A 53,441-nucleotide genomic window follows, 5' to 3' on the forward strand; every position below is an offset into this window, starting at 1 on the left:
GCGGGTCTTCTCGGCGCGGTCGTCCTTCTGGTCTGCGACATCGTGGGCCGTGTCGTGGTGCGGCCGGGCGAGCTGGACGCGGGCGTCCTCGTGGCTCTCCTGGGCGCCCCGTTCTTCGCGGTCCTGGTGTGGCGGGGAAAGTTCAAGAGCGCATGAACGTGACAGTGGTGAAGCGGCCGGTGACGCCGGGAGTGCGGCTCGGCCGGATGTCGTTCGTATGGCGGCCCAGGATCGTGCTGGTCACGCTGCTGCTGATGGCGGCGACCTTCCTGGGGTTCTGCCTGTCCATCGCCGTGGGGGACTTCCCCCTGAGCCTGCGGCAGGTGGTGGCCACGCTGTTCGGCGGCGGTGAGCAGGTCGACCAGTTCGTGATCATGGACTTGCGCATGCCGCGGGCGCTGGCCGGGCTCGTCGTGGGCGTCGCCCTGGGGATGTCCGGGGCGATCACCCAGTCCATCGCCCGCAACCCGCTGGCCAGTCCGGACATCCTGGGGATCACCGGAGGCGCCAGCGCGGTCGCGGTGTGCCTGGTGACGGTGTCGGGCGGGACCGCCGCCGCGGTCGTCAGCACCGTGGGCCTGTCCGGGGCGGCGCTCGCCGGCGGTCTCGCCACGGGGCTGCTGGTGTACTTCCTGGCGTGGCGGCGCGGGGTCGACGGCTTCCGGCTCATCCTCATCGGCCTCTCCGTGAGCGCCGTCATGGAGGCGATCACCACCTGGCTTCTGGTCACCGCCGACATCAGGGACGTGGCGCGGGCCCAGGCGTGGCTGGTCGGTTCCCTGGACAACCGGTCGTGGGGCGAGGTGTGGGTGGCCCTCTGGGGCACCCTCGTCCTCGCGGTCGTCGTGGCGTGCGTCGCCTTCCAGTTCAAGCCGCTGCACTTCGGCGACGACGTGGCCGCGGGCCTCGGCGTCCGCTATTCGCTGGTCCGGGCCGTCCTGCTGCTGTGCGCGGTGCTCCTGGCCGGCTTCGCGGTGAGTGCGGCGGGACCGGTCCCGTTCGTGGCCATGGTCGCGCCGCAGGTGGCGATCCGTCTGACGAAGTCCCCCACACCGCCGCTGGTGGCATCCGCCATTACGGGAGCGCTGCTGCTGATCGGCGCGGACCTGGTCGCCCGTACGGTACTGCCGGTCAGTCTGCCGGTCGGCGTGGTCACCGCGGCGATCGGCGGCCCCTTCCTCATCTACCTCCTGGTGCGGGCGAATCGCCGCTAGGTGATAGAAAGGTTAGGCAAGCCTAAATATAGGGGGGGCCATGGTCGCTCAGTACATCTCCGGGATCGAGTCCGGGGTTGCCGAAGTCCCGCGGTTGGCGGCCAAGGGCGTCACGGTCGGGTACGGCGACCGGACCGTCATCGACGCGCTGGACGTGACGATCCCGCCGGGGGTGGTGACCACGATCATCGGCCCCAACGGGTGCGGCAAGTCGACCCTGTTGCGGACCCTGTCACGCCTGCTCAAGCCGACCAGCGGATCCGTCGTGCTCGACGGGGAGGACATCGCCCGGCTCCGCACCAGGGACGTGGCGAAGAAGCTCGGCCTGCTGCCCCAGGCCCCGGTCGCGCCGGAAGGCCTGACCGTGGCCGACCTGGTGGCCAGGGGTCGCCATCCGCACCAGAGCTGGCTGCGCCAGTGGTCCTCGGACGACGCCTCCGTGGTGGAGCGGGCACTGGCCATGACCGGGGTGGCCGATCTGGCCGACCGTCCCGTCGACGCCCTGTCAGGGGGACAGCGTCAACGCGTCTGGATCTCGATGACCCTCGCTCAGGGCACCGATCTGCTGCTGCTCGACGAGCCCACGACCTATCTGGACCTGGCCCACGCCATCGACGTGCTCGACCTGGTCGACGACCTCCACGAGTCGGGATGCACCGTGGTGATGGTGCTGCACGACCTCAACCTGGCCGCGCGCTACAGCGACAACCTGATCGTGATGAAGGCGGGTTCGGTCCTGGCGCAGGGCCACCCGCGCGACGTGCTGACCGCCGAGCTGCTGCACGAGGCATTCGGCCTGCGTGCCATGGTGATTGACGATCCGGTGGGTGACCGGCCGCTGGTTGTGCCGATCGGACGGACCCATGTCCAGAGTGCGGGCAGCCGGACCGAGAGCAGCTGAGCTTAGGCTAGGCTTACCTCACTTCCCCGGGGTACGGTTTGCCTGCCCTAAGTGGGGCCGCAGTGGACAGTACGAAAGCAAGGGATCCCGCATGCTCCTCGACCGAACGACACGTATGAAGCCCTGGCGGCAGCTTGCGGCAACCGTGTCCGCCGCGGCCCTCGGTGTGGGTCTCCTCGCGGGCTGCGGTTCCGACTCGGCGGACAAGGGCAAGAAGGACGACAGCGCCAACGCCCCGGCCGCCACCGGCGCGTTCCCGGTCGAGGTCGAGCACTTCTTCGGGTCCACCGAGGTCAAGAAGGCACCCCAGCGGGTCGTGTCGGTCGGTTACACCGATGACCAGACCATCCTCTCCTTCGGCATCAAGCCGGTCGGCATGGTCGACCAGTACCCGAACCCGGCGGGCCAGAGCCCCGACATCAACACGCAGTGGCCCTGGGTGAAGGACAAGTGGGGCGAGACCAAGCCCGAGGTCATCATGAGCAACGGTGACGCCGGCCCCAACTTCGAGAAGATCGCGGCCCTGCGCCCCGACCTGATCATCGCGGTCTACTCCGAGGTCGACCAGGCCGCCTACGACAAGCTCTCCAAGATCGCTCCGACGGTCGGCCGCACGAAGACGGAGAAGGAGCCCTTCAGCGCTCCGTGGCAGGACAACGCCCTCCACATCGCCAAGGCGCTCGGCAAGGCCGACGAGGGCAAGGCCATGGTCCAGGGCATCCAGGACAAGCTCGCCGCGGTCAAGAAGGCGCACCCCGAGTTCGCCGGCCAGACCGCCGTCTCGCTGTCCTGGTACAAGGACGCGGTCAACCCCTTCACCACCACCGACGTGCGCGGTCAGCTCCTGACCGGCATGGGCTTCAAGGGTCAGACCGAGATCGACAAGATCGCGGGCAGCGGCTTCTCCACCGCGCTCTCCCCGGAGCGCATGGACCTCATCGACGTCGACCGCGTCTTCGTCATCAACGACAAGGCCGACACGGACGCGCTGAAGAAGTTCGACCTCTTCGCCAACCTGAAGGTCACCAAGGCCAACAAGGTGTCCTACCTGCTGGACAGCGAGGGCCCGGCGGCCGGCGCGGCCATGTCCCAGGCCACCCTGCCCTCCCTGCCGTTCGCGATCGACGAGCTCGTCAAGTCGGTCGGCTAGGTGTGAGCGCCACGGACACTCGGGTCGCCCCGGCAACCCTGCGTACGACGACCGGACGTGAAGCAGCCCGATGGGTCGCGGCGAACTGCCGCAAGATGCCCTGGCTGACGTCCGCCGCCGTACTCAGCACGGTCGCCGGGGCGGCTCTCCAAATGCTCCCCGTACTGCTGCTCGGCCAGGTGGTCGACGGAGTCACCGGGGGCGAACCGCGTTCGGTCCTGGTCACGATCGGGGCATGGATGGTCGCCGCCGCGCTGCTCGGCGCGGCGGCCGCCGCCGTATCGGCCTACCTGATCGGGCGGCTCGGCGCCGACCTGCTCGCGCAGCTGCGCGAAGGCGCCGTCCGGGCCGTACTGGGCATGCCCAGCGCCCGGGTCGAACAGGTGGGCCGCGGTGACGTGCTCTCCCGGGTCGGCGACGACGTCGCCGTCCTGTCCAAGGGCATCCGGTCGGCCATCCCCACCGTCTTCTCGGCGGGGGTCCTGGTGGCCATCGCCACGGTCGGCATGTTCGGGCTCGACTGGCGGCTCGGCCTGGCGGGCGCCTGCGCGCTGCCGGCCTACGCGCTGGCCCTGCGCTGGTACCTGCCCCGCTCCGCCCCGCTCTACCAAAAGCGCGCTGTCGCCCAGGCCGAACGGGCGCAGTCGCTGATCAGCGGCCTGAACGGCATCGAGACGGTACGGGCGCACCGCCTGGAGGAGGCCTTCCGGGAGAAGGTCTCCGACGACTCGAGGCGGGTGCGGGACCTCGGGATCGAGGTGTTCCACTTCTTCGGCCGGTTCGTCGGCAGGGAGAACCGGGCGGAGTTCATCGGCCTGTCCCTGATCCTCGTGGTGGGCTACTTCCTGCTGGAGACCGGCTCCGCCACCCTCGGCGAAGTGGCGGCGGCCCCGCTGGTGTTCCACCGCCTGTTCACCCCGCTGGGCGCGATCATGTTCACCTTCGACGAGGCCCAGAAGTCGGGCGCGAGCCTGACCCGGCTCGTCGGGGTGCTGCACGAGTCCACCGAGGAACGGCTGGTGGGCGACAGGGCCGCGGCGCTGGTGGACGAAGGCCCGTACCCGGTGACGGTGAAGGGGCTGACGTTCGGTTACCCCGGAACCGACGAGCCGGTCCTGAGCGACGTCAGCCTGACGATCCCGGCGGGCGGCTCACTGGCCCTGGTGGGCGCGACGGGCGCCGGCAAGACGACCCTGGCCGCACTCATCGCCGGCATCGGGACCCCGCAGGCCGGGTCGGTGCGGATCGGGTCGACCGACCTCGCCGATCTGGACGAGGCGGGTGCCAGGGCGATGGTGAGCATCCTGACCCAGGAGGCACACGTGTTCTCCGGGCCGCTCTGCGACGACCTGCGGCTGGCGGCGCCGGAGGCGAGCGAGCGCGAACTCATGGCCGCGCTGCGCATCGTAGGCGCGGACGAGTGGGTCGAAGCGCTGCCCGACGGGCTGGACACCGCCGTCGGCGAGGGCGGCAGCCGGCTGGACGGCACCAAGGTCGCCCAGATCGCCCTGGCCCGGCTGGTGTTGGGCCGGGCGCCCGTGGTGGTGCTCGACGAGTCCACCGCGGAGGCGGGCAGCGAGGGGGCCGCCGAGCTGGAACGGGCCGTGCTGGCCGCCTGCTCCGGCCGGACCACGCTGTTCGTGGCCCATCGGCTGACCCAGGCGGTGGCGGCGGACCGGATCGCCGTGCTGGATGCGGGACGCGTCGTGGAGCAGGGCACGCACGAGGAGTTGGTGGCCCTGGGTGGCCGCTACGCGCGACTCTGGCGGGCCTGGAGAGACGCTAGTTAGGCCACCCTAATTTAGGTTAGGCTAGCCTTCGTACCTTGGAAGGGTGTTGAGTCTTCAATGATGGAACCGAGCGCTCGTCTCGTGCTGATCTCTCCCACGCGCCTGGCAGACGTGCGCCGGCGTACCGGCGGATACTCCGACCGGACCATCGCCGAGGCCTGTGCCATCGGTCTGGCGTACTGGGCGACGGGCGAGAGCCCCGACGGCATCGACCTGGTCTCCGGCACGCTGTTCGCCGACGTCCTCGGATGGGTCGAGAACGGCGGCGCCGCGCCGAGCGGCTGGCAGACCGGCGAAGCCGCCCCGGACGGTATGGCCATCACCCTTCCCGAGGGCGTCCTGACGTCCGACGCGCAGCTCGCGCTGGACGACCTGGCGGACTTCCCGGACCGGCCCCTCGGCACCATCAGCCCGTCCGGGGTGACGGAGCGGCTGGTCACCCTCGCCGAATGGAACGACACCGGGGCCGACCGGCTCCGGCCGACCATCGTGGAGATGTTCCGCGAGCAGGCACGGGTCCGGCCCGACGCGGTCGCCATCGTCGACGAGAACCGGTCGCTGACCTACCGCCAGGCAGCCGAGCTGTCCGCGCAGTTGGCCCACCACCTCATCGGGCGCGGACTTGACTCCGAGCAGGTCGTGGGCATTTCGCTGGGCCGATCCGCCGACATGGTCATCGGCCTGCTCGGTGTGCTGCAGGCCGGCTGCGCCTTCGTCCCGCTCGACCCGCAGTGGCCCGCAGCGCGCCGCGCCGTCGTCATCGACGACGCGCGGGTCGTGGTGCAGCTCAACGACTCCGGCGAGCACGACCCCGCGGAACCGGCCGCCGTCGCCGTCGACCTCGACGACTGGCTGTACACCGCCCACCCCATCGAGGCCACCGGAGTCACCGCGCACGGCAACTCCCTGGCCTACGTGATCTTCACCTCCGGTTCGACCGGCCGCCCCAAGGGCGCGATGATCCGGCACGAGGCGATCAGCGAGCGCCTGCTGTGGCAGGTCAACGAGATCCTGGGATTCGGCCACGACGACGCCTCGCTGTTCAAGGCGCCGCTGTCCTTCGACATATCGATCAACGAGATCTTCCTCCCGCTCGTGTGCGGCGGCCGCCTCGTCGTCCTGCGGCCCGGCGGCGAACGCGACCCGCACCACCTGCTCAGCGTGATCGCCGAGCACCGCGTCACCTTCACCTACCTCGTGTCGTCCATGCTGGACGTCCTGCTGGAGATCGCCGGTGACTCCGACCGGCTCGACAGCATGCGGCACGTGTGGTGCGGCGGCGAGGTGCTCACCCCGGAGCTGTACGAGCGCTACCGCACCCGGCTCGACATCCCGATGTACCACGGCTACGGACCGGCCGAGACGACCATCGGCGTCTCCCACGTCATCTACCGGGGCGAGGCGGAACGCCTGTCCACCTCGATCGGCAAGGCCAACCCCAACACCCAGCTGTACGTCCTCGACGACGAGCTGCGACCCGTCCCGGTCGGCGTCGGCGGCGAACTCTACGTCGGCGGCTTCCTCCTGGGACGCGGCTACGTGGGCGCCCCCGGCCTGACCGCGTCGCGGTTCGTCGCGAACCCCTTCGGAGACGACGGATCCCGGCTGTACCGGACCGGTGACCTCGCCCGGTTCGCCCCCGACGGGTCGCTGGACTTCCTCGGCCGCGCCGACAATCAGATCAAGATCCGCGGCATGCGCCTCGAGCTCGAGGACGTCGAGGTCGGTCTCGCGGAGCACCCCGGGGTGCGGCACACCTGCGTCATCGCGAAGAAGAACAGCGCGGGCGGCACCTACCTCGTGGGCTACGTGATCCCGGCCGCCGGAGCCGGGGAACTGCGGGCGGACGAGGTCAAGGCCTGGGCCACCGGGCACATGGTGGAGTACATGGTGCCCGCCCACATCGTCGTGATGACGCAGTTCCCGCTCACCGCGAACGGCAAGCTCGACCGGCGCGCACTGCCCGAACCCGAGGTCGCGACCGGTGTGTTCGTCCGCCCCTCCACCGACGACGAACGCGCGGTGTGCACGGCCGTCGCGTCCGTACTGCGGCTGGAAGCCGTCGGTGTGGACCAGGACTTCTTCCAGCTCGGCGGAGACAGCATCCTCGCGATCTCGCTGCTGAGCGCGCTGCGCGAGGCGGGCCTCTACGTCACCGCCGGACAGATCTTCGCCAACAGCGTGCTGGGCGCACTGGCCGCGGTGGCCAGCCGCGAGGACGTGGCCCGAGTGGACCACGGGGACGTCGCGACCGGCTGCGTCACGGGATCGCCCGTCGTCCAGTGGCTCGGCCGCACCACGGACACGATCGACGGCTTCGTACAGGCCGTCGCACTGAACACCCCGGCGGACCTCACCGCCGAAGCCCTCGCCGCGGTCCTCGACTCCGTCGTGACCCGGCACGACATGCTGCGCGCCCGCCTCGTCCGCGGCGACCGCTGGAGCTTCGACATACCGCAGGCCCACGGAACCACGGCCGACTGGCAGCAGAGCGACCTGCCGCTCGAGGCGTGCGTGGCCCTCGCCACCGAAGGCCTGGACCCGGACAACGGCGTGATGCTGCGGGCCGTCTGGCGCCGCGAGGCACACCAGCTGGTCGTGGTCGTCCACCACGTGGTGGTCGACGGCGTGTCCTGGCGGGTCCTGATGGAGGACCTGGCCACGGCATGGCGCCAGTTCACCGCGGGCGAGGAGATAGAACTGCCCGCGGTGGGCACCTCGTTCCGGCGCTGGACCCAGCTCCTGGAAGGCGCGGAGTTCGACGCGGACCGCGCCTACTTCGAACGCCCCCTGCCGGGCCCCGACGCGCGGCTCGGCCGACGGGCGCCGTCGCAGACCGACACGGTCGAGCGGGAGCGGAGCCGGACGCTCACGCTCGGCTCCGAGGCCACGGCCGCCCTGCTGGGCGAGATCCCCGCGAAGTTCCACGCGGGCGTCAACGACGTCCTGCTGACCGCGCTCGCCGTCACCCTCGCGCGGTGGCGCCGCGACCGCGGCCAGGAGCAGACCTTCGCGCACATCGAACTCGAGGGCCACGGACGCGAAGGACGCCACGTGGCGGGCGCCGCCGGCATCGAGCCGGAGCTGTCACGCACCGTCGGCTGGTTCACGACGCTGTTCCCGGTGACCGTGGACCCCGGCACGACCGGCGACTTCACCGCCCCCCAGTACCTCGCCGCCGCACTCAAGGCGGTCAAGGAGGACCTCGCCCGGGTACCCAGCAACGGCGTCTCCTACGGAGCCCTGCGCTACCTGGCCGACGTCGCTTTCACGGCTCCCGCTCCCCAGGTCCTGTTCAACTACCTGGGCCGCTTCGACGCGGGCTCCTCCGGGGACTGGCAGCTCTCCGGAACCACCGGGCAGCTCGGCGAGAAGCGCGACCCGAGGATGCGGCTGCCGCGCGCCCTGGAGTTCAACGCGATCGCCGAACCCGCCGCCACCGGCGAGTACGAACTCGTCACCACCATCACCTGGCCCGAAGGCATGTTCACCGAAGAGGACGTCGAGGCGATCGGCGGCTACTTCGAGGCGGCCCTCACCGCCCTGGCCGCCCTCGAACAGGGCGGCCACTCGCCCAGCGACTTCCCGCTGGTGCGCCTCACCCAGGCCGACGTCGACGCCCTGGACGGACCCGCGCTGCGCGCCGTCCTCCCGCTGACCCCGCTGCAGGAAGGCCTGTACTTCCACTCGGTCTTCGACGACGACTCCGCGGGCAGTTACGTCGAACAGCAGCTGCTGACGCTCGAAGGCGAGCTCGACGCCGGCCGCCTCGCGGCCGCGACCACCCGGCTTCTCGCCCTGTACCCGAACCTGGCCGCCCGGTTCACGGCCCTCGCCGACGGCCGTGTCGTCTCCGTGCTGGAAAGCGGCGCCGAGGCGCCCTTCACCACCCTGGACCGGCCCGGCATCACCGACGAGGAGCTCCACGACCTCGCCGAGCGGGACCGCCGCGCCGGATTCGACCTGGCCGCCGGCCCGCTGATGCGGTTCACACTGGTCCGAGACCCGCTATCCGGCCGCAACGTCCTGGTGCAGACCGTCCACCACATCATCGCCGACGGCTGGTCGGTGCCGCCGATGCTCCGCGCACTGCTCGCCGAGTACCACGCGCCGGGGAGCACGTATCCGCTGAGCGGCTTCCCCGACTACGTGGGCTGGCTCGCCGCACGCGACGCGGACGAGAGCGACCGGATCTGGGGCGCCGAACTCGCCGGGCTGCCCGGTCCCTCGCTGGTGGCCGAGGAGCACACCCCGTCCGACCGGTTCGCCGACACCTCGGCGCAGCCGGAGCACGACATCGACGCGGCCGCCCGGTCCGCCGGTGTACCCCTGAGCGTGGCCGTGCACAGCGCCTGGGCGGTGACCCTCGGCGGCATCCTGCACTCCGCCGACGTGGTGTTCGGCTCCACGGTCTCCGGCCGCGACGCGGACGTGCCCGGCATCGGTGACATGGTCGGCCTGTTCATCAACACCATCCCGCTGCGTGCGCGGTGGGCCGCCGGCACCACGGCGCGCGAGCTGCTCTCCTCGGTACGCGAACACCAGGGCGCGGTACTGCCGCACCAGCACGTCTCGCTGGCACGGATCGGCCGGCAGGCCGGCGTCGGCTCCCTCTTCGACACCCTCGTCGTGTTCGACGTGGCCACCGACGTGGCCGCCCTGCGCCGGACCGGCGACACCCTGGCCGTCACCGGCCTCGTCAACGAGGGCGCCCCGCACTACCCGCTGACCCTCGTCGTGGAGCGGTCCCTCGACGGACGCCCGCGCTTCAACCTGATCTACGACGGCGAACTGCTGCGCGAGAGCAGCGCCCAGGACATCCTGAGCCGGTTCACCCACACCCTCACCGGCCTGCTCACCCGGCCGGACGCCCCGGTCGGCGAGCTGGCGCCCGAGGACGGCAGGACCCCCGCACGGATCACCCCGGCCACCCTCGGCGAACTGTTCGACGCCGCGGCGGACCGGGACCCGGCGGCCACCGCCGTCACCCAGTGCGCGCTCGACGGCACCACCCGGTCGCTGACCTACGGCGAACTCGCCGACGCGAAAAACGAACTGGCCGCCGCCCTGCGCGCGGCCGGGGTCCGGCCGGGACGGCGCGTGGCCGTGGCCGTACCGCGCACCATCGAGCAGGTCATCGCGCTGGTCGCGATCGTCAGCGCGGGCGGCGCGTACGTACCCCTCGACATGGCCTACCCGGACGGCCGGCTGGAGTACGTCCTCGCGGACGCCGCCCCGCAGGTCGTCCTCGTGGACCGAGGGCAGCGCGAGCGCTTCACGGCCCTGCTGGAGCGGGCGGGCGTCAGCGCCCGCGTCCTCGTACAGGGCGACGAACTGCCCGAGGAGGCCGCGGAGTCCGCCGCCGACGAGGTCAGCTGGCACGACCCCGCCTACGTGATCTACACGTCGGGGTCGACCGGCAAGCCCAAGGGCGTCGTCGTCCCGCACTCCAGCGTGGTGACGCTGCTCGCCAACACCCAGCCGGACATGGACTTCGGCCCCGACGACGTGTGGGTGCAGTTCCACTCCTACTCCTTCGACTTCGCGGTCTGGGAGCTGTGGGGCGCGCTCGTACACGGCGGTGAACTGCTCGTCCCCGACTACGGGCTGACCCGCTCCCCGGTCGACTTCCACCGCCTGGTCCGCGAGCGCTCGGTGACCGTGCTCAACCAGACCCCCTCGGCCTTCTACCAGTTCGTCGAGGCCGACCGGCACGCCGGCGAACCGCTCCCCGCCCTGCGCCGGGTCATCTTCGGCGGCGAGGCGCTGGACCTCGGCCGGCTGCGCGGCTGGGTCGAGCGGCACGGCGCCGCCTCGCCCGAGCTCGTCAACATGTACGGGATCACCGAGACCACGGTCCACGTGACGCACCGGGTGCTGACCGAAGAGGACTTCGGCCCCGGCGACGAGGTGAGCCCCATCGGCGGCCCCATCCCCGGCCTGGCCACCTACCTGCTCGACGACCGGCTCCGGCCGGTGCGGCCGGGCCGGGTGGGCGCCATCTATGTGGCCGGCGACCAGGTGTCCCTCGGCTACCTGGGCCGGCCGGGCCTCACCGCCGGCCGGTTCGTCGCGAACCCGTTCGCCGGCGACGGCTCCCGGATGTACCACACGGGCGACCTCGCCCGCCGCACCCTCGACGGGGAGCTGGAGTTCACCGGCCGCGCGGACGACCAGGTACAGCTCAAGGGCTTCCGCATCGAGCTCGGTGAGGTCGAGTCCGCGCTGCGCGACCTGGACGGCGTGGTCGACGTGGCCGTCACCGTCGCCGACAGCGGCGACCACCTGGTCGCGCACGTCGTGGGCCGGGTGCCCGGAGACCTCTCCACGCTCCTCGCCGAGAAGCTGCCCGTGCACATGGTGCCGGGCCGGGTCCTCCCGGTGGACTCCCTGCCGCTGACCGTCAACGGCAAGCTGGACCGCAAGGCGCTGACCGAACGGGCCGCGCAGGACGACACCCCGGTCGCCGTCACCGGCTCCGCGCCGGCCTCGCTGACCTCGCTGGTCGGTATCTTCGCCGACACGCTCTCCCACCCGGCGGCCGACGCCGACACCGACTTCTTCGGCGCCGGCGGCGACAGCATCATCGCCATCACCGTGGTCAACCGGGCCAGGGCCCTCGGCCTGCCGATCGCACCCCGCGACGTATTCCTGCTGAAGACGCCGCGGGCACTCGCCGAGCTCCTGGGCACCCGCGCTCCGCAGGACCACGGATCCGCCGCTACGCCCGCCCCCGCGCGCCGCGAGGACGGCCCGGTGGCGCCCACGCCGATCATCCTGCGCCAGCGCGCGCTGGGCGGTTCCCTCGACCGCTTCGCCCAGGCCCGGGCGGTGACGGTGGCCGAAGGCACCGCGTTCGCCGACGTCGAGCGAGCCGCCGACGCCGTACTGGCCGCCCACCCGGCCCTGCGGATGCGGCTGAGCACCGAGCACGGCGTGTGGACCCTGCGCACCGAGCCCGCCCGCACGGCCACCGTCGTCCACGCGGACACGGCCGACGCCGCGGCCGCCGCGAACGAGGCGGCCGGCCGGCTCGACCCCGAGACGGGGGACGTCACCGCGTTCACCTGGCTCGCGGCGACCGGCACCCTGGTGGTCACCGTGCACCACATCGCGGTCGACTCGGTGTCCTGGCTGATCCTGCTGGACGACCTGGCCACCGCCCTGCGCGGGGAGACCCTCGCACCCGCGACCACCTCCTACGCCGAGTACGCCGAGGCGCTGACCCTGCGGGCCGCCGGCAGCGCCGACGGCCTCGGACACTGGGACGCCACCCTCCAGGCGCCGCCCCTGCTGCCCGCGTTCGGCGGGCTGCGCGAGACCACCGTGGTCCTCGGCCCCGAGGCCAGCGACCGGGTGACGCGCACCGCCCCCGCCGCGCTCGGCATCGCACTCACCGAGCTGCTGTGCGGCGCGCTGCGCACCGCCCTGACACGGATCCAGCCGTCGCCCACCGATCTCGCGATCGAGCTGGAGCGGCACGGCCGGGTCGCGGAGCTGGAGCACCACGACTACACCCGTACCGTCGGCTGGTTCACCGCCATCGCGCCCGTCCGGCTCACCGCGCACACCGACCCGGTCGCGGCCGCCCGCGAGCTCGCCGAGCGGCAGCCGGACGAGTCCGGGCACATCTCCTACGGGCGCCTGCGCTACCTCAACCCGCAGACGGCCCCGCTGCTCACCGCCCGGCCGCAGGTGCTCTTCAACTACCTCGGCCGGGGCAGCGAGTCCCAGGCGCTGCACATCACCGGCGGCGACCGGGGCAGCCCGTACGCCGTGGAGGTCAACGCCTGGACCGACGCGGCCACCGGCAGCCTGCACGCGGCCTTCACCCTCGCCGAGGAGATCCCCGACGAGATCACCGCGCACTGGCTGGACGCCCTGGAATCCCTCGCGGAGGCCTCCGCGACGGCGGTACGCACCGCGCCGGTCACCGCGCTCCAGCGAGGCCTGTTCTTCCAGGCCCAGATGGCGGGCACGGCCGGACACTACGTCGCGCAGAGCTACTTCGCCCTCGACCGGCGCCTGGACACCGACGCCCTGGCCGAGGCCATGGCCTGGGTGATGGACCGGCATCCGGTCGTCGGCGCCGGCTTCACGACCGACGACGACGGCAACCCGGTCCAGGTCCTCAGGGCCGGCCGTCGGGCCGGCGTCCACACGGTCGAGCTGTCGGGCGACGAGGAAGTCGAAGCCCTGCGCGTCCGGGACCGCAACACCGGATTCGACCCGGCCGAACCGCCGCTGATCCGGCTGACCGTGATCCGGCTGCCCGACGGCCGCGACGGCCTGCTCCTCAGCTACCACCTGCTGCTGTGGGACGGCTGGTCCCGCGCGATCGTGCTGCGGGACCTGTTCGAGGCCTACCGGGCCGTACTCGCCGGCGAGAAGCCGGCCGCGACCCCGGCCGTGCCCGGCTTCGAGGACCACGCCCGGAGTCTCGCCGCCAAGGACCCGGCCGTCTCGGAGCGGTTCTGGGCCGAGCACCTGACCGGGCTCTCCGGCCCGACACTGCTCGCCGGACCCGCGCCGGCCCTCTCGGACGACCTGCCGCCCGCGCTCGTCCACACCCTCTCCGCGGAGCAGTCGCAGCTCCTGCGGGAGACGGCCAAGACGCACGGCGTCACCCTGAACTCCGTCCTCACCGGCGCGTTCGGCCTGCTCCTCGGCGCCCACACCGGCCGCGGCGACGCCGTGTTCGGCGTGACCGTCTCCGGCCGCGAGGGCGAGGGCCTGTCCGACATCGTCGGCGTGCTGCTCAACACCGTGCCCATGTGGACCAGGGCCCGGCCGCACGACACCGTCAAGGACTACCTGTCGGCCGTCCAGGCGGCCCGGGTCGACGCGATGGAGCACGAGCACCTGGGGCTCGGCGAGATCCAGCGGGCCAGCGGCCACGACACCCTGTTCGACAACCTGTTCGTGCTCCAGAACTTCCTGGACATGGACGCGCTCGCCGAGATGAACGCCCGCAACGGCATCACCGAGGTGAAGTCGGACGACTCCACCCACTACCCGTTCACCTGGGTCGTCACCCCCGGCGACCGGCTCACGGTCAAGCTGGAGCACCGCCACGGCGACACCGACAGCGCCCGCGGCCTCCTCGACGACTACGTCGGCGTGCTCCAGGACCTGTGCCGCTCCACCGGACCGGTGGGCGCGCTGCCCGGCCTCGGGCCGGTGCCCGGGCCCGCCGTCCGCACGGACATCGGCACCGACACGGTCGTCGACCGGTTCGACCAGGCGGCGGACCGCTCACCCGAGCGGATCGCGCTCGTCGCACACGGCCGGAGCATGACCTTCGCCGAACTCCGTGACCGCAGCCGCCTGCTGGCGGGCGTGCTCGCCGGACGCGGCATCGGACCGGAGCGGACCGTCGGGCTGGCGATCCCGCGCTCGCCGGACTGGATCGTGGCACTGTTCGCCGTGCTGCGCACCGGAGCCGCGTACGTACCGCTGGAGCTGGACCACCCGGACGAGCGGATCGCCTCGATCGTCGCGGACGCCCGGCCCGAGGTGATCCTCACCGTCAGCGCCGTCTCACCCAGGCTGACCGGCGACCTGATCGAACTGGACCGGCCCCTTCCGGACGCCGAACCGCTCGTGACGTTCACGCCGGACGACCCGAACCGGCTGCGCCACCCCGCGTACACGATCTACACCTCCGGTTCGACCGGGAAGCCCAAGGGCGTCGTGACCGAGTACGCCGGACTCACCAACATGCTGATCAACCACCAGCGCCGCATCTTCGAACCGGTGCTGGCGGAGCACGGCAACCGGGTCTTCCGGATCGCGCACACCGTGTCCTTCGCCTTCGACATGTCGTGGGAGGAGCTGCTGTGGCTCGCCGACGGCCACGAGGTGCACATCTGCGACGAGGAGCTGCGCCGCGACGCGACCGGCCTGGTCGAGTACTGCCGTGAGCACGGGATCGACGTGATCAACGTGACCCCGACCTACGCACAGCAGCTGGCGGCCGAAGGCCTGCTGGACAACCCGGACCGGCGCCCCGCGCTGGTGCTGCTGGGCGGCGAGGCGGTCACCCCGACGCTGTGGCAGCGTCTCGCGGAGACCGGCGGAACGGTCGGCTACAACCTGTACGGGCCCACCGAATACACCATCAACACCCTGGGGGTCGGCACCTTCGAGTGCCAGGACCCGGTGGTGGGCGTGGCCATCGACAACACCGAGGTGTTCGTACTGGACCCGTGGCTGCGGCCGCTGCCGGACGGAGTTCCCGGTGAGCTCTATGTCTCGGGCATCGGCATCGCCCGGGGCTACCTCGGCCAGCCGGCCCAGACCGCGCACCGGTTCGTCGCGTCCCCGTTCGGCGAGCCCGGCGAGCGCATGTACCGTACCGGCGACCTGGTGGTCCGCCGGCCGGACGGGAACCTGATGTACCTCGGCCGCACCGACCAACAGGTCAAGATCCGGGGCCACCGGGTCGAGCTGGGCGAGGTCGAGGCCGCGTTCGCCGCGCACCCGGCGGTACGGTTCACCGCCGCCGTCGCCCAGCCCGACCCGCAGGTGGACGGCGCCTACCGGCTGGCCGCCTACCTGGTGCTGGACGGCTCCGACCTGGCGGCCGTCGCCGCCGAGGTGGGCGCCGCACTGCCCGACTACCTGCGCCCGACGCACTACGCTCAGGTCGACGGCATCCCGCTCACGGTGAACGGGAAGGCCGACACCAAGGCGCTGCCGGAGCCCAAGCCGCTCGGAGCGCTGACCACTTCGGGCGAGCGCGGCCCGGAGACCGAGACCGAGGCCGTGGTGTGCGAGTACTTCGCCGAGGCCCTGGACCTGGACGACGACGAGGTGAGCGCGGTGAGCGACTTCGTGTCCCTCGGGGGACACTCCATGCTGGCCGTACGCCTGGTCGGACTCCTGCGCCGTGAATTCGGCCCCGCGATCACCATCCGTGATCTGCTCACCCTGCGAACCCCCGAAGCGATTGCCCGGCACCTTGATGACAACTCCTGACGTCCAGAGATCCCGCAGCGCGGGATCCGACATCCTCCGGACCGCCATACGCCGCAACACCGGCGCCATGGTCTGGGGAACCGTCCTCATGGGCCTGTACCAGGCCGGCGAGACGGCCTTCCCCATCGCGCTCGGCCTGATCGTCGATCACACGATGCGCGAGCGGAGCCCGGCGGCCCTCGCCCTCTCGATCGCCGCGCTGGCCGTGATCATCACGACCGTCTCGCTGTCGTGGCGGTTCGGCATGCGCATCCTGCAGAAGGCCAACACGACCGAGGCCCACCACTGGAGGGTGCGGGTCGCGGCCTGCGGCCTGCAGCCGGTGGCCCGGGACGTCGACCTCAAGTCCGGCGAAGTGCTCACCATCGCCACCGAGGACGCGGACCAGACCTCCGACATCGTCGAGGTCGTACCGATGCTGATCAGCTCCTCGGTCGCGGTGCTGGTCGCGGCGGTCGCGCTGAGCCTGGCGGACCTGCGGCTCGGCCTGCTGGTCATGGTCGGATCGGCTCTCATCCTCTCGACCCTCGGAGTGATGTCGAAGCGGATCGGCAGCAGCACCCAGGAGCAGCAGGCCCGGGTGGCGCGGGCGGGTGCGAAGGTCGCCGACCTGATCACCGGCCTGCGCCCGCTGCACGGCTTCGGCGGCAACCACGCGGCGTTCCGGTCCTACCGGAAGGTCAGCACGGAGGCGAAGCAGCAGGCGATCACCGTCGCCCGGGTGAACGGCGTCTACACGGGCACCGCGCTGGCGCTGAACGCGAGCCTCGCGGCCTCGGTGACCCTGACCGCCGGCTGGCTGGCCTTCGACGGGCAGATCAGCATCGGGGAACTCGTCATGGCCGTGGGCCTGGCGCAGTTCATCATGGAGCCGCTCCGGCTGTTCTCGGACATGCCGAAGTACGTGATGATGGCGCGCGCTTCGGCGGAGCGGATGGCCCTGGTGCTGTCCGCCCCGCCGGTGGCGGCCCCGGGGACGGCCCGCCCGGCACCCGGCGGGAACCTGGAGATCGACTGCGTCAGGTACGAGTCCCTCCAGGGCCTGAAGTTCCAGGTCCCGGCAGGCGAGTTCACGGCGATCGCGGTCTACCAGCCTCGGGCGGCCGCCGAGCTCGCCTCGATCCTGGCCGTGAACGTGCCGCCGGCCGCGTACGGCGGAGTGGTGCGGCTCGACGGGCAGGACCTCGCGGACCTGTCGGTCGAGGCGGTCCGCGAACTGATGCTGGTGAACCCGTACGACGGGGAGATCTTCGCGGGAACCCTCCGTACGAACATCGACCCCTCGGGCACCAGCCGGACGGTCGCCGAGGCCGTCGAGGCGTCCATGCTGACCGATGTCGTCGCCCTGCACCGCGAGGGACTCGACTACGAGGTCCGCGACCGCGGCTCGAACCTCTCCGGAGGACAGCGCCAACGGCTCTCGCTGGCACGGGCGCTGGCCGCGGACTCCGACGTACTCGTCCTGCGGGACCCGACCACGGCCGTGGACGCGGTCACCGAGCAGCTCGTCGCACGCAGGATCGCGGAGCTGCGCCGGGGCCGCACCACCGTCGTCATCACCAGCAGTCCGGCCCTGCTGGACGCCGCCGACCGGGTCCTCGTCCTGGACGAGGGCGTCGTCACGGCCGAAGGCACGCACCGCCAACTGCTGGCCGACGACCCGGCGTACTGCCTGGCGGTGACCCGGTGACCCGGTGACCCGGTGACCCGGCACTGACGCATGACGGGGCCCGGGGGGCCCGGCGACCTGCCGGGCCCCCCGGGCCCCGTCATGCGTCAGGCGTTCGTCAGGCCAGCGCCCAGGCGACATCCCTGAGGAGGGCCTGCCGCCAGCCCGCCCGGTCGTGTCCCGATGCCGAGGTGGACCTCCGTACGGTCGCACCGGCCCGCTCCGTCAGGGCTTCGATCAGCTCGCAGTGGCGGCGCATGCGCGTCTCGTGCTCGCCCAGGTCGAACGCGATCCTCAGTCCGGCCGGAGCGGGGCGCTCCCTCAGGCGTTCGGCGAGGGCGCCGCCGGCCGGACCGCCCAGGGGGTCCGCCGGCTCCCCGGCCTCCGGGGTCCACCAGAACGACCCCGACTGGCAGGCGACGCGGGACACCAGCTCCGGGAACTCCAGCGCCGCGTACACCGCGCTCAGGCCGCCGAGGCTCTGCCCGGCGACCACCAGCCGGCCCAGGTCCGCGGGCACCCCGCTGTCCGCCACCAGCGGCAGCAGTTCGTCCCGTACCGCCTCCCACAGCTCGGGCCGGCAGCCGAACTCGGCCCGCCGGTCCTTGGCCGGTACGAACACCAGCGTGAGCGGGGGCATCTCGCCGGCGGCGAAGGCCGCGTCGAAGGCGGCCATGGCCGGGTGCAGGTACAGCCAGTCGTCCCCGTCGAGCAGCAGGACCACCGGCCCGCCGCCGCCCACCGGGTGGACCCGCACGGTGCGCCGGCCGCCGAGCCGTTCGCTGGCCCAGCGGATCCGGGTGCTCGGCAGGGGCAGTACGTCGTCGGCGGCGACGGCCGGCCAGTGCGGCTGGGGCGGAGCGTCCGGGGTGGCGGCGATGGAGCGGTCGCCGCCGGCCCCGGCCGGGTTGAGCGGATCGGCGTACGAACCGTCATCGGCGAGGAACCGGTAGGTCACTCGGAGCCGTGCGGGCATGCGCACCTCGGCGTACCAGCAGTCCGTGTCGCGCCACCGGAGCAGCGGTACCGGATCCGACCAGCTTTCGAACTCGATGACCGCGGGGGTGCCGCGCCACAGGAACAGAGCGACCCAACCGCCGTCGCCGGAAGGCACGGACGCGGGAGTCGCGGCCGCCCAGAACTCATCGGTGCCGGGCGTGCCGGGCAGGTCGAACGCGGCGAAGGGGCTCTCCGAGCCGTCCTCGGCCCGTATCCGTTCGAGTGCACGCATCGGTGCCTCCTTGTGAGGGGGAAGGGGAAACGTTAAGCTCTATAATTAGGGGAGCCTAACCTAAGTGTGAGGCTCTCTTCATTCTCGATCGACCTTCCCTGCGGGCGCGGCGCCCGCTGTCGGGCTGCGCGCCGCACACCGACGGCACCTGCCGGTCCCATCGGGCTCCAGGAGGAACCCCAGCATGAGCACCAACCCGTTCGACGATGCCGAAGGCCGTTTCCTGGTCCTGGTGAACGACGAGGGGCAGCACTCCCTTTGGCCCTCCTTCGCCGAGGTGCCCGGAGGGTGGGCGGTAGCCCTCGTCGAGACCACCCGTGAGGCGTGCCTGGAGTTCATCGAGTCGAGCTGGACCGACCTTCGCCCCCGCTCCCTCTCGGCGACCGTCGAGGTCTGAGCGGGCTCGCCGTCGGCCCCGGGCTCGCTTCCGGGGCCGCCCCGCCGGGCCGGGTCGCCGCGCGAGCAGGATCAAGCAAAATTAGGTTAGGCTAAGCTAACTGCACAGGAGTTCTGTGCAGGGGATGCCCGCGCGGCGTCAGGGGAGGGGGGATCGTCATGGGCCTGCCGGCCGTCGGTTCCTATCCCATGCCCGACCGTTCCGCCCTGCCCCGTTCCCGCGCGTCCTGGGTCATCGACCCCGGCCGCGCCGCACTGCTGATCCACGACATGCAGAACCACTTCGTGGGGGAGCTCCCGACGGACAGGTCCCCGGTCGTGGAACTCGTCGAGAACATCGCGGCCCTGCGCGCCCTCGCCGCGGCCCTCGGCATGCCGGTCGTCTTCACCGCCGAGCCGGCCGCCCAGCCGCCTGGCCAGCGCGGTCTCGCCGCGGACATCTGGGGGCCCGGGATCGGCGACGGGACCGACGCCGCCGCGATCGTCCCGCCGCTCACTCCGCGGCCCGGCGAACGCGTGCTGGCCAATGTGCGCCACAACGCCTTCCTCCGAAGTCATCTGGGAAGACTGCTGCGTTCGGAGGGGCGCGACCAGCTGATCGTCTGCGGGGTCCACGCCCACCTCGGCGTCCTCCTGACCGCCGCGGACGCCTTCATGAACGACATCCAGCCCTTCGTGGTCGCCGACGCCGTGGCCGACTTCTCCGCCGAGGAGCACGCCATGGCCCTGCGGTGGGCCGCCCGCAGCGCGGTGGTGTGCACGACCGAGACCCTGCTCCGCGAACTGCTGATCGGCGGAGCCGTGCGAGACGTACGCAAGGACGCCTGAGCCCCGCCGTCAACGGCCCTGCCACGGCCCCGGCCTGCGCCGAGGGCGCCCCCACGAACACGCGCCCCCACGAACTGAGAGAGAGCGGAAGAACATGACCGTACGGGTCGCGGTGGCCGGTGCCAGCGGCTACGCGGGCGGGGAGTTGCTCCGCCTGCTGAGTTCGCATCCCGGCGTGGAAATAGGGGCGTTGACCGCCCACAGCAGCGCGGGCCGTCCGCTGGGATCCGTACAGCCGCAGCTTCCGGAGCTCGCCGACCGGATCCTCCTGGACACCTCCGCCGCTTCCCTGCGCGGCCACGACGTGGTGTTCCTCGCCCTGCCCCACGGCCAATCGGGCGCCCTGGCGGCTGAGTTGGAGCCCGGAACGCTGGTAGTGGACTGCGGAGCCGACTTCCGGCTGCGCGACCCGGCGGCCTGGGAGCGGTTCTACGGTTCCGCACACGCCGGGACCTGGCCCTACGGACTCCCGGAACTACCCGGGGCCCGGGCCGAGTTGAAGGGCGCCACCCGGATCGCGGTACCCGGCTGCTACCCCACCGCGGTCACCCTGGCGCTGTTCCCCGCCTACGCGGCGCACCTGGTCGAGCCCGAGGCCGTCATCGTCGCCGCCAGCGGAACCTCCGGAGCCGGACGCTCGCCCAGGACCCAGTTCCTCGGCTCCGAAGTGATGGGCTCCATGAGCCCGTACGGAGTCGGCGGCGGCCACCGGCACACCCCGGAGATGGCCCAGAACCTGTCCCGCGCGGCCGGCGAGCACGTGACGGTCTCCTTCACCCCGGTGCTGGCACCCATGCCCCGGGGCATCCTCGCCACCTGCTCGGCCCGTCTGCGCCCGGCCGCGGGGACGTCCGAGGTCATCACGGAGGGCGAGGTGCGTGCCGTGTTCGAGGCCGCGTACGCCGACCAGCCGTTCGTACGGCTCCTGCCGCCCGGCCAGTGGCCCACCACCGCGGCCGTCCTCGGCTCCAACAGCGCCCAGGTGCAGATCGCCGTGGACCCGGGCGCCCGCAGGCTGATCTGCGTGAGCGCCATCGACAACTTGACGAAGGGCACCGCGGGTGGCGCGGTGCAGAGCATGAACATAGCCCTCGGCCTGCCGGAACGGCTGGGCCTGCCCACGAATGGAGTGGCTCCGTGAGTGTGACCGCCGCCCGGGGATTCCTGGCCAGCGCAGTGAGCGCCGGCCTCAAGGAGTCCGGTGATCCGGACCTGGCCCTGGTGGTGAACCGGGGGCCGTCGCGTGCCGCCGCCGGTGTCTTCACCTCGAACCGGGTGCAGGCCGCGCCCGTACGCTGGTCCCGCCGCGTGCTCGCAGACGGGCGGATCTCCGCCGTCGTCCTCAACTCCGGCGGCGCGAACGCCTGTACGGGCCCCGGCGGCGCCGAGGACGCGCGGGCGATGGCCCAGCGCACGGCGCGGGCCGTGGACGCGGCCGTGGACGAGGTCGCCGTGTGCTCCACCGGCCTGATCGGCGTCCGGCTGCCGATGGGCCGGGTGGCGGCAGGCATCGCCGCCGCAGCGGACCGGCTGTCGCCCGACGGGGGCGAGGACGCGGCCGTCGCCATCAAGACGACGGACTCGGTCCACAAGACGGCGGTGGCCGCCGGCGCCGGCTGGACGGTGGGCGGTATGGCGAAGGGCGCGGGGATGCTCGCCCCGGGCCTCGCCACCATGCTGGTCGTCCTGACCACGGACGCCGACGCGGGCGCCGGACTGCTCGACTCGGCGCTGCGCGAGGCGGTGCGCACCACCTTCGACCGGGTGGACTCGGACGGCTGCATGTCCACCAACGACACCGTGCTGCTGCTCGCCTCGGGCGCCTCGGGCGTCACGCCCGAGCCCGCGGAACTCACCGCGGCCGTACACGCCGTGTGCCGGGACCTGGCGCTCCAGCTGGTGGCGGACGCCGAGGGCGCGTCCAAGGAGATCGAGGTCGCCGTCGTCGGCGCGGCCTCGGAAGCGGACGCCGTCGAGGTGGGCCGGTCGGTGGCCCGGAACAACCTCCTCAAGTGCGCGCTGCACGGCGAGGACCCGAACTGGGGCCGGGTGCTGTCCGCGATCGGCACGACGTCGGCCGTCTTCGACGCGGACCGGCTGGACGTGGCGATCAACGGAGTCTGGGTGTGCCGCGACGGGGCCGAGGGGGAGTCGCGCGACAAGGTCGACCTGTCGGAGCGCCGGATCGCCATCACCGTGGACCTGCGCTCCGGTGACGCCGGCGCGGTCATCTGGACCAACGACCTGACGGCCGAGTACGTCCACGAGAACAGCGCCTACAGCTCTTGAATCCTCCCCGCCCCAAAGGGCGGGGAGTCCTGGCTCACGTTGGCTGTGGACCGGCGGTCCGTCAGCTCTTACACGATCGGCACCAGCCGGGTTGAGACCAGCCCGGACCAGCATCACGCGGGCGGAGTTCTTGTCCCTGGGGGACACGGCTCCGCATGCGGTGCACTCGTATGTTCGTTCTGAGAGAGGTAGTGCGTGCTTGGTTCTCGCTCCGCACTGCGCGCAGTCCATGGTGGTGTGCGCGGGGTGGACAAGGTGCACGATGCGCCTGTGCTTGCGCGCCATCGCGACCAGTTCACGCTTGGTGGCGCCGATCGCCGCGTCGGCGGCCTTTCGCGCCATGGTCGACTTGGCGAGGAACTTCGGCCTGAAGTCTTCCACCGCCAACGCGTCGTGGTCGCGGACCACGGACTTGGCCCACTTGCGGGCAGTGTCCTCACGTTGCCGGGCCACCTTCTTGTGCAGCTTCGCGGCCAGTTTCTTCGCTGCCCGGTAGCCCCTCGAACCGGGTTTGCCCTTCGCCGGTTTCCTGCGGGCCGTCATCCGCTGATAGCGGGCGAGCCCGGCAGCCGCCTTCCTGCCGTGCTTGGCGTGCGGGAGGTCGTGGGCGTCGCTGGTGGTGGTCGCGGTCTCCTTCACGCCCCAGTCGATCCCGATCACCGCTCCCGTCTCCGGGAGCGGCTCCACTTCGGTGGGGACGACGAAGGAGGCGTACCAGTGGCCGAGGCTGTCGCGGTAGATCCGCACGGAGGACGGGTCGGCCGGGAAGCCTCGGGACCAGACCACGGTCAGGATGATGCCGCCCGCGAGATGCAGGCGGCCGTCCTTGATCCGGAAGCCGCGCCGCGTGTAGTTCAGGCGCGGGGCGGCCTTGGCCTTCTTCTTGTACTTGGGCATGCCCGCCCGCTGCCGCATCGGCAGCCGGGCCTGGATGTCCTTCAAGGCCTTGGCCCGGGACTTCCCGAAGTCGCGTACCAGCTGCTGTTGCGGAACGCTGCTGCCCTCACCCAACCAGGTGTTGTGGTTGCGGGCTTCGGTCAGCATCTTGTCCAGCCGGGCCGGCCCGCACTTCTCGTCCTCGGCATGAGCCTTCTTCGACCGGGCGGCGCATTCGTTCCAGACCCACCGGCACCGGTCCCACTCATCCAACAACTTGGCGAGCGCCGTCGACGACACGCGAAGCCGGTAGGTGAACCGGGCATGCCCGGTGCCCTCCACCTCGTGAGATGCCGCCATGCGGTCAACGTAACCGAGCCCACTGACAACGCCAGAAAGCGCAGGCCACGACAGGTGCGAAGAGAACTCCGGCGCTCCGCGCCTACGACGGTGGGACCCATTCCTCCCCAGGCTGAAGCCCCGGGCATCCTGGGAGAGATCCGGTGAACGGGGTCGGGATGACGGCGGAGGCAGAGACGACGCAGACGCAGACGCAGGCGCAGGCGCAGGCGCCGGCCACCGTTATGGCCCCCCGTGACCTGCCCTGGCTGGAGCAGCTCCAGGGCCGGACGGTGGTCGTCAAGTTCGGCGGCAACGCCATGGTGGACCCCTCCGCGCAGCGGACGTTCGCCCAGGACGTGGTGGAGCTCTGGCACGCGGGCCTGCGGCCCGTCGTCGTGCACGGCGGCGGCCCCCAGATCAGCGCACTGCTCGACCGGCTCGGCCTGGAGGTCCGCTTCGAGGCCGGGCTGCGGGTGACCACGCCGGAGACGATGGACGTGGTGCGGATGGTGCTCACCGGCCGGGTCCAGCGCGAACTGGTCGGCGCCATCAACGCCCACGGGCCTTTCGCCGTGGGCATGTCGGGCGAGGACGCCCACACGATGACCGCCGTACGGCGCCCCGCCTGGGTGGACGGCAGGCCGGTGGACATCGGCCTGGTCGGCGACATCGTGGACGTGGACGCCACGACGATAGCCGCGCTGCTGGAGCAGGGCCGCATCCCCGTGGTCTCACCCGTCGCGCGGGGCGAGGACGGCCAGGTCTACAACGTCAACGCCGACCTCGCGGCGTCCGCCCTGGCCGTGGCCCTCGGGGCCGACCGGCTGGTGGTGATGACCGACGTCGAGGGGCTGTACGCGGACTGGCCGCACAGCACGGAGGTGATCGGCCGCCTGACAGCCGGTGAGCTGGACGCACTGCTGCCGGAGCTGGCGAGCGGCATGCTCCCCAAGATGGAGGGCTGCCTGCGCGCCGTACGGGCCGGGGTGGCCAAGGCACAGGTCATCGACGGCCGGGTGCCGAACGCGCTGCTGCGCGGTGTCCTCACCGAGGACGGACCCGGCACCACGGTGGTACCGGACGACGACGAGCCCGGGCCCCGGGGTCCGGGCGCAAAGGGGCACGGCGCGTGACCGCCGACAGCACGACACCGCTCGCCGACCGCTGGCGCGCGGTGATGATGGACACCTACGGAACTCCCGCGCTGGCCCTGGTCAGGGGCGAGGGCAGCACGGTGTGGGACGAGGACGGCCGCGCGTACACGGACTTCACCGGCGGGATCGCCGTCAACGCCCTCGGGCACGCCCACCCGGCGCTCGTCTCGGCCGTCTCGGACCAGGTCGCCCGGCTCGGACACGTGTCGAACCTGTTCGTCTCGGAGCCGGCCGTCGCGCTGGCGGAACGGCTGCTGGCCCTGCTGGGCAGGGAGGGCCGGGTCTTCTTCGCCAACTCGGGTGCGGAGGCGGTCGAGGCCGCCTTCAAGATCGCCCGCCGGACCGGGCGCCCGCACGTGGTCGCGACGGAGGGCGGGTTCCACGGGCGCACCATGGGCGCGCTGGCCCTCACCGGCCAGCCGCCCAAGCGCGCGCCCTTCCTGCCGCTGCCCGGGGAGGTCACGCACGTTCCCTACGGCGATGAGGCGGCGCTCCGCGCGGCCGTCACGGAGCACACGGCCGCGGTCGTCCTTGAACCGGTGCAGGGCGAGGCCGGAGTCGTCCCGGCGCCCGAGGGCTACCTGCGGGCTGCCCGCGAGATCACCCGCGCCACGGGCAGCCTCCTCGTACTGGACGAGGTGCAGACCGGGATCGGCCGCACCGGCCACTGGTTCGCGCACCAGGCGGAGCCGGGAGTGGAGCCCGACGTCATCACCCTGGCCAAGGGTCTGGGCGGCGGTCTGCCGATCGGCGCCACGCTCGCCTTCGGCCCCGCCGCCGAACTGCTGACCCCCGGTCAGCACGGCTCCACCTTCGGCGGGAACCCGGTCGCGTGCGCGGCCGGGCTCGCCGTCCTGGAGACCATCGGGAAGGAGGGGCTGCTCGGCCACGTCACGCGGGTGGGGGAGCGGCTGCGACTCGGTGTCGAAGCCCTGGAGCACCCCTTGGTCCGCGAAGTGCGGGGCGCCGGACTGCTCCTGGGCATCGCCCTCGGCGAACCGGTCGCCGCGCGGGTCCAGCGCGCCGCGCAGGACGCCGGGTTCCTCGTGAACGCGGCGGGCGCGGACGTCGTACGGCTGGCTCCCGCCCTGACCCTGCCGCAGGAGCGAGCCGATGCCCTGGTGGCGGCGCTGCCCGCGATCCTCGAAGCCTCGTACGGCTGACCGCGGTCCCGCGAACGCCGTCGCGGTCCCACGACGACTGAGGGCGGGCCCCTGGCAGGGGGCCCGCCCTCAGTCGTCTACACGGCGCGGGAGAGCACGCGCGCGTTGCGGCCGGGGTCCAGGGACTGCGCCCAGCCGGTCGGCGCCAGGCTCGGGCAGGCCGGGAGGAACCCGCTCCGCAGGAAGAGGCGGCCGCTGCCGGTCGTCGCGGTGAACAGCGTGGCCAGGGAGCGGGTGCGGGCTCTGGCGAACGCGGCGTGCAGCAGGCGGGCGCCCATGCCCGAGCCCTGCCGGTGGGCCGCGACGCAGAAGTTGTACAGCACCCCGGAGGCGGAGTGCTCGCGCAGGCCGAGGCAGCCCTCGAGGGTGCCGTCGGGTGCCTGCGCGACGAGGAACTCGGTTGCCCGGGAGAGGTATGCGGAGAGCGGGCGTTCGCGGAGCGCCCCCGCGTGGGCGAACGGCCGGGAGAGGGCGGCGAGCGCGGGGCCGTCTTCCTGACGCGCCGGGCGCACCGAGAACTCGGGGGCCCCGCGCCGGAAGGGGGCGTGGGCACGGGGCGACGGGGTGGCGTGCGCGGCGGCAGGGTGCAGCGTGGCCGTGGTCAAGGTGTTCCTTCCTCGGTTCCGCCGTGTGCGGGTGTGGGGGTCTCCCGGACGGACTCCAGGGCGCGGGCTTGCCGTGAGCCCCCCCGGCGGAACGGTCGGAGTAAGGCTAGCCTTACCTATGCGGCGGGGCCAAGTCGGCTCGTACGGACGGCGCGGGCCGCCACGTAGCCGAGAGGGGCGGGCACGTCCGTGAGGGCCCAGCCCGGCGGAGCCGTGGGGACGGCGCCGGTGCCCACGAACGTCCGGTCGGGGTGATCGCCGAGGCCGATGCCGACTCCCTTGAGGTAGGCCTCCTTCCGGGTCCAGCAGCGGGCGGTCGCCGCGGGGCGCTCGGCGGCCGGCAGCGCCGACAGCTCGGCCCGCTCGGCCGGGTGGAGCGCTTGCGTCAACTCGGCGGCCACCGAGGCGGACGGCCGGTTCTCGATGTCGACGCCGACCGGGGTGTCCGCGAAGGCCACCAGTACGGCGTCACCCGCGTGGGACAGCGAGAAGTGGAGCGGTACGCCGGGCACGGCCGGCCGGCCGTGCGGCCCGCCGCAGCCCGGGCAGGGTTCGCGGACGAAACGCACCTGCGCCGGGTCCTGTCCGAGCCGGCTGCCCAACAACTGCCGCAGCGCCACGTGGGCGACCCGGTACTGGTCGCGGTCTTCGGCGCGCCTGAGGCTCTGGAGGCGGGCCCGCTCGGTGTCGTCGAGCATCCCCTCCAGCTCCCGCGCCCGGTCCGCGTACAGGCTCACGCGCGCGGTCCACAGGTCAGGTTCGGGCGAGGTGAGCCAGGGCTGTTCCGGGGCGTCCACGCCGGGCCGGGCCGGTCCGTCCGTCATCCGCACGGACGGCCGGGGTAGGCGGCGCTTTCCGGAGCCCCGACCTCGCGCATCCGGCACAGGACCTCGCCGAGGACCGCGTCGTCCACGTCGACGGGGATGTTGAACTCCCGGTCGAAGACGAAGGACTCGTCCGCGGCCGCGTGCCAGATCACCCAGCGCGGCGGAACGGTGGTCGACTCCCACAGCGGGGAGAGCCGGTCCAGGACGTTCGTCTGACTGCTCACAGTTTTCTCGCATCCGTCGTTTCGTGTCCGTCAACAAATGTCGCGATGACCTCGATGCCGCCGATCCGGGAGGGATCGACGTACCGCGGGTCGTCACCCAGGACGACCATGTCGGCGCGCTTCCCCGGCGTGAGGCTGCCCGCGCTGTCGTCCCACCGGCAGGCGTACGCGCCGGCGACCGTGTAGGCACGCAACGCCTCCTCGACGGTGACCGCCTCGTCCGGCCCGATCGGCCGCCCGGAGGCGGAGGCGCGCTCGACCATGAACTGGATCGCCCGCAGCGGGGCTCCGTCCGTGACGGGCCGGTCCGAACTGCCCACGAGCGTCACCCCGTGGTCCAGGAACCCCCGGCCCCGGTACATCCACGGCGCCCGCTCCTCGCCCATCACGTCCGCGTAGTCGTCCCCGAAGAAGTAGAGGAAGGACGGCTGGACGACCGCGCTGACGCCGAGGCGGGCGAAACGCGGGAGCTGGTCGGGGCGGATCAGTCCGGCGTGCTCGATCCGGTGCCGCGCGTCCGGCCGGGGCCGTAGCCGCTGCGCCCGTTCCAGCGCGTCGAGCGCGAGGTCGGCGGCGCGGTCCCCGATGGCGTGGACGGCGAGCTGCCAGCCGGCCAGGTGGCCGTCCACGATGAGGCGGGTGAGTCGGTCGGGGTCGTCCTGGAGCTGGCCGGTGTGGTCCGTGCCCGCGTACGGGGCGGTGAGCGCGGCGGTGCGGGCCATCATCCCGCCGTCGGTGTAGATCTTGAGCGCGCCCAGCGACAGCCAGTCGTCGCCGAACCCGGTGCGCATGCCCAGGTCCAGGGCGCGGGGGATACCGTCCGACGCGTGGGCCTCGCGCGGGCGCAGGGTGTCGCCGGCCGGCATGAGCTGGACCCGCAGGGGCAGCCTTCCCTGGTCCCGCAGCAGCTGGTAGGCGCCGAGCTCCACCGGGCTGTGGCCGAGCAGGCCGCCCCCGATGCCCGCCTCGGCGACGGCGGTCACGCCCTCGGCGAGGCAGGTCCGGGCCGCGCGCTCGACGGCGTCGGCGATCTCGGCCTGCCCGTACGGCAGCCGCAGCCGCCGTGCGGCGGTCATGGCGCCCTCGGCCAGGAAGCCGCTGCGGTGCGGGACGCCGGCGGGGAGCAGCTCCAGAACCGCACTGTTCACCACGCAGCCGTGGCCCGAGTCGTGCATCAGGAACACCTTGCGCCCGCGGCTGACCGTATCCAGTTCGGCGGCGGTCAGATGGCGGCCCAGGGCCCGCTGGTCGTAGCCCACGACGTCGACCCAGGTGCCGGCGTGGGGCGTGCGGGAGGCCGCCTCCGCCACGACCGCCAGAACGTCCTCGACCCGCTTGCAGGGGGCGACGCTCGGGGTGCTCTGCTTCAGTCCGGTCCAGGCCAGGTGGACGTGGCTGTCGATGAACCCGGGCAGCACGGTGGCGCCCTGCAGGTCGATGACCTCGCGGGCGGGCAGGGAGGTCACGGCCTCGTCGAGACCCACGATGCGGCCCCGCCAGATGCCCAGGTCACGGGCGACGGGACGGTCGGGGTCCATGGTGAGGATGTTCGCGTTGGTCAGCCTCGAACACAGCATGGGCAGTCCGTCCGTCGCAGGGGTCCTCCAGGCCGCCACAGCGGGTTCCGGACCGCGCACCAACGACAACCGAGTCCAACTTAGGCAAGGCTAACCGAATGGCATCCGTGCGGTCAACGTGCCTCCCCCGCACCGGCCGTGACGGCTATACCGGCAGGCCCATCGGCTCCTTGATGCGCTTCATGATGATCTGGGAGTTGACCTCCGTGACGCCCGAGAGGGCCGTCAGCTTCTCGATCCAGAGGCGTTCGTACGCGCGGAGGTCCGCGACCGCGATGCGCAGGAGGCAGCCGGGGCTGCCGAAGAGGCGGTAGGCCTCGATGATGTCGGGGATGTCCTGGAGGGCGGCTTCGAAGGCCTCGACGGCCTCGCGGTCCCGGCGGACCTCCACGGAGACCAGGACCTCGAAGCCGCGGCCCACGGCTTCGGGGGCGATCACCGCACGGTAGCCCTGGATGATCCCTTCCTCTTCGAGCTGGCGGACCCGGCGCATGCAGGGGGAGGGGGTCAGGCCCACGCGCTGGGCCAGCTCCTGGTTGCTGAGCCGGCCGTCGGCCTGGAGCTCGCGCAAGATTTCTTTGTCAATGGCGTCCATTGCGCAATTATCACGCAGGTTTCATTACAGGGTGGGGCGAAATCGCAATCGCGTTGCGCGTAGATCGCCCTACTATTGCTCGTTGCATAAAATCTGTGCGGGCCGTGTGAGGGAAGGGTTGTGGTCATGGGACGCATCGTCGTGATCAGTACGGGCGGGACGATAGCCAGCCGCTGGCAGGGTTCCGGTTTCGCGGCCGATGCCGACGGGGCCGAGGTCATGGCGACCGCTCCGCTGCCCGAGGGCGTCAGCGTCGAGGTCGTCGACCTGTTCAGCGTGAACAGTCCCCGGCTGACCACCGCGCACCAGCTGACCTTGCTGCGGACCGTGCACGAGGTGCTCGCCGACCCGGGCGTGGAGGGTGTCGTCGTCACGCACGGCACCGACACGCTGGAGGAGTCGGCGTTCCTCGTGGACCTGCACCACCACGACGCGCGCCCGGTCGTCTTCACCGGCTCCCAGCGCCCCATGGGCGCGGCGGACGGGGACGGTCCCGGCAATCTCTACGACGCCCTGCTGACCGCGGCCACCACCCGCGGGCTCGGCGTCCTGATCACCTTCGCGGGGCGGGTGCACGCGGCCCGGGGCACGGTCAAGACGCAGGCGGTGGCGCTCGACGCCTTCGCGGACCCGTCGAAGGAACTGCTGGGGAAGGTCGGGTTCGGGAAGGTCACCGTGCTGCGGACGCCGGTGCGGACCGAGCCGCTGCCGCTGCCCGCGATGCCGCAGGAGCCGCAAGGCCCGCCGCGGGTGGATGTCGTGATGCACCACGTGAGCGGTGACGCCGTACTCCTGAACGCCGCGGTGGCGGCGGGGGCGCAGGGGATCGTGCTGGTCGGGACGGGCGCGGGGAACGCGACGCCGGAGATCGCCGACGCGGTGAAGGCCGCTGTCGCGCAGGGCGTGCTGGTGGCGCTCACCACCCGGGTCGCCGCCGGGCCCGTGACGGAGATCTACACCCACGGGGGCGCCGTGGACCTGGTCGAGGCCGGGGCCGTGCCGACGGGGACGCTGAGGGCTCCGCAGGCGCGGGTCGCGGTGCTCGCCGCGCTGCTCGCCGAGGTGGAGGCCGAGGCGCGGGTGCGCGTGCTGCGGCGGGTGCTGGCCGCGGGCGGCTCCGTACTGGTTGCCGCCTGACCGAGGCGTTCGTCGGAACTCCGGCCCCGGACCCCGCACCGCGAACGCGGGCGGGGCCGGGGGGTGGCCGGGCCGGGCCGGGTCAGGAGTTCGTGAAGGACGCGAGAAGGCGGTCCGCCGCCAGCGTCGGGGTCAGGGTGCCCGCCCTGACCGCAGATTCCAGCGCCGGGGCCAGCTCCCGTACGGCCGGATGCGAGCGGAGGCGTTCCAGGAGCTCGTCGCGGACCATCGACCAGGTCCACTCCACCTGTTGGGCCGCGCGCTTCGACGCCAGGCGGCCGCCCGCCTCCAGGATCAGGCGGTGCTGTTCCAGGCGGCTCCACACCTCCTCCAGGCCCGTGGACTCCCGGGCGCTGCACGTCAGCACCGGCGGGGTCCAGGCAGCGTCGGAGGGGTGCATCAGGCGCAGGGCGGAGGCCAGTTCGCGCGCCGCCGACTTCGCCTCGCGTTCGTACGGGCCGTCGGCCTTGTTGACGGCGAGGACGTCGGCCAGTTCCAGGACGCCCTTCTTGATGCCCTGGAGCTGGTCGCCGGTGCGGGCGAGGGAGAGCAGCAGGAAGGAGTCGACCATCCCGGCGACCGTGGTCTCCGACTGGCCCACGCCCACCGTTTCGACGAGGACCACGTCGTAGCCGGCCGCCTCCATCACGATCATCGACTCGCGGGTGGCCTTCGCGACCCCGCCCAGCGTGCCCGCCGAGGGGGACGGGCGGACGAAGGCGGCCGGATCCACCGACAGGCGTTCCATCCGGGTCTTGTCACCCAGGATGGAGCCGCCCGTACGGGTGGAGGAGGGGTCGACCGCCAGGACCGCCACCCGGTGGCCCAGCCCGGTCAGCATCGTGCCGAACGCGTCGATGAAGGTCGATTTCCCCACGCCGGGCACACCGCTGATGCCGATCCGGCGCGCCCGCCCCGAGTGGGGCAGGAGTTCGGTCAACAGCTGCTGTGCCAGCACCCGGTGCGCGGGCAGGGTGGACTCGACGAGGGTGACGGCACGCGCGATGAACGCGCGCTTCCCCTCGAGTACGCCCTTGGTGTAGGCGGGGAGGTCGATCTTCGGCACCCGTGCCCGCCTACAGCTCGTGGCCCAGGTCCGCGGCCAGCCGCGTCACCAGGTCGTGCGCCGCGTCCGGGATCACCGTGCCGGGCGGGAACACCGCCGCCGCGCCCATCTCGAGGAGGGTGGGGACGTCCGCCGGGGGGATGACCCCGCCCACGACGATCATGATGTCCGCGCGGCCCTCCTCCGCCAGCGCCTCGCGCAGCGCCGGTACGAGGGTCAGGTGGCCGGCGGCCAGCGAGGAGACGCCGACGACGTGCACGTCGGCCTCGACGGCCTGGCGGGCCACTTCCTCCGGGGTCTGGAACAGCGGGCCGACGTCCACGTCGAAGCCCAGGTCGGCGAAGGCGGTCGCGATCACCTTCTGGCCGCGGTCGTGCCCGTCCTGGCCCATCTTGCAGACCAGGATGCGCGGACGGCGGCCCTCCGCCTCCTCGAACCGGTCGACGAGCGCACGGGTGCGCTCCAGGGACGGGGACTCGCCTGCCTCGGTTCGGTACACACCGGAGATCGTACGGATCTGGCTCGCGTGCCGCCCGTACACCTTCTCCAGGGCGTCCGAGATCTCGCCGACGGTGGCCTTCGCGCGCGCCGCGTCCACCGCCAGGGCGAGGAGGTTGCCCTCCCCGCTCCCGGCCGCGTTCGTCAGCGCACGCAGGGTGTCCTGGGTGACCGCCTCGTCGCGCTCCTCGCGCAGCCGCCGCAGCTTGGCGATCTGCTGGGTGCGGACGGAGGAGTTGTCGACCTTGAGGACGTCGATCTCCGCGTCGGTCGCCACCCGGTACTTGTTGACGCCGATCACCGGCTGGCGGCCCGAGTCGATACGGGCCTGCGTGCGGGCCGCGGCCTCCTCCACGCGGAGCTTGGGGATGCCCGCGTCGATGGCCTGCGCCATGCCGCCGGCCGCCTCGACCTCCTGGATGTGCTGCCAGGCCTTGCGCGCCAGGTCGTAGGTGAGCTTCTCCACGTACGCGCTGCCGCCCCAGGGGTCGATGGAGCGGCAGGTGCCCGACTCCTGCTGGAGCAGCAGCTGGGTGTTGCGGGCGATGCGCGCCGAGAAGTCCGTCGGCAGGGCCAGGGCCTCGTCGAGGGCGTTGGTGTGCAGCGACTGGGTGTGGCCCTGGGTCGCGGCCATCGCCTCGATGCAGGTCCGGGTGACGTTGTTGAAGACGTCCTGCGCCGTCAGGGACCAGCCCGAGGTCTGCGAATGGGTGCGCAGCGAAAGGGACTTGGGGTTCTTCGGGTCGAACTGCTTGACCAGGCGCGCCCACAGCAGGCGGGCCGCGCGCAGCTTCGCGACCTCCATGAAGAAGTTCATACCGATCGCCCAGAAGAAGGACAGGCGCGGCGCGAAGGCGTCCACGTCGAGCCCGACGGCCTGGCCGGCCCGCAGGTACTCCACGCCGTCGGCGAGGGTGTACGCGAGCTCCAGGTCGGCCGTGGCCCCGGCCTCCTGGATGTGGTAGCCGGAGATCGAGATGGAGTTGTAGCGGGGCATCTTCTGCGAAGTGAAGGCGAAGATGTCCGAGATGATCCGCATCGAGGGCTTCGGCGGATAGATGTAGGTGTTGCGGACCATGAACTCTTTGAGGATGTCGTTCTGGATGGTCCCGGCGAGCTTCTCGGGGGAGACGCCCTGCTCCTCCGCCGCCACGATGTAGAGGGCGAGGATCGGCAGCACGGCGCCGTTCATCGTCATCGACACCGTCATCTTGTCCAGCGGAATGCCGTCGAAGAGCTGGCGCATGTCGTAGATCGAGTCGATCGCCACGCCCGCCATGCCGACGTCACCCGTCACGCGCGGGTGGTCGCTGTCGTAGCCGCGGTGCGTGGGCAGGTCGAAGGCGATCGACAGGCCCTTCTGGCCGGACGCGAGGTTGCGCCGGTAGAAGGCGTTGGACTCCTCGGCCGTGGAGAAGCCGGCGTACTGCCGGATCGTCCAGGGCTGGTTGACGTACATCGTCGGGTACGGGCCGCGCAGGTACGGGGCCACGCCCGGGTAGGTCCCCAGGAAGTCCAGGCCCTCCAGGTCCCGGCCCGTGTACAGGGGCTGTACGCCGATCCCCTCGGGGGTCTCCCACAGCAGGTCGGTGGGGGTGCTGCCGGTGGACTCCTTGACCGCCGTGCGCCACTGGTCCTCGGACCCGGCTGCAGGGGCCGCCCCGGTCAGCGGGAGTTCGGAGAAATCGGGGATGCGGGGGGTGCTCAAGACGAGACTCCCATCCGGTCGAGTACGGAGGACAGCACGGCGACCGCGTCGCAGCCGGCGAAGACGTACTCGTCCACGGCCGCCGCGGCGGTGCCGGGCTTGCCCGCGAGGAACACGGTCGTCGCGCCCGCCGAGCGCAGGGCCGCGGCCACCGCCTCGGCCTGCTCCTCGTACAGGGCGTCGCTGGAGCACAGCACGGCCATGCCGTCGGCGCCGCTCGCCGCGTAGGCCGCCGCGGCCGTTTCCGGGGTCACCGACACCGGATCGTGGACCGGCGTGATGCCGCCCGCCTGGAACAGGTTGGACGCGAAGGTGGCGCGGCCGGTGTGCGCGGCCGCCGGCCCCAGGGCCGCTAGGAAGACCGTCGGGCGGGCTCCCGTCGCCGCCAGGTGCGCGTCGCTGCGGGCGCGCAGGGCCTCGTAGGCCTCGTCGCGCCGGACGCGGGGGAGTCCGCCGGTGAGCGGGGCCGGCGCGGGCTCCCGTACGACCGGCTTCTCGGAGAGCAGCGGGAACTCGCTGACTCCGGTGATGGGTTCGCGCCGGGTGGCCAGCTTCTTCGAGCGCACAGCCCAGGTATCGGCGAGGCGTTCGGCGACCAGGCCGGAGCGCAGGGCGGCGGCCTGGCCGCCCGCCTTCTCGATGGTCTGGAAGAACTCCCAGGCGGCCTCGGCGAGTTCTTCGGTGAGCTGCTCGACGTAGTACGAGCCGCCGGCCGGGTCGATCACGCGGGCCAGGTGGGACTCCTCCACGAGGATGGTGGAGGTGTTGCGGGAGATGCGCCGGGCGAACGCGTCGGGCAGGCCGAGCTCCTGGTCGAACGGGAGCACGGTGACCGCGTCCGCACCGCCCACGCCCGCCGCCATGCAGGCGACGGTGGTGCGCAGCATGTTCACCCAGGGGTCGCGGCGGGTCATCATCACCGGCGAGGTCACGGCGTGCTGGCGCTGGGCGCCGGCCCCCGGGGTCCCGCAGGCCTCGGCGACACGGGCCCACAGGCGGCGGGCGGCGCGCAGCTTGGCGATGGTGAGGAACTGGTCGGCGGTGGCGGCGTAGCGGAACTCCAGCTCGCCGAAGGCCGCTTCGGCGGTGAGGCCGGCGTCGGTGAGGGCGCGCAGGTAGGCGACCCCGGTGGCCAGGGAGAGCCCCAGCTCCTCGGCGGCGCTGCCGCCCGCCTCGTGGTAGGGCAGGGCATCGACGGTCAGGGTGCGTACGTGGGGCCAGGCGGCCGTCTCCGCGGCGAGCGCCGCGGCATCCGCCAGGTCCAGGGCCTCTCCCGTCCGGGCCTCGTGGCCCAGCGGGTCGGCGCCCAGGGAGGCGTGGGCGGCCTCGGGGGCCACGGCACGCTCCGCGTACAGCGCGAGCAACGCCCGCGAGGCTTCGGCGTACTGGGCCCCGGCGTCGAGGGAGACGGGCGCGAGGTCGAGGTAGACCCCCTCCAGTGCGCGGCCCAGGCCCTCGGCCGGGAGGCCGGCGTCACCGACGGCGAGCCACAGCGAGGTGGTGCCGTTCTCCAGGTCGGCCAAGGCCGCCTTGTTCACCCGCACCGGGTCGGTGCCCGCGATCCGCTGGCGCACGTCCCAGCCCGAGGCGGCGTTGCCCTCGGCGCGTCCGCCCCGTACGAAGGGAGCGAATCCGGGGAACCCGGTGTCCGGTGAGGTTTCGGGCGCGGTGTACAGCGGGCGGGTGGTGAGCCCGTCCTCGAGCTTCGTGGACAACGCGTCTTCCGCTGCCTCGCCGGATACTTCCTTGCCCGACTTGCGCAGCACGCCCTCTACCAGGCGCTGCCACTGCTCATGCGTCGCGTCAGGGAACTCGGCGGCCAGGGAGAGCCCGTCATCAGGCAGGACCGTCATGGCTCGAATGTTAGGGGGGTACCTGGGAACCACCTAGAACCACCGGATGTGATCTCGCACTCTCATGTGAGCCGGAAGGGTCACGAAAGTGCAGGGCGAGGAGGACGGCCGCGGAGGCTACCGGGAGTACGGCGGGTCCCGCGTGCGGGGTGACGATCCGCCGCCCGTAGCGGCCGTGGTCGCCGGCCGCTTCGCGGATCTCGTCGAGATAGCCGTCGTACAGGATGCTGGAGAGCTCGCCGATCACCATGACGGCCGGGTTGAACACGTCCAGCAGCAGTGCGGCGGCCCGGCCCACGGTACGGGCGCGTTCGCGCAGCAGCCGGTCGGCGCGGGGGTCGCCGGTGGCGGCCGCGTCGACGAGGAGGCTGACGGAGGGCTCCGGGACGATGCCGCGGCGCACGCCCTCCGCGCCGATGACCCCGTCCGAGGCGCTCGCCTGGAGGCAGCCCGTACGTCCGCACGCGCAGGGGGTCGGCGAACCGGGCACCGGGAGGTGCGCGACGTCCCCGGCGGCGGCGCCGGGCCCCTGGTGCACGGTGCCCTCGATGCCGAAGGCGGCGTCGACGATGTTGCCGATGAAGAGGTGGAGGAGGCTGGAGCGGGCCTCCGGGCGGCCGAAGAGGATCTCGGCGTGCGCGACGGCGCGGGCGTGGTTGTCCACGCAGACGGGCAGGCCGAGGCGGTCGGAGAGCTCGGCGCCGAGCGGGAGGTCGCGCCAGCCGAGGGCGTCGTGGCGGACGACCATGCCGTCGGCGGGGCGCACCCAGCCGCCGAGGGCCGCGCCGACGCCGAGCAGGGGGCGTCCGGCGGTGTTCGACTCCCGGAGGAAGCGGCCGAGTTCGGCGGCGATGGCGGCGGGCCGGTCCTCGGGGGAGAGGCCCCGGTGCGGGAAGGCCCGGCGGGCCAGGACGCGGCCGCGGAGGTCGACGAGGCTGAAGGTGGAGGCAGGCACACCGATGTGCAGGCCGACGGCGAGCGGACCGCTGAGGGACCCGGTGTGCAGGTCGAGCGGGATACGGGGGCGGCCGGGGCCGGGGCGGGCCGCCGTTCGCTCCGCGGGCTGCTGCTCCGGCTCGGGGTGCTCGCGCAGCAGACCGGTGCGCAGCAGGGCCGTGGTCTGCCGGGACACGGCGGCCGGGCTGAGACCGCAGAGCTTCGGAATGTCGCTCCGGGCGGCGGGCCCGTGGGTCAGCACGGTGCGGAGCACGGCGGCGGCGTTGGCGGCGGCCCGGCCGTCACCGGGGATGGAGGGCACGGCTGGCTCCTCGGGGGTGGGGTGTGGAGAGCCGATATTGCCGTGTCGCTGCGCTCGGCGGGGGCGGGGGCGGGGGCGGAGTCGAGCGGGGCCGTTGCCGGGGCTCCGCCCCGGGCCCAGCGGTGGGGATCGGGCGGGGCTGGATTCCAAGGGTGGGGATCGGGCGGCGTCGGGATCGTGGGGCTGCGTGGCGGGTGCGTTGCGGGGGCGTGAAATCCGGCCATGGGTTTCGGCCGTCGCGGGAGTGGCGGGATTCGGTGAAAGAGCCGGTCGCTGGGGGTGTGGGCCGGGGTTCGGGGGTGCTTCCGGGGGGTGCTCGGCGGGGTTGACCGGGCGTGGGGGCGCTGGCAGTCTCCGGGACATGTCCGCGACCGAGTTCCTCGCCCCGCGGCTCCACACCCCCGGCCTCTGTACCGCGCCGGGCGAGTGTCAGGGCCGCTGTACGGCCCCGCGCTGTTCCTGAGCGTCCGGGTCACTGAGCCCCTGAGCCCCTGAGTCACTGACAGTTCGTGCGCCTTCGTGCGGGCTGCCGACAGGGCTCGCGGCGTGGCTCCAGTGGATGGCGGGGTCCGGCGGTTCAGGCCGGTCGTCTCCGGGTGTCGCCCGCTTCGGCTCCGTCGTCCTCCGTCGGCCGTCGGCTGCCCGTCGAACCTCGCCGTCCGTCGCGTCCGTCCCGCCCGTTCATCCGTCTCCGGCCCCTCCCTCTGCCCGCCTGCCCGTCCGTCGGTGGTCCGGCTTCCCGGGCGGGGGCTCCTTCGCTCTCGCTTCTCTTCATTTCTTCCTCTCCGGAAATAAACAAGGAGTCGTCATGTCCACTGCCACCCGCACCGCCCTCACCGTCACCAGGATCGGCGGCCGGATCGGGGCCGAGATCGGCGGGGTCCGGCTCGGCGGCGAGCTCGAGGCCGACGTCGTCGCCGGGATCCGGGCGGCGCTGCTCGCCCACAAGGTCGTCTTCTTCCGCGGTCAGGACCACCTCGACGCAGACTCGCACGAGGCCTTCGCCCAGCTGCTCGGCGCGCCCGTCGCGCACCCCACCGTGCCCTCCGCCGACGGGCGTTACGCGCTCGGCATCGACTCCCACCACGGGGCCCGCGCCAACCAGTGGCACACGGACGTCACCTTCGTCCCCGCCTACCCCGCCTTCTCCATCCTGCGCGCCGTCACCGTCCCGCCGTACGGGGGCAACACCCTGTGGGCCAACACGGCCACGGCCTACGCCGGCCTGCCCGAGCCGCTGCGCACGCTCGCCGACAGCCTGCGGGCCGTGCACTCCAACGAGTACGACTACGCGGCCCTGAAGCCCGACGCCCTTCCCGAGGCGCTCGCCCAGTACCGCGAGGTGTTCACCTCCACCAAGTTCCTCACCGAGCACCCGGTGGTCCGCGTCCACCCCGAGACCGGCGAACGCACCCTGCTGCTCGGCAACTTCGTCCAGCGGATCAACGGTCTCACCGGCCGCGACTCACGCCTCCTCCAGGAACTCTTCCAGGCCCACATCGAGCTCCCCGAGAACACCGTCCGCTGGCAGTGGCAGGCCGGTGACGTCGCGATCTGGGACAACCGCGCCACCCAGCACTACGGGGTCGACGACTCCGACGACCACGAGCGCACCCTGCGCCGCGTGACGGTCGACGGCGACGTCCCGGTCGGGCCGGACGGGGTACCGTCCCGGCTGATCAGCCCCGAGGCCGTGCCGGACCCGGCCTTCGGCATCGCCTCCGGAGCCTCCACCTCCACCTCCACCTCCACCTCCGCCCCCGCCACCTCGGCCTGACCCCGCCCGACCGCCCCGCCCCCGCCCGCCAGCCAAGGAGCGCTCCGTGCCCAAGCTGCTCGCCCTCACCGGCAGCCCGTCCCTCCACTCCCGTACCGACGTGGTCGCCGATCACGTGTTGCGCCGCCTGAACCACGCCGGGTTCGAGACCGCCCACCTCGCCGTGCGGGAGCTACCCGCCGCCGATCTGCTCGCCGCCCGCCGCGGTGAGCCGGAGATCCGCCGGGCCCTAGAAGCCGTCGCCGAAGCCGACGGGATCGTCATCGCGACACCCGTCTACAAGGCCTCGTACACCGGGCTGCTCAAGGCCTTCCTCGACCTGCTCCCGCAGGACGGGCTGGCCGGGAAGACGGTCCTGCCGCTGGCCACCGGCGGCAGTGTGGCCCACGTCCTGACCATCGACTACGCCCTGCGCCCGGTCCTCGCCGCGCTCGGCGCCCGGCACGTGACCGCCGGCCGCTTCGTCCTGGACACCTCCGTCGAGCGCGGGGCCGGCCCGGACCGGCTGCGGCCCGAGGCGGAGCTCGACCTCTTCCAGGCCGTCGACGAGTTCGCCGAGGCCCTGCGCGCGGCCGAGACCGCCGCACTCGCCACCGCGCACTGACCTTCGTCAGCAGCCGGTCCCCACCGAGCGCGCCCCGCCCGGGCAGATCGCCGGACCTGCCTGACCTTCTGACCCGCCCGACCCGGATCGACAAGGAATCGCCATGCCCGCAGCCTTCACCACCACACGTACCTCCCGACGCCAGTTCCTCACCCTGCTCGGCATCTCGGCGGCCGCGGTGAGCTGCGGGACGGCGACCGCCACAGGCGCCCGCGGCGGCCAGGTCACCTCCCTGAAGTACCAGGGCAACGTCGGCTCGGTCACGCTCCCCGAGCTCGCCGCCGACCTCGGCTACCTCGGCGACGTGACCCTGGACTGGGTCGGCAACACCATCAGCGGCCCCCAGGACATCCAGTCCGCGGCCACGGGCCAGACCCACTTCGGCGGCGCCTTCAACGGCGCGATCGTCAAACTCGCTTCGAGCAAGGCCCAGATACAGGCCGTCACCTCCTACTACGGCTCCGACAAGAACACCTACCTCGGCTACTACGTCTTGGACGACAGCCCGATCCGCTCCGCCCGCGACCTGATCGGCAAGAAGGTCGGCATGAACACCCTGGGCGCCCACGCCCAGGCCCTGCTCGACATCTACCTGGAGCGCAACGGCGTGCCCAAGGCCGACGCGGCCAAGGTCGAGTCCCTCGTCGTACCGCCCGTCAACACCAAACAGGCGCTGAGACAGAAGCAGATCGAGGTCGGCGTCCTCAGCGGCGTGCTGCGCGACAAGGCCCTGGCCGCGGGCGGCATCCGGCCGCTGTTCAAGGACTTCGAGCTGCTCGGCGCGTTCAGCGCCGGCTCCTACGTGATGACGCGGAAGTTCATCAAAGAGAACCCGGACACTGTCCGCACTTTCACCACCGGCGTGGCCAAGGCCATCGAATGGTCCCGCGCCACCCCGCGGGAGGAGGTCGTCGCGCGGTTCACGGAGATCGTCAAGAAGCGCGGCCGCAACGAGGACACGTCGACCCTGAAGTACTGGCGCTCCTACGGAGTCGCCGAGCCGGGGGGCCGGATCGCGGACAAGGAGTTCCAGCTGTGGATCGACTGGCTGGGCGAGCGCGGGGAGATCAAGAAGGGCCGGCTCAAGGCGGCCGACCTCTACACCAACGAGTTCAACGGATACGGGAAGGGCTGACCGGCGCCATGGCGAAGATCGTGTTCGAGTCCGTGACGAAGACCTTCCCTACGAAGGACAAGAAGAACGAGTTCACCGCCCTCGACGGGATCGACCTGGAGATCGGGTCGGGGGAGTTCGTGGTCGTCGTGGGCCCCAGCGGCTGCGGCAAGTCCACCCTCCTGGACCTGCTCGGCGGCCTGACCCCTCCCACCTCCGGCCGGATCCTGCTCGACGGCAAACCGGTCACCGGGCCGGGGCTCGACCGGGGCATCGTCTTCCAGCAGTACGCGTTGCTGCCGTGGCGCACCGCGCTGGGTAACATCGAGTTCGGCCTGGAGGCCACCGGCGTCCCGCGCCGCCAACGAGCCTCGAAAGCGCGCGAGTTCCTGGACCTCGTCGGGCTCACCGGGTTCGAGGACCGGCACCCGCACGAGCTGTCCGGCGGCATGCGCCAGCGGGTCGCCATCGCGCGCTCGCTCGCGTACGACCCGGACGTGCTGCTGATGGACGAGCCGTTCGCCGCACTCGACGCGCAGACCCGCGAGTCCCTCCAGGACGAACTGCGCCGGATCTGGCAGCGCACCGGCAAGACGGTCGTGTTCATCACGCACGGCATCGAGGAGGCCGTGTACCTCGGGCAGCGGGTGGCCGTCATCACCTCCCGTCCCGGCCGGATCAAGGAGATCGTCCCGGTGTCCTTCGGCGACCGGGCCACCGGGGGCACCGGTGAAGACCTGCGCTCCAGCCCGGAGTTCGCCCGCTACCGCCACGAGATCTGGACCCTGCTCCACGACGAGGTGGCCCGCGCCCAGCAACAGGAGAAGGAGGAGGTCGCCGTATGAGCACCACGGTCGAGGTGGAGGTCGAAGTGGAGGCGACGGCGGTACGGTCCCTCGCGCCCCCGGAGATACGGGCCCCCGCGCGGACTCCCGTACGGCTGCCGGCCGCGGGCCTGGCGCTGCGCGTCCTGCGGGGGCTGCGCGCGGTGGCGCTGCGCTCGGCGGCGATCTTCGCGCTGTTGGCGCTGTGGGAGACGGCGCCGCGGCTGGGACTGGTCGACGCGACGTTCCTGCCGCCGGTGAGCGAGGTGGCCAAGGCCTGGTGGGAGCTGCTGGGCAACGGACAGCTCGCCGAGCACAGCAAGGCCAGCCTGGCCCGCTCCTTCGGCGGATTCGGCATCGCCGTGGTCGTGGCGGTCCCGCTCGGCCTGCTGATCGGCTGGTACCGGCCGGTGGCGGTCCTGCTCGGGCCGCTGCTGGAGGTGTTCCGCAACACGGCGGCGCTCGCGCTGCTGCCGGTGTTCGTCCTGCTGCTGGGCATCGGGGAGACCTCGAAGGTCTCGATCGTCGTGTACGCCTGCGTCTGGCCGATCCTGCTGAACACCATCAGCGCCGTGGGCAACGCCGATCCGACGCTGGTGAAACTGGCGCGCTCGATGGACCTGCCGACGCCGAAGCTGTTCCAGAAGGTGATCCTGCCGGCGTCGGTTCCGGTCATCTTCACGGGCATCCGGCTGGCGGGGGCCGTCTCCATCCTGGTTCTGGTCGCGGCCGAGATGATCGGTGCGAAGGCGGGCCTCGGCTACCTGATCAATGCCTCGCAGTTCAACTTCGCGATCCCGCAGATGTACGCGGGCATCGTCACGATCTCCGCGATCGGCCTCGCCTTCAACCAGATCCTCGTCGCGATCGAACGCCGGCTGAGCGTCTGGCGCGTTCCGTCCTGAGGATCGGTCGGCCCTCATCCTGCGCGGCCCTGATCTCCCCGGCGATGAGGCCCGGCCCCCGAGGCTCCTGGCCGCCCGCCCTGCCCCGGGTCGCCCCCCTGCTCCGCTCCACCCTGCCCACCCCACGGGCGTGTCCCCGCCGCCCGTATCCCACCGAGGACAAGACATGACCGCACCCCGGACCCTCCACCTCAACGCCTTCCTCATGAACGCCGGTCACCACGACGCCGCCTGGCGCCACCCCGCGAGCAGTCCCGAGCGGATCACCGATCTGCGCTACTTCCAGGAACTGGCCCGTACCGCCGAGCGCGGACGGCTCGACTCGATCTTCTTCGCCGACGGGGTCGCCCTCTGGGGCAAGGCCCGCTACAACGCCGTCGGCGGCTTCGAGCCGCTCACCCTGCTGTCCGCGATCGCCGCCGTCACCGAGCACATCGGGCTCATCGCCACCGTCTCCACCACCTTCAACGAGCCCTACAACACGGCCCGGAAGTTCGCCTCCCTCGACCACATCAGCGGCGGCCGCGCCGGCTGGAACATCGTCACCTCCGGCAGCGTCGACGAGGCCCGCAACTTCAACCGGGACGAGCACCTGGAGCACGGCCTGCGCTACGACCGGGCCCGCGAGTTCCTCGACGTGGCCACCAAGCTCTGGGACAGCTGGGAGGACGACGCGATCGTCCTCGACAAGGAGCGCGGCATCTACGCCGACACCGACAAGCTCCACCCCGCCGCACACCGCGGCGAGTACTTCGGCGTCGCCGGACCGCTCAACGTGCCCCGCTCCCCGCAGGGCCATCCGCTGCTCGTCCAGGCCGGGTCCTCCGAGGACGGCAAGGAGTTCGCCGCCCAGTACGCCGAGGCCGTCTTCACTGCCCAGCAGACCCTCGCCGACGGCCAGACCTTCTACAAGGACCTCAAGTCCGGCCTCGCCAAGTACGGCCGCTCCGAGGACGAGCTGCTCGTCCTGCCCGGCATCGCCCCCGTCATCGGTTCCACCGAGGCCGAGGCCAGGGCCCTGGAGCAGCAGCTCACCGAGCTCCAGATCCCGGAGTACGGCCTCGCGCAGCTCTCCAACATGCTGGGTGTGGACCTCACCGGGCTGCCGCTCGACGGCGGGCTGCCCGAGCTGCCCGAGGAGCGGGACATCAACGGCAACAAGAGCCGCTTCACGCTCGTCGCCGAGCTCGCCCGCCGCGAAGGCCTCACCCTGCGCGAGCTGATCGCCCGACTGGGCGCGGGCCGCGGACACCGCGTCTTCGCGGGGACGCCCGAGCAGATCGCCGACCAGCTGGAGGAGTGGTTCACCCAGGGAGCCGCCGACGGCTTCAACATCATGGCTCCCGTGCTCCCCACCGGTCTCACCGACTTCGTCGACCAGGTCGTGCCGATCCTGCAGCGGCGCGGGCTCTTCCGTACCGAGTACACCGGCCGGACCCTGCGCGACAACTACGGACTGGCGCGCCCCGCCAACCGCTACGCCGCCGCCGGAGCCGGCGCGTGAGCGACTGAACCGATGCGGTGCCTGATGCCCACCTGCGTAGCCTTCCCGCAGGTGGGCACAGTCGTGACTCAGCGCTGACTGCCCTCATCATGGGCCGCATCAGCGCGTCGAGGTCGGCACACCTCCAGCTGGCAGGACGAACTGCGCTACCCACTCGGCGCGGTGGGACGACCAAGACCTGACCGGTGAACGGGTCGCCTCAGGTTGGCACTGTCGACCTGGCGGGCCGGGTCGACAGTGCCAACCGGGAGGCATTCACGATGACCCCGATCCTCGTCACGGGCGGGCACTCCGGCATTGGCCTCGCCGGGAAGGGCATCGGCATCAGGTTGGCGGGCCGCGGCGTGGAGCACATGCAGCCGGTCGCGGACGAGCCGCGTGCGGAGGGCGAGTCCGCCGCCTCCCTGCGCGCAGTCACCGCCCGGCAGGCTCAGGAGGCCGGGCGCTGCGGGGAGCTGGCCACGCCCGTCTGCCGGCCGCTGAGTGCGGCGTCCAGGGTTTCCTGGGCGGTGCGCATCGCTTGGGCGTACTTCGGTTCGGACATGCGCTGCCAGGCAAGGTCCGGCGCGACGTCTTCGATCCGGCTCGTCACCCACCAGATGTTGCCGAACGGGTCCCGCACCCTGCCGCCGCGATCCCCCCACGCGCTGTCGGCGACCTCGGTGATCACCTGCGCGCCGTGGCTGACGGCGGCGGCCATGGCGGCGTCCGCGTCCGGGACGTAGATCCGCAAGAGCGAGGGCATGGCCGGCCAGTCGGGCCGCCGGTCGAAGGCCAGGACGACGGTGTCGCCGACTTGGATCTCGCCGTGGCCGATGGTGCCGTCGTCTACGGACACCCGTGCGATTTCCTCCCCGGCGAACGCGAGGGTGATGAAGTCGAGCAGGGCGCCGGTGTCGTCGGTGACCACCCATGGCGCAACGCTGGTGTAGCCCTCGGGTGCAGTGCGGTTCATCGGTCTCGTCCTCCCGTGGTCCTTGTGATGGGGCGACACTAGGGCGCAAGTAGGACAGTTCTGGTCCTAGTTGCGGCAGCGTCGCTCGGCCGGCGCACGGAGTTCGGCCCGGGGTAGGCGCCCCCAGAACGCCATGCTGACTATGAAATCGCAATGACTACGGAAATCAATTGAGTAGCACTATGCTTGCCTCATGACGACGAATGGATCTGTGCCGGGCAGGCGTGAACGCAAGAAGGCGGCGACCCGCAGAGCTCTCTCGGATGCGGCGCTGGAGCTGTTCCTGGCGCGCGGCTACGACAAGGTGAAGATCGCCGAGATCGCGGAAGCCGCGGACACGGCGGTCACGACGCTCTTCGCGCACTTCCCCGCCGGCAAGGAAGCCCTGATCCTCGACGACAGCGGAGAACGGGAGGCGTCCTTGTCGGCCGCGGTCCGCGACCGGCCCGACGGGATCACCGCCCTGGACGCCCTGCACGACTTCTTCGGAGGCCGGGCCCCCTTCGCCGACGACCTTCCCGAAGAGTTCCAGCGCCGCATGGACCTGGTGATGAGCACACCGGCCCTGCGTGACTACGCGCGCCAGGTCTGGATCGCCTGCCAGGGCAGCCTCGCCGGACTGCTCGCCGAGGCCGCGGGCCGCACGGAACCCGACGACTCCCTGTATGTCCTGGCCCGCTACGTCCTTGAGACCCCGGACCTCGCCTCCACCCGGCCCGACCGCAAAGCCGCCCTCTCCGAAGCGTTCACCCGCCTCAAGCAGGCCTGGCCCGGCCTTTGACCACCCCCCGCCGGTGTCCTTCTTTCCACCATTCCCAGCGAGTTCTGCCATGTCCTGGAACGTCCATCGCCTACCGACTGCCTACGGCCTGAACGTCCTGGTGACCGGCGGCAACGCCGGGATCAGGTACTTCGTCGCCGAGCAACTGGCTTCAGCCGGAGCCCTGGTGGTCCTGGGCAGCCGTGACCCCGCCAAGGCCGCGGCCGCCAGTGCCGCGATGGGCGCCCGGGTCACTATGGGCAGCTTCGCCGCCCGCTCCGAGCGCCTCGACCTGGACGATCTCCAGTCCCACCGCGACTACGACCCGAAGCGGACGTACGGTCGCTCCAAGCTGGCACAGATGTGCTCCTCCAGGGCAAGGACGCCGGTGCCTGGTCCGCGGTCCGCGCCGCCCTCGGTCCCGAAGTCGGCGGCGGTACGCTCCTGGGTCCTCGGATGTTCGGCCTGCGCGGCGAACCCCGCATCGAGCAGCCCCACGCACACGTGACCGACCCCGGGACGGCTGCCCACCTGCGGTCCGCGAGCGTCCGGCTCACCGGCGTCGACCCCGGCGCCGCGTCCTGAGAGCCACTGGAGCGAAACGCTTCGGCGATACGTCCGTGCGCCACCGGGGCCCGCGTCGTCCCGACGCGGGCGGACCGGTGGGGCGATCGGACCGTCAGGACGATCTTGCCGCGGGTGCGGCCGGTGGCGCTCAGGTCCCAGGCCTCGCCGCCTCGGCGAGCGGGAGCGCGTGCTCCACGTTGACCGTGAGCCCGCCCTTGCCCGCGAGTTCGGCCAGGAAGGTCAGGTCGCCGGTGTCCGGGCGGACCCATGGCTGGTGGGCGCCCTGGGCGGCTGCGGTGGGGTCGGCTATGGAAACCACCCGGTGGCCGTCCTTGATCAGGGACTGCAGGGCCGGGATGACGTCGTCGCCGAAGAAGTCCAGGGCGGCGTCCACCCCTTCGGGCGCCAGTTCGCGGACCCGGTCGGCGAAGCCCTCGCCGTACAGGACGGGTTCGGCGCCGAGTGAGCGCAGAGATTCGAGTCCTCTTTTTCCGAAATCACCCGTTAGTGGGGGCCTGCTCAGGCGGGGAGGGTGTTGTGGTGCGAGCGGCGGCGGGCCGCGCTGAACAGGGCCTGGATCTGCGCCCCGGACTGCTCGACGTCGTCGAGCGGGGAGGGGAAGGGGATCCGTACGTCGCGGTGGCCGCGCCGCTCCTCCAGGCGCAGGGTGATCCCGTACCGGTCCAGGGCGACGGGTATTGCGCGCAGGACCGCGGACTCGGCCCCCGCGCCCGTCGGCGGCTGCGGCCGGACCAGGCGCAGGAGGAGGGTGACGAGTTCGGCGTGGTCGTCGAGGAGATGGGTGAGCATGCCGGCCTCGTAGGGGGCGAGCGGGTCGGGGCGGGCCGCGTCCAGCTCCTCGAGGCCGACGTACGAGCGGGCGCCGTCGGCGGTCTCCAGGACGGCTTGGCCGAACTCCACGCAGGTGGAGTCGGAGCTCTCGTCGGCGTAGGGCGTGAGCAGGTGTCCGACGAGGGTGACGCGGGCGCGCACGCGGTCCCGTACGGGGGTGGGCGCGATGTCTGTGAACTCCATCCGGATCGCGGGGCGGTGCTCGGCGCAGCCGGCCGGCGCGGCGGGGTGCAGGTGCAGTCGGCCGAGAGGGTCGGCGCCGTCGAGGTGGCGGACCTCCGTGCGCCGGCCGCCGGTGACGACGGTCATGGAGTGGGAGGCGGCCAGGACGGACCGGACCCGCTCGGCGTCGGTGGGCAGCGGCATGGGCAGGTGCATGTGGATCTCCGGCGTCCCGAGTGGCGAGATGGCGTGTACTTAGGTATGCCTAACCTAACCCATCTGCTGGGCGGGAGATAGTCGGCGGACGCGGGTCAGGTGCCTCGTGTCGGTGTTGGGCTGAACGGGTGAAACGCGAGAGGATGGGGGGATGCACATGAAGCGCAAGGCCGAGGCGGCCTGGTGAGCAGGTACGACGTCACCGACGAACAGTGGGAGGGGCTCGCGCAGGTGGTCCCCCTGCGGAGCCGCAACGAGTGGCCCTCCCGGGTGGATCACCGCACGATCCCCACGGTTCCGGGGGCGTCCGCGGCGGAGCAGCGCCGCTTCGTGGTGATCAGGGTCCAGGTCTTCGCGGACGCGCGGGAGGTGGCGGAGTACCTGATCGCACAGATCCCGGTACTGCTCGACCTCACGGGCGCGGACGGCGAAGTGGCCAAGCGCATCCTGGACTTCAGCAGCGGCGTGGTCTTCGGGCTGGGCAGCGGGATGCACCGGGTCGACCGGAACGTCTTCCTGCTGGCGCCCGTCGGGACCGAGGTGGAGGGGATCGCGGCCGCGGCCGTCCCCCGATCGTAGGAAGGTCCCGCGGGCGGAACGGTTCGCCGGACCCACGGGGGGTCCGGCGGGCCGTACCGTCCCGCGCATGACTTCCCGCCTCGCCGTTCCCGCGACCGCCTCCGCGGTTCCCGCGGTGGCTTCTGCCGCCTCGGGCGTTCCCGTCGTGCCCGCCGCCGTACTCGCCGCCCCCGCGGGTCCGGGGTTAGCCGCCGCCCGGGTCCCGGCTCCGGCCGCGGCTCCGCAGCCGTCCGTGGTCGCCGTCGCAGGGGTGCATCTGCGTCCGGCCGTCACCGAGTTGCGGCTCTCCGCCTACGGCGCGCACCGCGGGGCCCGGTTCGCACTCGGCCCCGTCACCCTCTTCGCCGGGCCCAGCGGGAGCGGCAAGTCCCAGGTGCTGGAGGCTTACGGGGCGCTGGCCGCCCTGGCCTCCGGGGCCACCCTGGACGAGGTGTTCCCGGACCCGCGGGCCCGCATCCCCGACCGGGCGGCCCCCGACGCCGAGCAGCGGCGGGGGTTTCGCATCGGCTGTACGGTCGACGGCCCCGCCGGTCCGGTCCGGCTCGACCTCGCCGTCCAGGCGGAGCCCGCGCTGCGCATCGTCGGTGAACGTCTCTCGGTGGACGGGCAGGTCCTCCTCGCCACCGCGCTGCGCGATCCCGGTCGGCGGTCCGTCCAGGCCGCCTGGCTGACGGGCGGGGCCACCGGGGTCACCCGGGCCCCGCTGCCCGACGACCGGCTCGGTACCGCCCTGCTCCCGCTGCGCGTGGCCGGGTCCACCGAGGGGCAGCGGCAGGTCCTGGCCGCCGCCGAGCAAGTGGTCGTCGCGCTGCGCTCGGTGTTCCCCTGCGACCCCCGCCCGGAGCGGATGCGGGAGCCGGTCGCGCAGGGGGAGGGGCGGCTGCTGGCCGACTGCGGCAACCTGGCTGATGTGCTGCGCCGGACCCGCCTGGAGTGCGGCACCCGGTACGGACTGCTGACCGCGGCCGCCCGTACCGGCTGCGCCGGCTGGGTGGCCGGACTGGACGTACGGGCCCCCGAGGGCGGCCCGGTCACGGGCCTGCTGGACCGCGGCCCCGAGAGGCCGCCCACCGAGCTGTCCCGGCTGGGCGCGGGCGAACTCCGCTTCCTCGCTTTGGCGTTGGTGCTGCTGACCGGGCCGGGGGTGCTGGACGTGGACCCGGCGGCCGAACTGCTGTCCGCGCGGCAGACGCTGACGGTCCTCGCGGACGGCTTCGACCGGGACCTGGACGCCCGGCAGGGCGCCGAACTGCTACGGCTGGCCGTACTGGCCTGCGGGCGCGGGCAGGTCAGACTGGCGGCCTCGGCGGGCGAGCCCTGCGCGACGGCCGCACGGGGGCTCGCCGGCGTCACGGTGGTAGACCTGGGCGCATGAGCGAAGAGAACCGGGAAGAGAAGGGGGCCGGCGAGCGGATCGACCGGCTCCAGCGGCGGCTGGCCGAGTTCGCTGCGGCGCGCGGGTGGGAGCCGTTCCACACGCCCAAGAACCTTGCCGTGGCGCTGAGTGTCGAGGCGGCCGAACTCGTCGAAATCTTCCAGTGGCTGACACCGGAACAGTCCGCGAAGGTCATGGAGAAGCCGGAAACCGCACACAGAGTGGCCGATGAGGTGGCTGATGTGCTCGCCTATCTGCTGCAGTTCTGTGAGGTTCTCGGGGTCGATGTGCTGGATGCGCTCGCCGCGAAGATCGAGCGGAACGAGCTGCGGTTCCCGGTCCCGGGTGCTTTGGGGGTAGACCGTCACTCTTCGGAGTGATGGCGTTATCCACAACCATGTTTGTGTCCACAATTTCCGAATACCCCTGGCTTTACCGGCCCGTTGCCCTCACTCTGGGTAGTGGAGAGAACGGCAAGATGTCGTGCGGACGGGGGACGGCATATGGACGCGGTACGGCTCATCGCAGCCGGCCGGCACGCGCTGGCGCAGAGCGGGGCTGCTTGGGACATCGTGGGCGAGGCCTGGCAGGCACAGGCCCTCGCGCAGGGAGTGGGGAGCTGGCTGGCGGTCACCGGGCCGCCGGAGCTCAGATCGGAGGCACGGGGGCTGGGTGAAGCGGGGGGCAGAGGCTGCGGGGTACTCGACCGGGCGGCTCTGCGCGGAGAGGGCTACGCACCCGACCTCCCGCCCCGGGCGGCGCAGTTAACCGAGGTGACGGACGCGCGGCAGGCGCTGCTCGGGCTCCAGGCTCTGCTCGGTGAAGTGGGCATAGCGCTGGTCGGGGTGGCCTGTGGGACGGACGACGAGGGTCTGTACTGGCAGTGCATAGAGTCGATAGACGCGGCCGACGAGTCGAGCGACCGGGTCCGGGCGATCCTGCGGCGGATGGCCGTACGGGAGCGGGGCTCCGCCTCCGGCGTGGCCTGACCCCGGAGGGGTTCGGGTGGGGTCCCGCCGCGCGCGACGGGACCCGGGCGGTCAGTAGGACCGGTGGGACGGGCGGTCTTCGCTCTCCGGGGCGCGGGCGCCCTGGGACAGCGCAGTGCCGGGGCTGCGGCCGGTGGAGGACTGGAGGTCGGCGTCGAGCTGTGAGAGGTCGGCGTTCAGCGCCGCCATCAGCTCTTCCATCTGCTGCAGCAGGCCCTTCGGTGCGCCGCCCTGGGCGGGTACCGCGGACTCCTGGCGTACGTGGTCGTGCGCTGCCTGCCCGGTCTGACAGTCCTGACGATGCTGCCAGGGGGGTTCCGGCGCGGACTCCTGGGACATGGCGGCCTCCTCGGCCCTGACCCTTCCGAGGCGGAAGGGTCGGCGGACGCCCCGGCGAGGCCGCCGGCGCGCGGGCCGGGCGGTCCGGCTCCGCCCGAGCAACGATCCCCCTCCGGGCTGGTCACTGGCGTGGGCGGCGGCGGACCGCCCGGTTGCCCAGATTCACCCGGCAGGGGTTTCAACTGCTGGCCCTCGAAGTCGGGTAAATGAGCTTAACCATGCATGAGTGAGTGTCGTTGTCAGGGCGTGAATCTGACGGAATGGGCGAAGGCGCAGGGTGTGCATCCGCAGACCGCGTATCGCTGGTTCCCTGAGGGGGCGTTGCCGGTACCGGCCCAGCGTGTCGGCCCGCGCACGATCCTGGTGAACATCGAAGCGGTCACGATCCCGGAGGCCGTTGGCGGCCTTGGCCTGTACGCCCGTGTGTCCTCCCATGATCAGAAGGCTGATCTGGAGCGTCAGGTCGCGCGGTTGTCAGGGTGGGCTGCGCAGGCCGGTCACCGGGTCGTCCGTGTGGAGGCGGAGATCGGTTCCGGCATGAACGGCGGCCGGTCCAAGGCGAAGCGGCTGCTGGCCGATCCAGGCGTGACGACAGTCGTGGTGGAGCACAAGGACCGGTTGGGTCGGATGAACGTGGAGCTGGTCGAGGCCGCGCTGTCCGCGCGGCGGGCCGTCGTCTGGTCATCCTGGACGGAGGCGAGGTCGAAGACGATCTCGTACGCGACATGGTGGAGGTGCTGACCTCCTTCTGTGCCCGGTTGTACGGGCGCCGCTCGGCGAAGGACCGTGCCCGTAAGGCTCTGGAAGCCGCGGCGGCCGATGGCTGAGCCGAAGAAGGTGCTGCGGGCCATCGGCCGGACGTTCGTCGCCGACGGGCCGTCGGGGGTCAGCATCCGCGACCGGCTCAAGGGCCTCACCGCCGAAGACGAAAAGCTGTTGCGTCTGGTCGGCGCGCACATGGGACGCCTGGCCTCTGTCGATCTGAAGGCACGGTGCGACGACGCTCTGAAGCACTCCACGGACACGGGGGCTCACCGCAAGCGTGAGCTGACGTCCGTATCGTCGTCTCGCTGGGCGGGATCGGTCACCACCAGCACCCATGACCAGTGGGGCCTGTCCCGTCGCGCACAGCACGCCCACCTGCAATCCCTTGACGCGAGCATCCGCATGCTCCGGCACCGCCTGTCCCTGCCGGTCGGGGAGAAGGGCAGCCGGGGCAAACCGGGCGGATACCGGTCCCGGCACGAATGGTTTACCAAGTCCCGCCGTCTGGCGTTCCTTGAGGACCGGTACGAGCGTGTACACACCGAGCGGGAAGCGGGCCGGGTGTCCGTGGTGCGCGGCGGCCGGAAGTTGCTCAACACCCGCCACAACCCAGCCGCCGCCCAACTGACCGATACGCAGTGGCAGGAACGCTGGGAAGCGGCGCGCTGGTTCCTCAACGCTGACGGGGAATCCGGCAAGCGCTACGGCAACGAAACGATCCGTGTCACCCCCGACGGGGAGGTGTCGGTCAAGCTTCCTGCCCCGCTCACCGGCCTGGCGAACGCGAAGCAGGCCGGTACATCCTCGCCGCCGGCGTCACATTCCCGCACCGGGGCGAGGAATGGCGCGATCGGACCGAAGCGAACCGAGCGGTGGCGTACCGCATCCACCTCGGCATCGCCTCCGGCCGCTGGTACCTGGACGCGTCCTGGACCCGCAAAGACCTTCCCGTCGTGCCGCTGGACACCCTGCGGGCCCATGGCGTGATCGGTGTGGACACCAACGCCGACCACCTCGCCGCGTGGCAACTCGACGCCCACGGCAACCCGGTGGGCGCACCACACCGCTTCGACTACGACCTGTCGGGCGCCGCCACCCACCGTGACGCGCAGCTCCGCCACGCTCTCACCCACCCGCTGCACTGGGCCAAAGCCACCGGCGCCCGCGCCATCGCGATCGAAGACCTCGACTTCACCGACTCCAAGTCCCGCGAGAAGCACGGCCGCAAGAAGCGATTCCGGCAGCTCATCTCTGGCATCCCCACAGGCAAGCTCCGCGCACGCCTGCTGAGCATGTGCGCGGAAGCCGGACTCGGCGTGATCGCCGTCGATCCCGCCTACACCAGCATGTGGGGCGCGCAGCACTGGCAGACCCCGCTGACCACCACAAGCCGCAAGACCAGCCGACACGCCGCCGCCTCGGTGGCCATCGGCAGGCGCTCCCTCGGACACCGGATCAGGCGACGGACGACACCGCCCCGCCAGCACCAGAGCGATGCTGGCGGGCATCGGACCGCCCAGGCCCGACCCGGCACCCGGGAGAGCGAGGGAAACCGCCCCCGCGTACCCGGACCACGGACACGATCCGATGGCGCCGGACGCGGCAGGAACGCGGTGGACCAGAACGCCCAAAACCGTTCGGGGCGTTCGGCCGAGCACGAGTTCTGGCACCAGGACTCACTCCCGCTCAGTCTCTGGTGCTGTGGCCGGGAAGGTTTGCCGGGTCGCGGTGTCCGGTGCGGTGCATCGCAAGGCGGAGGGCCGAGGCTCGTACTGGACGTACTTGCCCGGTCCGACAACGCCGCGAGGTGCCGTGCCGGGCGC

40 protein-coding genes and 4 pseudogenes (1 of these 44 only partly in view) are annotated in these 53,441 nt (G+C 72.1%); 29 read left to right on the forward strand and 15 right to left on the reverse strand.

The window, feature by feature from the left end; translation table 11 throughout:
- The 7 genes from OTB20_RS26305 to OTB20_RS26335 form a co-directional block, all read left to right on the forward strand.
- Nucleotides 1–156: the final stretch of a FecCD family ABC transporter permease gene (locus tag OTB20_RS26305; RefSeq protein WP_267821101.1), read on the forward strand. The gene continues 918 nt to the left of window position 1, outside the view; 156 of the gene's 1,074 nt are visible here — the last part of the coding sequence; its start codon lies off the left edge, out of view; the stop codon is at nt 154–156.
- On the forward strand, nt 153–1,214 hold the full coding sequence (locus OTB20_RS26310; RefSeq protein WP_267821103.1) for a FecCD family ABC transporter permease: 1,062 nt from the start codon (nt 153–155) through the stop codon (nt 1,212–1,214). Before OTB20_RS26305 ends, OTB20_RS26310 begins: the two co-directional genes overlap by 4 nt.
- A gap of 40 nt (nt 1,215–1,254) precedes the next feature.
- Nucleotides 1,255–2,115, forward strand: coding sequence for an ABC transporter ATP-binding protein (locus OTB20_RS26315; RefSeq protein WP_267821104.1), 861 nt, complete (start codon nt 1,255–1,257; stop codon nt 2,113–2,115).
- A gap of 91 nt (nt 2,116–2,206) precedes the next feature.
- Nucleotides 2,207–3,265, forward strand: coding sequence for an iron-siderophore ABC transporter substrate-binding protein (locus OTB20_RS26320; protein ID WP_267821106.1), 1,059 nt, complete (start codon nt 2,207–2,209; stop codon nt 3,263–3,265).
- Between the two features lie 2 nt (nt 3,266–3,267).
- Nucleotides 3,268–5,055, forward strand: coding sequence for an ABC transporter ATP-binding protein (locus tag OTB20_RS26325; protein WP_267821107.1), 1,788 nt, complete (start codon nt 3,268–3,270; stop codon nt 5,053–5,055).
- Nucleotides 5,056–5,112: 57 nt separating this feature from the next.
- Nucleotides 5,113–16,035 (forward strand): non-ribosomal peptide synthetase, encoded by a 10,923-nt coding sequence (locus OTB20_RS26330; protein ID WP_267821108.1) that lies wholly within the window; start codon nt 5,113–5,115, stop codon nt 16,033–16,035.
- A complete protein-coding gene (locus tag OTB20_RS26335; RefSeq protein WP_267821110.1) occupies nt 16,022–17,725 on the forward strand; it encodes an ABC transporter ATP-binding protein in 1,704 nt (567 codons plus the stop codon). Before OTB20_RS26330 ends, OTB20_RS26335 begins: the two co-directional genes overlap by 14 nt.
- 97 nt (nt 17,726–17,822) lie before the next feature.
- Here OTB20_RS26335 and OTB20_RS26340 read toward each other — a convergent pair whose 3' ends face one another.
- On the reverse strand, nt 17,823–18,935 hold the full coding sequence (locus OTB20_RS26340; protein WP_267821112.1) for an alpha/beta hydrolase-fold protein: 1,113 nt from the start codon (nt 18,933–18,935) through the stop codon (nt 17,823–17,825).
- Nucleotides 18,936–19,119: 184 nt separating this feature from the next.
- Here OTB20_RS26340 and OTB20_RS26345 point away from each other — a divergent pair, with 184 nt between their 5' ends.
- The 4 genes from OTB20_RS26345 to argJ all read left to right on the forward strand — a co-directional run bounded on the left by OTB20_RS26345 (nt 19,120) and on the right by argJ (nt 22,448).
- A complete protein-coding gene (locus tag OTB20_RS26345; protein ID WP_267821114.1) occupies nt 19,120–19,332 on the forward strand; it encodes an MbtH family protein in 213 nt (70 codons plus the stop codon).
- A gap of 188 nt (nt 19,333–19,520) precedes the next feature.
- A complete protein-coding gene (locus tag OTB20_RS26350) occupies nt 19,521–20,159 on the forward strand; it encodes an isochorismatase family protein (protein WP_267821116.1) in 639 nt (212 codons plus the stop codon).
- A gap of 94 nt (nt 20,160–20,253) precedes the next feature.
- On the forward strand, nt 20,254–21,300 hold the full coding sequence (gene argC / locus OTB20_RS26355) for an N-acetyl-gamma-glutamyl-phosphate reductase (protein ID WP_267821117.1): 1,047 nt from the start codon (nt 20,254–20,256) through the stop codon (nt 21,298–21,300).
- Nucleotides 21,297–22,448, forward strand: coding sequence for a bifunctional glutamate N-acetyltransferase/amino-acid acetyltransferase ArgJ (argJ, locus tag OTB20_RS26360; RefSeq protein WP_267821119.1), 1,152 nt, complete (start codon nt 21,297–21,299; stop codon nt 22,446–22,448). Before argC ends, argJ begins: the two co-directional genes overlap by 4 nt.
- A 36-nt stretch (nt 22,449–22,484) precedes the next feature.
- On the opposite strand, the pseudogene OTB20_RS26365 reads toward argJ, so the two are convergent.
- A pseudogene (locus OTB20_RS26365) lies at nt 22,485–23,684 on the reverse strand (RNA-guided endonuclease InsQ/TnpB family protein); the annotation flags it as partial.
- 224 nt (nt 23,685–23,908) lie between these two features.
- On the opposite strand from OTB20_RS26365, the gene argB reads away from it, so the two are divergent.
- Both argB and OTB20_RS26375 read left to right on the forward strand, forming a co-directional pair.
- Nucleotides 23,909–24,799, forward strand: coding sequence for an acetylglutamate kinase (argB, locus tag OTB20_RS26370; RefSeq protein ID WP_267756268.1), 891 nt, complete (start codon nt 23,909–23,911; stop codon nt 24,797–24,799).
- Nucleotides 24,796–25,983 (forward strand): acetylornithine transaminase, encoded by a 1,188-nt coding sequence (locus OTB20_RS26375; RefSeq protein WP_267821121.1) that lies wholly within the window; start codon nt 24,796–24,798, stop codon nt 25,981–25,983. Before argB ends, OTB20_RS26375 begins: the two co-directional genes overlap by 4 nt.
- 77 nt (nt 25,984–26,060) lie before the next feature.
- On the opposite strand, the gene OTB20_RS26380 is transcribed toward OTB20_RS26375, so the two are convergent.
- The 5 genes from OTB20_RS26380 to OTB20_RS26400 form a co-directional block, all read right to left on the reverse strand.
- Nucleotides 26,061–26,588 (reverse strand): GNAT family N-acetyltransferase, encoded by a 528-nt coding sequence (locus OTB20_RS26380; RefSeq protein WP_420716490.1) that lies wholly within the window; start codon nt 26,586–26,588, stop codon nt 26,061–26,063.
- A 116-nt stretch (nt 26,589–26,704) separates the two neighbouring features.
- Nucleotides 26,705–27,412, reverse strand: a complete 708-nt coding sequence (locus OTB20_RS26385; RefSeq protein ID WP_420716491.1) for a 4'-phosphopantetheinyl transferase family protein — start codon at nt 27,410–27,412, stop codon at nt 26,705–26,707.
- Nucleotides 27,409–27,639 carry a hypothetical protein gene (locus OTB20_RS26390; protein ID WP_267821122.1) on the reverse strand — a complete coding sequence of 77 codons (231 nt, stop codon included), beginning with the start codon at nt 27,637–27,639 and terminating at the stop codon, nt 27,409–27,411. Before OTB20_RS26390 ends, OTB20_RS26385 begins: the two co-directional genes overlap by 4 nt.
- Nucleotides 27,636–29,216: an amidohydrolase gene (locus OTB20_RS26395; protein ID WP_267821124.1), complete on the reverse strand. Its 1,581-nt coding sequence runs from the start codon at nt 29,214–29,216 to the stop codon at nt 27,636–27,638. The genes OTB20_RS26390 and OTB20_RS26395 overlap by 4 nt, the downstream gene beginning before the upstream one ends.
- A gap of 145 nt (nt 29,217–29,361) precedes the next feature.
- A complete protein-coding gene (locus tag OTB20_RS26400) occupies nt 29,362–29,811 on the reverse strand; it encodes an Lrp/AsnC family transcriptional regulator (protein WP_267821126.1) in 450 nt (149 codons plus the stop codon).
- Nucleotides 29,812–29,937: 126 nt separating this feature from the next.
- Here OTB20_RS26400 and OTB20_RS26405 point away from each other — a divergent pair, with 126 nt between their 5' ends.
- The gene (locus OTB20_RS26405; RefSeq protein WP_267756214.1) at nt 29,938–30,948 is read left to right on the forward strand and encodes an asparaginase; all 1,011 of its coding nucleotides are present in this window, start codon (nt 29,938–29,940) and stop codon (nt 30,946–30,948) included.
- 82 nt (nt 30,949–31,030) lie between these two features.
- Here the strand turns inward: OTB20_RS26405 and meaB are convergent, their stop codons facing one another.
- Genes meaB through OTB20_RS26425 form a run of 4 tightly spaced genes read right to left on the reverse strand, consistent with a single transcriptional unit; the run spans nt 31,031 to nt 37,331 of the window.
- Nucleotides 31,031–32,014, reverse strand: a complete 984-nt coding sequence (meaB, locus tag OTB20_RS26410) for a methylmalonyl Co-A mutase-associated GTPase MeaB (RefSeq protein WP_267821128.1) — start codon at nt 32,012–32,014, stop codon at nt 31,031–31,033.
- 10 nt (nt 32,015–32,024) lie between these two features.
- Nucleotides 32,025–34,220 carry a methylmalonyl-CoA mutase gene (gene scpA / locus OTB20_RS26415; protein ID WP_267821130.1) on the reverse strand — a complete coding sequence of 732 codons (2,196 nt, stop codon included), beginning with the start codon at nt 34,218–34,220 and terminating at the stop codon, nt 32,025–32,027.
- Nucleotides 34,217–36,073 carry a methylmalonyl-CoA mutase family protein gene (locus OTB20_RS26420; RefSeq protein ID WP_267821131.1) on the reverse strand — a complete coding sequence of 619 codons (1,857 nt, stop codon included), beginning with the start codon at nt 36,071–36,073 and terminating at the stop codon, nt 34,217–34,219. Before OTB20_RS26420 ends, scpA begins: the two co-directional genes overlap by 4 nt.
- Nucleotides 36,074–36,083: 10 nt before the next feature.
- Nucleotides 36,084–37,331, reverse strand: a complete 1,248-nt coding sequence (locus OTB20_RS26425; protein ID WP_267821133.1) for an ROK family transcriptional regulator — start codon at nt 37,329–37,331, stop codon at nt 36,084–36,086.
- Between the two features lie 808 nt (nt 37,332–38,139).
- On the opposite strand from OTB20_RS26425, the gene OTB20_RS26430 reads away from it, so the two are divergent.
- The 6 genes from OTB20_RS26430 to OTB20_RS26455 all read left to right on the forward strand — a co-directional run bounded on the left by OTB20_RS26430 (nt 38,140) and on the right by OTB20_RS26455 (nt 44,059).
- On the forward strand, nt 38,140–39,108 hold the full coding sequence (locus OTB20_RS26430; protein ID WP_267821135.1) for a TauD/TfdA dioxygenase family protein: 969 nt from the start codon (nt 38,140–38,142) through the stop codon (nt 39,106–39,108).
- Nucleotides 39,109–39,154: 46 nt separating this feature from the next.
- Entirely contained in the window at nt 39,155–39,712 is a 558-nt protein-coding gene (ssuE, locus tag OTB20_RS26435; protein WP_267821137.1) for an NADPH-dependent FMN reductase, read from the forward strand.
- 103 nt (nt 39,713–39,815) lie between these two features.
- Nucleotides 39,816–40,847 carry an ABC transporter substrate-binding protein gene (locus OTB20_RS26440; protein ID WP_267821139.1) on the forward strand — a complete coding sequence of 344 codons (1,032 nt, stop codon included), beginning with the start codon at nt 39,816–39,818 and terminating at the stop codon, nt 40,845–40,847.
- An 8-nt stretch (nt 40,848–40,855) separates the two neighbouring features.
- Complete coding sequence (locus tag OTB20_RS26445; protein WP_267821141.1) at nt 40,856–41,671, forward strand: ABC transporter ATP-binding protein; 816 nt, start codon at nt 40,856–40,858, stop codon at nt 41,669–41,671.
- A complete protein-coding gene (locus OTB20_RS26450; protein WP_267821142.1) occupies nt 41,668–42,555 on the forward strand; it encodes an ABC transporter permease in 888 nt (295 codons plus the stop codon). Before OTB20_RS26445 ends, OTB20_RS26450 begins: the two co-directional genes overlap by 4 nt.
- A 166-nt stretch (nt 42,556–42,721) precedes the next feature.
- The gene (locus tag OTB20_RS26455; RefSeq protein ID WP_267821144.1) at nt 42,722–44,059 is read left to right on the forward strand and encodes an LLM class flavin-dependent oxidoreductase; all 1,338 of its coding nucleotides are present in this window, start codon (nt 42,722–42,724) and stop codon (nt 44,057–44,059) included.
- Between the two features lie 430 nt (nt 44,060–44,489).
- Here OTB20_RS26455 and OTB20_RS26460 read toward each other — a convergent pair whose 3' ends face one another.
- On the reverse strand, nt 44,490–45,014 hold the full coding sequence (locus tag OTB20_RS26460) for a VOC family protein (protein WP_267821146.1): 525 nt from the start codon (nt 45,012–45,014) through the stop codon (nt 44,490–44,492).
- Nucleotides 45,015–45,207: 193 nt separating this feature from the next.
- Here OTB20_RS26460 and OTB20_RS26465 point away from each other — a divergent pair, with 193 nt between their 5' ends.
- Complete coding sequence (locus tag OTB20_RS26465; RefSeq protein ID WP_267821148.1) at nt 45,208–45,795, forward strand: TetR/AcrR family transcriptional regulator; 588 nt, start codon at nt 45,208–45,210, stop codon at nt 45,793–45,795.
- Nucleotides 45,796–45,844: 49 nt separating this feature from the next.
- A pseudogene (locus tag OTB20_RS26470) lies at nt 45,845–46,359 on the forward strand (hypothetical protein).
- A 130-nt stretch (nt 46,360–46,489) separates the two neighbouring features.
- Here OTB20_RS26470 and OTB20_RS26475 read toward each other — a convergent pair.
- Nucleotides 46,490–46,660, reverse strand: coding sequence for a hypothetical protein (locus OTB20_RS26475; RefSeq protein WP_267821149.1), 171 nt, complete (start codon nt 46,658–46,660; stop codon nt 46,490–46,492).
- A gap of 3 nt (nt 46,661–46,663) precedes the next feature.
- On the opposite strand from OTB20_RS26475, the gene OTB20_RS26480 reads away from it, so the two are divergent.
- Nucleotides 46,664–46,807: a hypothetical protein gene (locus OTB20_RS26480; RefSeq protein WP_267821151.1), complete on the forward strand. Its 144-nt coding sequence runs from the start codon at nt 46,664–46,666 to the stop codon at nt 46,805–46,807.
- A 53-nt stretch (nt 46,808–46,860) separates the two neighbouring features.
- Here OTB20_RS26480 and OTB20_RS26485 read toward each other — a convergent pair whose 3' ends face one another.
- Nucleotides 46,861–47,571 (reverse strand): DUF2470 domain-containing protein, encoded by a 711-nt coding sequence (locus tag OTB20_RS26485; RefSeq protein WP_267821153.1) that lies wholly within the window; start codon nt 47,569–47,571, stop codon nt 46,861–46,863.
- Nucleotides 47,572–47,754: 183 nt separating this feature from the next.
- Between OTB20_RS26485 and OTB20_RS26490 the strand changes: the two genes are divergently transcribed.
- The 4 genes from OTB20_RS26490 (at nt 47,755) to OTB20_RS26505 (ending at nt 50,514) form a co-directional block, all read left to right on the forward strand.
- Complete coding sequence (locus OTB20_RS26490) at nt 47,755–48,150, forward strand: cell division protein SepF (protein WP_250742110.1); 396 nt, start codon at nt 47,755–47,757, stop codon at nt 48,148–48,150.
- Between the two features lie 67 nt (nt 48,151–48,217).
- Nucleotides 48,218–49,525: an ATP-binding protein gene (locus OTB20_RS26495; protein ID WP_267821155.1), complete on the forward strand. Its 1,308-nt coding sequence runs from the start codon at nt 48,218–48,220 to the stop codon at nt 49,523–49,525.
- A complete protein-coding gene (locus OTB20_RS26500) occupies nt 49,522–49,905 on the forward strand; it encodes a nucleotide pyrophosphohydrolase (RefSeq protein ID WP_267821157.1) in 384 nt (127 codons plus the stop codon). The genes OTB20_RS26495 and OTB20_RS26500 overlap by 4 nt, the downstream gene beginning before the upstream one ends.
- A gap of 123 nt (nt 49,906–50,028) precedes the next feature.
- Complete coding sequence (locus OTB20_RS26505) at nt 50,029–50,514, forward strand: DUF6099 family protein (protein ID WP_267756232.1); 486 nt, start codon at nt 50,029–50,031, stop codon at nt 50,512–50,514.
- A 51-nt stretch (nt 50,515–50,565) separates the two neighbouring features.
- Here OTB20_RS26505 and OTB20_RS26510 read toward each other — a convergent pair whose 3' ends face one another.
- On the reverse strand, nt 50,566–50,853 hold the full coding sequence (locus OTB20_RS26510) for a hypothetical protein (protein ID WP_267821165.1): 288 nt from the start codon (nt 50,851–50,853) through the stop codon (nt 50,566–50,568).
- Nucleotides 50,854–51,099: 246 nt separating this feature from the next.
- Between OTB20_RS26510 and OTB20_RS26515 the strand changes: the two are divergent.
- Both OTB20_RS26515 and OTB20_RS26520 read left to right on the forward strand, forming a co-directional pair.
- A pseudogene (locus OTB20_RS26515) lies at nt 51,100–51,680 on the forward strand (IS607 family transposase).
- Nucleotides 51,673–53,300: pseudogene (locus OTB20_RS26520) on the forward strand (IS200/IS605 family accessory protein TnpB-related protein); the annotation flags it as partial. The pseudogenes OTB20_RS26515 and OTB20_RS26520, both read left to right, overlap by 8 nt.
- Between the last annotated feature and the right edge of the window lie 141 nt (nt 53,301–53,441).

Source organism: Streptomyces sp. H27-H1 (genome assembly GCF_026627445.1).
Lineage (GTDB): Bacteria > Actinomycetota > Actinomycetes > Streptomycetales > Streptomycetaceae > Streptomyces.

What these genes read in the sequence shown, in the direction of transcription:
- OTB20_RS26310 (WP_267821103.1), top strand. Translation starts at nt 153, where the DNA reads ATGAACGTGACAGTGGTGAAGCGGCCGGTGACGCCGGGAGTGCGGCTC.
- OTB20_RS26315 (WP_267821104.1), top strand. Translation starts at nt 1,255, where the DNA reads ATGGTCGCTCAGTACATCTCCGGGATCGAGTCCGGGGTTGCCGAAGTC.
- OTB20_RS26320 (WP_267821106.1), top strand. Translation starts at nt 2,207, where the DNA reads ATGCTCCTCGACCGAACGACACGTATGAAGCCCTGGCGGCAGCTTGCG.
- OTB20_RS26330 (WP_267821108.1), top strand. Translation starts at nt 5,113, where the DNA reads ATGATGGAACCGAGCGCTCGTCTCGTGCTGATCTCTCCCACGCGCCTG.
- OTB20_RS26335 (WP_267821110.1), top strand. Translation starts at nt 16,022, where the DNA reads ATGACAACTCCTGACGTCCAGAGATCCCGCAGCGCGGGATCCGACATC.
- OTB20_RS26340 (WP_267821112.1), bottom strand. Translation starts at nt 18,935, where the DNA reads ATGCGTGCACTCGAACGGATACGGGCCGAGGACGGCTCGGAGAGCCCC.
- OTB20_RS26345 (WP_267821114.1), top strand. Translation starts at nt 19,120, where the DNA reads ATGAGCACCAACCCGTTCGACGATGCCGAAGGCCGTTTCCTGGTCCTG.
- OTB20_RS26350 (WP_267821116.1), top strand. Translation starts at nt 19,521, where the DNA reads ATGCCCGACCGTTCCGCCCTGCCCCGTTCCCGCGCGTCCTGGGTCATC.
- argC (WP_267821117.1), top strand. Translation starts at nt 20,254, where the DNA reads ATGACCGTACGGGTCGCGGTGGCCGGTGCCAGCGGCTACGCGGGCGGG.
- argB (WP_267756268.1), top strand. Translation starts at nt 23,909, where the DNA reads ATGGCCCCCCGTGACCTGCCCTGGCTGGAGCAGCTCCAGGGCCGGACG.
- OTB20_RS26385 (WP_420716491.1), bottom strand. Translation starts at nt 27,412, where the DNA reads ATGACGGACGGACCGGCCCGGCCCGGCGTGGACGCCCCGGAACAGCCC.
- OTB20_RS26395 (WP_267821124.1), bottom strand. Translation starts at nt 29,216, where the DNA reads ATGCTGTGTTCGAGGCTGACCAACGCGAACATCCTCACCATGGACCCC.
- OTB20_RS26400 (WP_267821126.1), bottom strand. Translation starts at nt 29,811, where the DNA reads ATGGACGCCATTGACAAAGAAATCTTGCGCGAGCTCCAGGCCGACGGC.
- OTB20_RS26405 (WP_267756214.1), top strand. Translation starts at nt 29,938, where the DNA reads ATGGGACGCATCGTCGTGATCAGTACGGGCGGGACGATAGCCAGCCGC.
- OTB20_RS26420 (WP_267821131.1), bottom strand. Translation starts at nt 36,073, where the DNA reads ATGACGGTCCTGCCTGATGACGGGCTCTCCCTGGCCGCCGAGTTCCCT.
- OTB20_RS26430 (WP_267821135.1), top strand. Translation starts at nt 38,140, where the DNA reads ATGTCCACTGCCACCCGCACCGCCCTCACCGTCACCAGGATCGGCGGC.
- OTB20_RS26440 (WP_267821139.1), top strand. Translation starts at nt 39,816, where the DNA reads ATGCCCGCAGCCTTCACCACCACACGTACCTCCCGACGCCAGTTCCTC.
- OTB20_RS26445 (WP_267821141.1), top strand. Translation starts at nt 40,856, where the DNA reads ATGGCGAAGATCGTGTTCGAGTCCGTGACGAAGACCTTCCCTACGAAG.
- OTB20_RS26450 (WP_267821142.1), top strand. Translation starts at nt 41,668, where the DNA reads ATGAGCACCACGGTCGAGGTGGAGGTCGAAGTGGAGGCGACGGCGGTA.
- OTB20_RS26455 (WP_267821144.1), top strand. Translation starts at nt 42,722, where the DNA reads ATGACCGCACCCCGGACCCTCCACCTCAACGCCTTCCTCATGAACGCC.
- OTB20_RS26460 (WP_267821146.1), bottom strand. Translation starts at nt 45,014, where the DNA reads ATGAACCGCACTGCACCCGAGGGCTACACCAGCGTTGCGCCATGGGTG.
- OTB20_RS26465 (WP_267821148.1), top strand. Translation starts at nt 45,208, where the DNA reads ATGACGACGAATGGATCTGTGCCGGGCAGGCGTGAACGCAAGAAGGCG.
- OTB20_RS26485 (WP_267821153.1), bottom strand. Translation starts at nt 47,571, where the DNA reads ATGCACCTGCCCATGCCGCTGCCCACCGACGCCGAGCGGGTCCGGTCC.
- OTB20_RS26495 (WP_267821155.1), top strand. Translation starts at nt 48,218, where the DNA reads ATGACTTCCCGCCTCGCCGTTCCCGCGACCGCCTCCGCGGTTCCCGCG.
- OTB20_RS26500 (WP_267821157.1), top strand. Translation starts at nt 49,522, where the DNA reads ATGAGCGAAGAGAACCGGGAAGAGAAGGGGGCCGGCGAGCGGATCGAC.
- OTB20_RS26505 (WP_267756232.1), top strand. Translation starts at nt 50,029, where the DNA reads ATGGACGCGGTACGGCTCATCGCAGCCGGCCGGCACGCGCTGGCGCAG.
- OTB20_RS26510 (WP_267821165.1), bottom strand. Translation starts at nt 50,853, where the DNA reads ATGTCCCAGGAGTCCGCGCCGGAACCCCCCTGGCAGCATCGTCAGGAC.